The organism is Stutzerimonas stutzeri, assembly GCF_018138085.1.
In the GTDB taxonomy this organism is placed as follows: domain Bacteria; phylum Pseudomonadota; class Gammaproteobacteria; order Pseudomonadales; family Pseudomonadaceae; genus Stutzerimonas; species Stutzerimonas stutzeri_AI.
Window position 1 is genome coordinate 4,095,016 of record NZ_CP073105.1, and the last position, 57,671, is coordinate 4,152,686.

Consider the following 57,671-nt stretch of genomic DNA (forward strand, 5'->3'; position numbering starts at 1 on the left):
GCGGCAGCCCATTCGGGAACCAAAAGATCGGCTAACGGCGCGCCTTTTTCGATGACATCCTCCGGTGCTCGGTCGTAAACGCGCTCGACAAAGCCACCGGCACGCGCCTGCACAACCGCCACGTCTCGCTCGTCAAACATCAACGCGCCTGTCGCTTCGAGCGACTGGCTGATCGATTCACGCGTTACGGTTGCCAAGCGCACGCCGAGATTCTGCGTCACGCTCGGGTCGATACTGATCGATGCCCCGTCGCTTCCCTCATCTGCATAGCGTGGAATCAATTCCATATCCATGAATGGCGACTTGCCCGGCTTATCGAACTTTTGCTGGGGGACCATAGGGTCATACCAATAGAGCACTTCCTTGTCTTCTTCTGCAGGCGATTGTCCGAAGGCTGCGGTAGGCAGACCGATTAGCGCTGCAGCGCTAATCATCAGAGGCAGACTGAAGGCGAGTACCAGCCGCTTGTGTTGGAATGTCATGGTCGGGTATCTCCAAAGGCGAAATGCAGGCGGGCATTGCTCAACGATCGATCGCGGGCGACGTCAATACGCCGTAGCCGGGTCTCCACAAGCTGTCGTCGCGCTTCGATCACAGCGGTCAGCTCACCGCTTCCGGAGCGGTAATCGGCCATGGCAAGGCGGACCTTCTCTTCAGCGAGGGGTAGTAAGGTTTTGTCGAGGCGGATGAGTGCGCGGTCCAGACGCTGATACTCAGCGAGGTCAGTACTCAGCTCTTGGTTGTACAGGCGCAAGGTCGCTTGGCGCTGAGCCTCGATCTGGGCAAGGCGAGCTCGTTCGGCCGCGATCTTCGGATCCTGCCGAGAGCTGGTAAACAGCGGCAGGTCGAAGCTGACGCTGAGGTTCACCATGTCGCCGTACTCACGGCCACGTCGCAGGTAGTCGACCCCCCAACTCCAATCCGGTGTTTTCTCTGCGATGGCCTGGTGAACCTTTGCCTCCGCTTCACGAGTCATCGGGTCGAAGGCGAGTAACGCCGGGTGCCGGTTCAGGTTGTGCTGATAGTTATCAACGGCGGCAAGCCATTGCGGCCAGTCACCTGTAAGCGGCTGGCCTGCTAGCTCGCCTATCCAGCGCCGGAGGCCGGCCCGCGCAACAGCCTGGTTACGCAGCAGCTCATCCTCTTGTTCAGCCAGCAATGCTGCCTCTTGCCTCGGAAGTACGCTATCTGCGGTTTGTCCGCTGCCGCCAGCAATGCGGGCCTGAACAGCCCGCGAAAGGAGCTGATTCTCGCTGTAAAGCTGCTTGAAAAGGCTTAGCTTCTGCTCGACCGCGAAGCTAGCGATCCATGCCTCGGCGGTTGCTTGGCGCACACCGAGACGTTCAACCGTTTGCTGGGCGTTTGCGAGCGCAACACTAGCCTGCGCGGCCTCGACACGAGCGCGCCTTTTCGCTCGGTTTGGCACATCTTGCATGACCCCAACCATTTGCATGGTCATGGCCTCTTGCTCCAACTGCCAGCGAGCGTCACCTTCGATGGGCACGCTTTGCAGTCCAAGCTTAAGTTTAGGGTCAGGAAGCTCGCCGGCAGGGATTGCAGCGCTGCGTGCGGCCACCAGGTTGGCGGCTTGCGCATGCAGCGAAGGCGCGTCTTGCTCGGCCACGCTCAGAGCTTGTTCTAAGGTCAAAGCGGACGCTAACCCTGGAAACGAGAGCGCGCCCATGATCAAGGCGGCCACGTACGGCGGCGCCCAATAAATACGGGGTTTCATTTGCGAAGGATTCCTGATCTTTCATGCGAGCCAAAGGCGCGCGGTAGCCGGCCCGAATGCTCACTCGGGCGGTTCCTATAATTTGATCGGAATTAGACGCGGGGTGGATGCCAGACGGCGTCTAAAAGGCTAGAGGGGATCAGGCCGTTATAGGGAGTGGTCACGGGTTTAGCAGCAGGCATCAGCTGGGCTTTTATTGAGACAAGCTGAAGGATACTTGCAGTTTTGCATTCTTGGCCCGTCTTGCAGACGGTCGCCGTTCCATGCTCATTCGCTTCACAGCACTCGGGCTCAGCGCCGCTGACGCCAGCCATCGACGCGTGGCTGGCTGCCATAGCCTCTATGCCTACCCTATCAGGCATTACGTGATGCGCTGACGACCCAACCGGCATGAGCAATTGCGCCATCCCGTTGATCGGAAGCGCGAGCACTAGCAGCAGGACAAGGAAGGAGCGCATGTAGGACTTCATATTTCCAGCTTACGGGGCAATTCATGAGCAATCAATGAGGCTTCGGTCGCTTCGCAACCGAAGCCTAAGCCTAAGCCTAAGCCTAAGCCGACAGGCTTCAAACTACACGCGTTTGACGGAGCCGGAGTGCGTTGAACACAACCGATGCTGAGCTGAGGCTCATGGCTAGGGCAGCAATCATCGGAGACAGCAACAGTCCGAAGAACGGATAGAGCAGACCTGCGGCAATCGGGATGCTCAACCCGTTGTACATAAAGGCAAACAGAAGGTTCTGACGCATATTGCGAACCGTCGCCACCGAAAGCGTGCGCGCGCGCAGTATCCCCATCAGGTCACCTTTAACGAGCGTAACTTGGGCGCTGTTCATGGCGACGTCAGTGCCCGTGCCCATCGCTATGCCGACATCAGCCCTGGCGAGCGCCGGCGCATCATTTATTCCGTCGCCTGCCATGGCGACTACTTTACCTAGGGCTTGTAGCTTAACCACCAGCGCCTCCTTGTCCTGCGGCTTCACTTCGCCATGCACCTCATCGATCGATAGCTCACGAGCCACCGCGCGGGCAGTGGTAAGCCCGTCGCCGGTGGCCATGATGACTTGCACGCCCTCCGCTTGGAGCCGCGCTACAGCTTCCTTGGAAGTCGGTTTGATTGGGTCCGATACGGCCAGCAAGCCGGCAAGTGCCCCATCAACAGCCAGGTACACAATGCTGGTACCGCTCTCGCGCATTTTTTCTGCCTGATCTCTCAACGGCTCGACGCTCACACCCGCATCTTCCATAAGCGCGGTGTTGCCTAGTTGTAGCTGCTTGCCTTCCACCAGACCACGGACTCCGATACCTGACCCTGACTCGAAGGTCTCTGGCTTCGCCAGCTGGATACCTTCGCTTCTGGCATGGTCTACGATCGCGTGGGCTAGGGGATGCTCACTACCTTGATCCAAGCTGGCAGACAAACGGATGACTTCCTGCGAGTCAAACGGCGTGACGCCTATGGCCCGATCGAAGACAGGTCGGCCCTCGGTCAAGGTTCCTGTTTTATCGACAATCAGCGTGTCTACCTTACGGACGTTCTCGATGGCGCCTGCGTCTCTGAAAAGCACTCCGCTTCCAGCCGCTTTGCCTGTGGCAACCATGATCGACATAGGCGTTGCAAGGCCAAGTGCGCAAGGGCAAGCAATGATCAGAACCGCAACTGCATTGATCAGGCCGAATACCCAGCCCTGCTCGGGTCCAAACAGGCCCCATGCAAAGAATGTCAGCAAGGCGATACCAATGACCGTCAGCACGAAATAACCCGCAACCGTGTCCGCCATTCGCTGCATGGGTGCTTTGGAGCGTTGCGCATTCGCAACCATCTGGACGATTTGTGAAAGCATAGTCCCGGAGCCAACCCTGGTGGCTCGCATGACAAGCGAGCCGCTCGTGTTCATCGTCGCGCCGATAAGCGAATCGCCTGTCCGCTTCGTCACCGGAACCGGCTCGCCCGTTAGCATGGATTCGTCGACGGCGCTCTCGCCCTCTAACACCTCTCCATCAACGGGTACCTTTTCACCAGGACGAACGCGCAGATGGTCGCCCTCGTGAACATGTGTGAGCGGGATGTCCTCCTCGGAACCATCCTTGGCGATACGGCGAGCTGTTTTGGGTGATAAGCCAAGCAGGGACTTGATTGCGGAAGATGTCTGAGAGCGGGCCTTCAGTTCGAGCAGCTGACCTAAAAGCGTCAGTGAAATGATGACCGCTGCGGCTTCGTAGTAAACGCCTATCCGGCCGCCCACAGTGAATGACTCTGGAAATATGCTCGGTAAGACGGTTGCTACGATGCTGTAAATATACGCAGCCCCTGTGCCAAGCCCGATCAACGTCCACATGTTTGGGCTGCGATGCTTAACTGATGCGAAACCGCGCACGAAAAATGGCCAACCTGCCCACAAGACAACCGGGGTCGTAAGGGCTAGTTCAACCCAGTTCTGGCTAGCGCCGTGAAACAGCGGTATCGCATGTCCCGCCATTGCCAACAGGGTTACTGCTACGGTCAGGGGCAGAGACCACCAGAATCGCTTCGAGAAGTCCTTGAGTTCGGGATTCTCCTCCTCGTCGAGTTCAGGGATCAGAGGTTCCAATGACATCCCGCAGATAGGGCAATCACCTGGACCCATTTGGCGGATCTCAGGGTGCATCGGGCAGGTGTACTCTGTCGTTGCATCACCGGCGGGTGGTTTCTGTGCGGGTGGGGTAGATGCCCGAGAGGAGGTCCCATGAGCCTGCGGTGCAGCGAGATATCGAGCAGGGTCGGAACGAAACTTGGTCTGGCAACCCTGGCTGCAGAAGCGGTAAGTGCTTCCCTGATAATGCTCTTGATGCTCGCTATCCTCTTCCACCTTCATCCCGCAGACGGGGTCTGTGAGTGCTGCAGTACCTTTCGTTTGGTCGGGCTGGTGATGGCACTGCTGAGAGGACATACGGGGCACCTTATGGATTGGTTAGCGACGAACTTGGCCTATTGCAGGGACATTTGCGGTTTTTCAATGCTTGCAGCGTCTGACAGCCAATATATGCAAAGCGTCCTGACCAAAGGCTGAAGTAACCATTACATTTCTGTCAGGTTCTCTGGTATGTCAGGTCGTATGTATGTTGAAGCGAGCTGCTGAAAAAGTAGCTCGCGCAGATACCGCCTGCTGGCCTAGCCTATGCCTCCATTGTTCGATGCTCGGCCGCTTCATTTTGATGAATACCGAACCGTGCAAAAGCCTAAGCGCAGGTACTCTGTTTTGATAGAAGCCGTAATTTTTGATGTCTATGGCACGCTCCTGCAAATCGGTGAACGGCGGCGGCCATTTCGCAACCTCTTAAAACAGGCACGCAGCCAAGGTCGTCAACCTAGGGCCGATGATGCCAGGACATTGATGACACAAAACGTGGGGCTGGCCGGCGCCGCCAATCTGTTTGGTACACAACTAGGTAACGTTGAGCTTGCTACTCTGGAGCTTGATCTCTACGCGGAACTGGCAAGCGTGCGTCCCTATGATGACGCTCTGCGGGCACTGGAAAGCCTTAAGAGAGCGGGGCTAAAAGTGGCGCTATGCTCCAACTTGGCTACCCCCTATGCCATACCAGCCATGTTGCTACTGCCTGAGTTTGACGCCTATGCCTGGAGCTTCGAGGTGGGCGCGATCAAACCGGAGCCGGCGATCTACGATCATCTGGTAAAGCGGTTGGATTGCAAAGCGTCTTCCATTGCTATGATTGGCGATACATTGGAGGCCGATGTGCTCGGTCCCGAAAGGCTGGGAGTGCATGGCTTCCACCTACGGCGCGATGCCATCCGTGGTCCTGACCGATTCGCTAGCCTGATCGAATTTGCAGACCAAATTTTGGGCATGGGGACTGTCACTAGAACGTAGCACTAGCGCACATTCGAGGTCGCCTCCAGCTATCGGCCTTCAGTTCAAGCACTCGCAACTCGCTTGTAGTGCTTCCCCTGGCCCTAGCGCTCCCGGAGTCCATTCGCGAGCTGGCTGCAGCGGCTGTGATCACCCACTCGTAGAGCTGATTGCTGAGGTGATCCATTTACCGGCGATCCTATCCATGGTCAGGAACAGCTGAGTCTTGTCGAAATCATCCAGAGAGCTCATGCCTCGTGGATTGGTGCGAGATTTATAAGCGGCGCAAGGAGGAGCTGAGCAGTGCGAGCCCAGGAAACCAGCGCTTCAAGATCCATCTGTAGAGATTCGGCCTCTGCCCAGATACAAGCATTCTCGGCAGGCACCGTAAGGGCGATGCCCTCAACTATCGTCAGAGCCATCGCATGCAATCTCAGCAGCTCGTCGCGAATGGCGGTGGTTCCGCCCAGTTCCAGCAAGCAGGCGTCCAATCGATCAACCAGCCGGAGCAGTTGAGAGGCGTCGAAGCCGTCGCGCAGGTTTTCCAACGCCACCGCATCGACTTCGCCGTACGGTGTAACGCGAAAGGCTGCGGGAGGAACATTGATCATGTGGTTTTCTCGGTATCTAGCTGGCGAGGTGTGATCACCCGCAGCGAGCCGGCAGCTTGTTGGAACACCAAGTCCTTGATCCAGGGCTCCGGTGGCCGGTTGAGCTTGAGGTTGAATTCGCCGAAGCGCTTGACGTTGCTGGTCAGGTAGGGGCTGAGGAAGGACACGTCCTCGTCGGTGAACTGCCAACCCTCTCGGGCCAATTTCTGCAGAATACGCATCATATCCACAGTGTTCTGCAGGATCACCGATGAGGCCACCATGTCGTTGTAGCGCAGACGTTTTTGCTGTTCGTCCGGATCGTTCTCGGCAATCACGTCTCCACCGAACGAAAGCCACTTCGAGAAACCGTTGTAGGACTCGATCTTGTTGGTGTTCGCGGTGACTTCCTGGCGCAGCTCGCGGCTGCCGATCCAGTTGAGCAGGAAGATCGTGCGGATCACGCTGCCCAGTGCCTGGGCCGCATGGTAGAGCTTGTTGCGCCGGCTGTAGGTGAATCGCCCCAGCTTTCCTAGACACTCTCCAAGCTCTGGAAATAGCGCTTTTCAAACTCCACTGGCGATAGCTGCATAGCGCTGCTGTGCCGGCGCTTGGGGTTATAGAACATCTCGATGTAATCGAACACATCACTGCGGGCTTCTTCGCGGGTTCCGTAGGTTTTCCGTCGGATGCGTTCCCGCTTCAGCAACTGGAAAAAGCTTTCCGCGACCGCGTTGTCGTGACAGTTACCGCGTCGACTCATGCTGCTGATCAGGTTGTTGGCCTTGAGGAAACTCTGCCAGTCCGAGCTGCTGAACTGGCTGCCCTGGTCGGAATGGATCATCACTTCCTGCTTGGGCTTGCGCCGCCACACCGCCATCAGCAACGCATCGATGGCCAGATCGCTGCACATCCGAGGCTTCATCGACCAGCCGATCACTTGGCGAGAAAACAGATCCAGCACCACCGCCAAGTACAACCAGCCCTCATACGTGCGGATGTAAGTGATGTCGGTGACCCAGACCTTGTTCGGTTCACTGACATTGAACTGCCGCTCCAGACGGTTGGGCGAGGCCACCGGCGGCTTGCCACCGTAGTACCCGGGGCGCCGGCGATAACCGGTCTGCGAGCGCAGCCCCTCTCTCCTCATCAGGCGAGCCACACGGTGCCGGCCACAGGACTCGCCCAGCTCACGCAGGTCGTCGTGGATCTTGCGGTAGCCGTAGACCCCGCCGCTTTCCAACCAGGCATGCTTGATCAATCCGAGCAGACGCTGATCTTCCTTGGCACGCGCGGATTTCGGCTCGGCCAGCCAGGCGTAGTAACCGCTGGGATGTACCTGGAGGGTCTGGCAGAGACGCCGTACCGGGTACTCCACCGACAGTTTGCTGATAACGGCGTACTTCAGCCGGACTCCTTGGCAAAGTACGCGGCGGCCTTTTTTAGGATGTCTCGCTCTTCGGTCACCCGCTTGAGTTCCGCGCGCAAGCGACGCAGCTCAGCCTGCTGATCATCTACCTGCTGCCGCTGTATTTGGGGTTTGCTGTAGCGCTTTACCCAGGCGTACAGGCTGTGCGCGGACACGCCTAGACGCTCTGCTACATCAGCAACGCGCAAGCCGCGTTCAGTGATGTGCTTGACCGCTTCAATCTTGAATTCTTCGGGGTAACGCTGGTTGCTCATGGCACCTCCTGCTGGGTCTCATTATGAGGCTTAGAGGTGTCTACGAAACTAGGGGCGATTCAAATCGCAATTAAGGATGTGCTTCAGTCGCTGTCGAAGAAGTACCTCGATTTCAACATCGACGTCTGCCTTAAAGCCACTGCTCCTTGGGCCGTCTGGTCTATTAAGCTCTGACTCAATAAGTAGGCCTGCTGCGTAAGCAAGCTGCATGACGGGTTCAAGAAGATCGCTCAGCCGCAGTCCTGTCATCAGCTCTTTTCCCAGTAGTTACCCTTGCTGACCAAGCCAAAATCCTCAGAGGAAAATGGCTGCTCATCATCGAACATGCCATTGACCATACACTCCCGACGCAATCCACTCAGCACCCTGAAAAAGCAGGGCTCGCAGAGATGCACCCGATAGTGCTTTCCGTCATGCTGTGATCCATATCCCCATTTGGCTTCAAGCTTTCCGTATTGAAGGCCATAGCCAGGGATACGCGCTCCAGAGCGGCACACGTCGCAGATCACATCCTCAACGACATCGACCAATGCCTGCGACTTAATCTCCATACGCACCTCACGATTACGTTCCACGCGGCACCGGCCGGTTATGGATTCATGCATACCGGCATCATTCGAGCAGCATCGACTGGCTGAGCATCAAAAACAAGCCAGTAGCTGCTGCCGGTAATGCTGGGAAAAGCTGACGTGGTAAGCGGGCTCAGTTGCATAGCCACCCAGCGAAATGATGTTCGTAGCCTGCGACCCAATACCAGGTTCTGCGCCACCTAACCCAGCACCATCGATACCCTCGACATGGCCCGAAGCACCCATCGGCTCAGGCCTTGAGTCTGGATTAAATCCAGGTATCTGCACATCTCTCAAAACCGCTAGGTCATCCGGCAAGTCATCTGCAATTCGCTCCGCAAAGCCCTGAAGCGTCGGCTCTGCCAGCTTGAATAGCCATGCCTGGTCATCCGATTCACCTGTGCGTCGCAGTACCCGCCCCAGCACTTGCCGGTAATGCAGTTCGGTGCGGATACGGCTGAGATAGCAGCACACTTGCAAGCGTGGAATGTCGGTGCCTTCGCTGATCATTCCTACGGCGACAATCCAGCGGCAGGTGTTGCTGCGGAATGCATTGATCACCTGCTGCGCATCCGGGGTTTTGTTGGTCACGATACGGCACTCTTCACCCATTGCTTCCAGAGCCTGGGCTATTTGCTGAGCGTGTTCGATGTCGGTAGCCACCACCAAGCCGGCGGCATCAGGCTTGATCTGGCGTAGCTCGTTGAGCTTGCTGTAGCCAAGGTCGAGGATTGGATTGATCACGTCGTCATGGCGCAGCAGTTCCTCATAGGTGACAGGTGACTCCCCCAAAAGCTTGGCGATGCTGGGAAACAGCCTGACGGAGCTATCCGCGCCAAGTTCTTCAGTGAGTTTCACCTTCTGATTATCGAGCAACACAATGCGAGGGGATCGGCACACGCCGTCGGCAATGGCGTCTTTCAAACCATAGCGGTAATCGCAGATCAAATGCCCTTCGGGCGACGAATAGCGAGCCAAGGCAATGGCCTTGTCGTCCGAACGCCAGGGCGTGCCAGACAGAGCCAACGTGAAGACAGCGCGATCCTGTATCCGGTGCAGTATCTGCTGCCCCCAGGCATTGCTGAGGAGCGGATCGTGGCCGGCGCAATGGTGGATTTCATCGAAGACCACAAGCACCCGATAGTCATCAAGAAGCTGCCAGAATCCCTCATCACGGTATTCCATGGCCTGATAGGTATAGGCCGCCCCCACGGCACCCATCTGGCCATCGAGACGTCTGCCTAGCACTTCCGAAAAAGTCGAACGAAAGCCCTCCACGACCTGGCAGGACGGCGCAAAGCACAGCACCAGGTCAATTCTGTCCTGCTGAAGCAGTCGGCTTGTCAGCTCCGCGGCCATGCGCGTCTTCCCGGCTCCCGGCGTTGCCTGGCAGAAGAAGTGCTGCGTGACGGTAAAGTGCTCCAACGCCTTGGTGATGCAGCTGTTCTGCCAGCTGCGTAGCGATCTGCTCATCGTGGCGCAGCGAGCGTTTTGAGGGTCTTTTCTATGGCGCGTAAATGGCCCAGAAGGCGAGAACTGCGATCCCTGGCCTCCAGGTAATCGCCTTCAACCTTGTCGCGCAAATGCGGCATCTCGTCCAGAAGCAGCTTGAATCGCTCTGCCTCGCCCATTGAAGTGAGAAAGTCCAAGCGGATTTCCTTGTGGAGCGCCTCCAACTGCAAATCCGTATTGGCTGACGACTTAAGCGGCAAAGCCTCCACGTCGCGTACCGCCGTGTCTGGTTCGGGCACTCCGGCAGCCATAAGGCTGTTCTCAAAACCGTTGTCGATCAGTTCCAGTTGCAGGTGTGCCGGAATCGGCTGCAGGTGGTAGACCTGTCCTCGGACACGACGGTCCTCGTCCAGTGCAACCCAGCCCGCGCGCGCTAGTCGACGGATCTGCTCATACACATAGCGTCGCACATCGACGATACGGAAATGTGTGCCATTCAGGCGAGCAGCATAGGCATCGCGCAGTTCACGGGTCGTAAAGGTTGTGCGCCCTGGCTCCTGAAGCAGCTCATACAGACGCCTGTCGAAGATAAACGAGGCCGATTTCATTGAGGCACCAGAAGAGTTAGCGCGAAAGAAATGCGGATTATAATCCGTGGCCTGCGCGTCCGCAAACGCACGATAGTGCCGCCTCAAGTTAAATTGAGACGGTCATGGACAAGTTGGCGAAAGCGTTAGGGGAACGCATCCGAGTGCAGAGGAAGGCCTGCCGGATTTCCCAGGATGCACTGGCGCTGGCGTGCAATATCGACCGCAGCTACGTAGGGCGAATCGAACGTGGCGAGGTCAACATCACCGTCGAGAAGCTGTATCGCATCGCAAGGGTGCTTGCATGCGATCCATGTGGCCTACTGCCTCAGGTGTCAGAGCTTTAGCCCACCTGATCGACCCTGGCGCTCAAGAAGGCTTGAAATTGCATTAATGCTGTCGGCCCCAACCTCATTGCTAGAACATTCTCCGACGCTTGTGATGCTGTCTGGGAGGCGTAAATCTATAAATGATGCAGCCGAACCCTGCTCGACTTGTTCTGACGCTCAGCTAGTTCCAGTTCTCTCACGCGCGCCCATAGCTGGAGGTTCTGTGTAAGCACTCGATCACGCTGCGAACTGACCATCGCCAGCTCTTTTTCTAGAAGCACAACTTTATCTTCTAAACGTTTGATGCTTTTATCATTTGATGAGCCGCAGCCCTTGTTAGCCTCAGCACGGCAAGCCTCGATCTTTGCGAGTATTGGCAAATGTGCTTTGCGAGATTTTTTCAGGTAACCACGGTCAAATCCAGCCTCAAGACTGACGATGCTCGCGGTAAGTTTAGACAGATCTAGCCCTACATGCTCGGGCACAAAAGGCTTCCCATCCAAAAGGCGCTGCAAAGCCTCCTCACAGGCGCCAATCCCTTTACTTAGTCCGTCACCAGACTTCATGGCTAAAGCTCCACCGTGTCGACAAGGCGGGCCTTGAAAGCCATTAAGCGCTCAATATCGCCCGCCACAATTTGATATTCGCCCGAGCCCTCTACGTATTGTGATAACTCATTAGTTGCGTCCTCAATCGCAGCATTTAGCTTTAAAGGCTTAATTATCGCGCCCTCGCAGGACAAACACTCTGTGTAGTCACCGAGCATGAAAGAGTCACAGCGGCCCACTTTTGTACAACCACCCAGCAGCGTCTGGCGATAGCTAATTGCACCGTTCTTCACTCTTTGCCTTGTATCTTCACGAACATCTTCGATTTGAATTTCGCCCGCCTTGACCCGCTCTTTTTGTTTCTCCATGTATGATCCGGTGCCACCGAACAACGGCTCTTCACTTAATAAAAGATCGGCAATCAACTGGTTCGCCACCGACATAGGCATGGCCATCTGATACTCGAAAGCGAAGTGATTGCTGGGCAGCACAAAGTCTTTCTTATTTTCGTCGTAGTAGCCAAAAATGGTGCGAAGATTACCGTAGTGATTGGCGTAATAACGGGACATTTCAATCGTCATGTGCTTGTACTGCGTGCGCAGCACCGGCAACGAGACAAATCCACTGCTGCTGCCGTAAAAGGCCAGCGAGCGCCGGAACTGGTGACTGCTCAGCGGCCAAGGCTGGCCGACTGCAAACTCAGGGTCATTATAGAAATCCCGCGACGGGTCGCTTTGCGTCAGTTCCTGCAAGTCCTCTGCCTGGATCAATAGTGTCCGCAAAACACTCTTTACCTTCTTACGAGCCTCAAAATTTGTCACGCCAACCTCGGCGTTGTTCCTTGTAAAAGTCAGAACGGACGGATTCAGAAACAGCGGGCAACGATCATCCAGTTCGATTTGGTAAAGCCTGGCGAGTCCGCGACAAATCGCCTGAGCCACTTCGACCGCCTTGATGACTTCGCTCGGCGCAAACCATGCGCCTTCTTTCTTATAGCCGGTGAGCTTAGTGGTGGTCGAGAGAACACTTACCGCCTGTGACTTATCCCGCTCAACGCCCTGCTCATCAACAACAGCCTGCCTGACAACCTGATCGGACAAACAGCGATACGGCATTCGCAGCACTTCCTGATCGCGCATACCCGTATAGAGATGGATGACCGTCTTTGCCACATATTGCATGTTGAGCAAGACACGTTGCAGATTACGTTTGTGAGAGCACTCAAACTCACCGGAAAACACCAAATTCAGGCCGTGATCCTTGAGTGCCTGCGTCATATCGGGCCGCCAATGCGCTTTGCCGCCAAGGCCGCGAGTTTTCTGCCGAGAATGAGCAACGCCATAATGCTCATCGGCAAAGCACGCGATAAAGTCTTCGAAACGCCCGACACCTTGGCGTATATGATCAAGCAGATCGCCGGTAAAATTGATTATATTCAGATAAATTCGTGTTGGAATGACGGGATGCTGATTACTACCCGGCCTCTTTAGGTAAAAACTATTTGGATTAACTACGGCGTATCCCAACCGTGCGCTGCCCGCCCTGGCCAAGCCTTGCAAAATCCCTGAAAGAAACCCGTGATCAAATGTCTTTTCACGAATAAAGGCTGCCAGATACACCGGGACGGTAAGGAGTTGCTGCAAGGACAGCGTACCCACCAAAGGCCTTTGCTTCTGCTCAAGACAGAATTGCATGGCAATGCGCAGCACAACCCAATACTGATAGAGCGTGGTTACACTCAGCTTCCCGAGTCGCCCGCCACCGGCAAAGTAGATCAGGCAGTAGAGCAGATACTTAGCCTCCTCTATCAGCGCCTTCTGCTCTGCCCCGCCTTCGTCGAACACCGTGTCAAAGTAAATCTTCCCGATTTTCTTTGCACTCAGCCGGTATGGGTTAAAGTCCCATACTGCGTCAGCGTACACCGCCGTGGCAGTACCAGTCCCATCACGACAGAGTACAAAGCCGGGCGCAGGCTTGCCATACTGATGCAGCGCATTATCCGGCTCACAAATTTCGGAGAACTGACCGCTCGAAAACACACTGCCGATCGACTGGACAACCGCATTCAAAACACCACCCCCATTATCTCATAACGGCTCAAGCGGGCTTCCCAAAACGCGGTCAGTACGCCGTACTCAAAAACCTTGGCCCTGACCATTTCGATCAACTGCTTCACCGCATCAGAACGTTCAGCAAGCGCTTCAACGATGAATTCGATGCGAATCGACAACTCTTTGTACAATTCATCGGCATGCGCGGCATCCGGTGCTAATTTACGCACGGCATTGATCACATACTGCAAACTCAGCAGCTTGTGTAGGTCTTCTTCATCGCTGTGACAGATATAGTGCTCGCAGTACAAGCAACCGTACTGAGTGCGGCAGTTCGGCTCGATTGCAACAGCTCCGACATCGCGTACAGGGATCGGCTGATTGAACCCGTCACAATGCCCCGTCCCGGTTGCGATCTGGGCGCCAGTGCCCCCCTCGCTGCGTTCACGCACGACCTGGGCGGCATGACGAACGGCCTGCCAGAACTGGCCGAACTCGCCCTCCAGCTGCTCAGGCGGCGCCTGGGCATAGCTCTGTTGATTCACCGCCTCAGTGTGACCCAGCGATGCCGCAACGGCGGACGGCGACTGGCCTGCGGTGTGCTGCCCAACGCTCTTGAACTTGCGCATTTGGCGTGACGACAGTCTTGTCACCTTTGGATCGAGGAATCTGCCACTGATAGTGTTGTAGAACAATTTTAAGGCCTGGCTGATATCTAGTTCGCCAAAGGCACTTTCTACGCTTTTACGCTTATCAGACTGAGGCATCGAAAAGAACAGCCGCTCATGCGTTGCGCCGTTTAGAATCCACTCACGGAGCTTGAGGTACTCTTTCAAAAGAGCCAGCCCATTGACACGCCCGACATTATAATTATTCAACTTCCCGGCCGCTCGAAACTTCACAGCCGATAACTCTTTCTTTATTGGAGACTTCTCGACATCGAGCGCATCTGCGTAGCCAAACTGTGCAAACTCGGTCGGAGTGGCCCCTGTCACCATCAGGAAAAGACACGCATAGGCTTTCGCAGCCAGGCTCGCCACTTGATATCGGTGCCAATGGCGGGCATCGTCGTTAGCTGCCTGAAAACTATCCCGAGAACGTTTCAGGTCTCTCGCCACATTTGCTTTAGGGCTCTTTCTCCGCCCCAATCTGTCACAGGTCGCCACGTATTCTTCGACCGTGGCAATACGTCGCTCAGCAGCGTTATATGTAGGGGGAGATTCCTTGAATGGGCCAACCGCCCCCCCATTCGATGGAAACACAACAACCTCGTAATTTCGGATCGGGACGACCAAAGGATAGGGCTTGTTGTTCAGAACAAAATTTCTGCCCTGCTGGGCAATGGCCAAACAAACGTCGCGATACAACTCGACATGAGCAGGACTGACTGCCTCCGATTCGCTTTCACCCCTGATTATGATCGCCCCGGCGAGAATATGTTGACTGCTCTCTGGATAGAGCAATTCAATAAGACTGGTGGCGCGATACTGAGCATTGCGAGCACTGAGGGGCTGCAACTCCTTATGGGCTACTCGGTGATTCAGGTGCGCGGTATAGTCCCGATACGCTCGCTGGGCTTCAGCTTCACTGGCAAAGACCTCCTTGTAGTCATTTCGGTTTGCCCAGTCGATAAACTGCTCAAGATATCTGAACCGCGAAAGGACGGTCTTTTCCCGCTGACCGACCAAAGACTCCAGAAATCTTACAATCAATTCGCGGCGACTTTCGACAAAGGAGTCCAGCACCACTGGCGCACCACGATCATCATAGATGCTTTCGTTCTTCCCACGAATGCAGTACGCCAAACTGCCAATATCCAGCGGTTTCTTCATCACCTTAGCGGACAGTTGCAGGCGCAAATTCTCAGGCTCAGCAAACTGCTGAGTGACCTCGCGCAGCGTAATGACTTGCGCATTGGGGCGATGCTCGAAGTGCTGCTGACTATTCATCTTGGGCTTCTACCTTCAATACGCTGTAGCCGCCATTACCGAACAGCTTGCTTTCCCATACCTCTTGCGCCATGACCTTTTCGTGGGTCATCCTGAACAACTTGAGATAATTGTGGGTGGTTTCCCTGGACTCGTGGTGCAATCGCCTCTGGATAAAGTCAATTACCTCACCCGGTTTCATCAGTCCTTTTTCCACCAGCACTTGCAAGCGTTGGTAAAGCTGGTACGCAAAGGTCGCCCGCAACCAGTGATAAGAAAAGTCTTTTGGAAATTGACCAGCAGCTTTCTTAATCAGCTTGCGCTTGATCGTTTCCGTGACCTGCCCGATTTGCGGTGACTTCACAATCAGATAGCGAGGGTCATTTTCGGCCATGTAATAACAGTTGCCTTGGTCGGAGAGAAACAAATACACATCGTCCTCATCCATCGACAGGCCAGGATGCTTGGCTTCCATCTGCGACCGAAACTTTTCCCGCCGTTTCTTCATCATCAGGCTTCGGGCCAGCGTCACCAACTCTTCGGCAAGCTGCTTGGGGACATATAGCTCTTGTGGCTTGTCGAACTTGGTGTCAATGCCGGTGCGCGGGCCGGCATGGAGTTTATACGCGCCCTCCGACAGCAACTTATCCTCTGTAAAGCCCTTGAGGTGCTTCAGGCGCATGGTCAGAACGGTCTGCTTGCGGGCGCCCGTCATAAGCGAGGTCAGCAGAATCAGCCGCTCAACAGCAGACCATTCCTGTTCGCTCCTGATAGTATTTAGAAACACCCCCAACTCACGATTCGACAGCGGACGAAGGTCTTCGCCATCGTCCCGCACGAATCCCAGCGGCACTGAACTACTCGGCGCCGTGCGCCGTGTTTGGCTGCGCTTCTCCGCATCTACTATTCGCGCGCCTTTAGAACCCTGCACAATGAGCCGAACTTGCTTGACCGTATCGACACGTTTCATATCAAGTTCATGCCAGTTCTCGGAAACGTACCGGTAGAAATGATAAACAGCAGCCGTATATTGATTGATTACGGCATTGCTGCGAGCACCCTCGTTAATCAGGTGATAGAAGTATTTGTAGGTCGGGCGAAGTGAAGGACGGGCACCGGAAAAGTCGAGCCAATCAAGATCGTTGTCCTCGCAGAACAGCAGGTAATCAAGCAGTTTGCTGGCACGACGCCGAATATCATCAGTGCGCCGATTGATTGGAGCCTTGTCACGCATCAGGCTCAGCAAATAATCGTTCGCCTCATGCCAGGGATCGCGATTGCCATGGAGTAACACCGGGAAATTGAATAAGTCCCGGTCGCTGCCTTCACCGACCTCATCGAGTTGGTAAACGCTCTTTAAGTCATCCTCTGCGAGCGGCACGGCGACCGCACCTGGCAGGGCTTGATGAACATGCAGGCTGGCGAAGGCGTCACGCAGATGCGGGATGAGCACCAAGCGGCCTTCGTGACGCCGATTGGAGTAGGACATGACTCCCCCCTGGTCGATCAGTCAATCCTAGATGTTACAGGAACGGCCAACAATAGAACCAGTCAAACTATTTTTTGTTAAGGGATTCCACCCAAGGGTCTAACTTATGGAATAGTTTGGGATAGCGGCCCTTGAGGTCTTTCTTCACCTCGAGGTAGGTATTGGTCCAGAAGCTGGCCAGATCCTGGGTCACCTGCACAGGCCGGCGAGCCGGTGACAGCAGGTGCAGCTTGACCACCTGACGGCCGCTGGCGATGCGTGGCGTATCGGCCAGCCCGAAGAGTTCCTGCAGGCGTACCGCCAGCACCGGTGGCGACTCGCTGTAGTCGAGTCGTATCCGCGACCCGGAAGGCACGGTGATGGCGGTTGGCGCGAGTTCTTCGAGACGCTGGGGCAGCGGCCACGGCAGCAGCGTGGCGAGCATGCTGCGCAAATCCAGCTGGGCGAAGTGGGCGAGTCGCGTGACCTTGCCCAGGTAAGGCAGCAGCCACTCGTCCAGCCGCGCCAGGAGCGCCTCGTCGCTGACGTCCGGCCAGTCGCTCGCCCCGCCGGATTCCAGTTCGAGCTGCCGGAGCAACGCAATCCGCGCCTGCCACTGGCGCAGCTCCGGCGTCCACGGCAGCAGCTCCAGGCCTTTGCGACGAACCAACCCGAGCAGCGCGCGATCGCGAGCATCGTCATCCAGCCCCGGCAAGGGTTCGCGTCCGAGCACCAGCTCACCGACACGCCGCTGCCGCTCCGCCCGCAGCACGCCTTCGCGCTCGTCCCATTCCAGCTCGTCGCGTTGGCTGACCTGCTCGGCCAGCACATCCTCGAACAGTGCAGGGTCCAGCGCAGCGGCACGGTAGATGCGCTCTTCACGCTGGCCCTGACGACTGCCCAGCTCGGCGATCACCAGCCAGGGCTCCTTCATCAATGCGTCCGGCTCGCCGAATACCGCCGCGCGACCATTGGCCAGCCGATACTCGCCGCCGCCCTCGCGCCGCTGGCGGGCGATTCGATCGGGATAGGCGAAGGCCAGCAACGCGCCGTGCCAACGATGATCCAAAGCATTGGCCGGAGCAGCACCCGCCGGCCCCCGCAGCAGACCGCGAAACTGCCGTGCTAGCTGGCGCACCCGCTGCGCCCCAGCGTGCCGGCCCGCGCTGCCGTCGAGCAGCCCAAGACGCGTGGAGATGTCCGCCCCGCCACGCTGACCGCCCTGCTGAATGTCACGCTCGACCAGCAAGGCAGCGAGATCGGCCGCCAGGGATGCAAGCCCCAACGCATGGCCACGCAACAACAGATGAGCGATACGCGGGTGCGCCGGCAGCTCGGCCATGGCCTGGCCGTGTGCAGTCAGTTGCCAACCACCACGGACGTTGCGGCTGAGCGCGCCGAGGCGCTGGAGCAGATCCTGCGCCTGGGCGTATGCAGCAGCGGGCGGCACGTCCAACCAGACCAGCTCGTCCGGTTCGACGCCCCAGCGCGCCAGTTGCAACGCCACGCCGGCCAGATCGGCTTGAAGGATTTCCGCGTCGCCATAGGCGGCCAGTTGCGCATGCTGGTCTTCGGACCACAGCCGATAGCAGGCGCCAGGCTCCAGTCGTCCGGCACGCCCGGCGCGCTGGGTTGCCGAGGCGCGCGAGATGCGGCGGGTTTCCAGGCGGGTCATGCCGCTGCCCGGATCGAACCGCGGCACTCGTGCCAGCCCCGCATCGACCACCACCCGCACGCCTTCGATGGTCAGGCTGGTCTCGGCGATGTTGGTCGCCAACACCACCTTGCGCTTGCCGGCAGGCGCCGGTTCGATGGCCGCGCGCTGGGCGGCCAGCTCCAGTTCGCCGTGCAGCGGGCACAGCATCACCTCGCCGCGACCTGCCAACTGCTCGGCCAGGGCATCGTTCACGCGGCGGATTTCAGCCTGCCCGGGCAAGAAGACCAGCACGCTGCCGGGTTCCTCGTCCAACGCCTGAAGGACGGTTTGCACCACTCGCGGCTCGATGCGCTCGCCGGCCTGGAACGGCCGTCCCCAGCGCTGCGTGACCGGATACATGCGCCCTTCACTGCGCACCACCGGCGCATCGTCGAGCAGGCTCGACAGCCGGGCGCCTTCCAGCGTGGCGGACATCAGCAACAGTTTGAGCGGCTCATCTCGCAGCAGCACGCGCGCGTTGAGGGTGAGCGCCAGGGCCAGATCGGCATCCAGACTGCGCTCGTGGAATTCGTCGAAGATCACCAGCCCAACGCCATCGAGCGTCGGATCGTCCTGCAAGCGGCGCGCAAGAATGCCTTCGGTGACCACTTCGATACGGGTATTCGGTCCGACCTTGCTTTCGAGCCGGATGCGATAGCCGACGGTTTCGCCAACCTTCTCGCCCAGTTCGCTGGCCAGCCGTTCGGCTGCGGCGCGAGCAGCCAGACGCCGCGGTTCGAGCATCAGGATCGATTGCCCCTCCAGCCACGCCTCGTCCAGCAACGCCAGCGGTACGCGGGTGGTCTTGCCGGCGCCGGGCGGCGCTTCGAGCACCGCCTCGTCTCGGGTTAGCAGGGCCTGGCGCAGCGCCGGCAGGGCTTCATCAATTGGTAGGAGCAACATGAGGATTCCGGATTCGAGCGCGGCATTATAGGGGACGATAAAGATGCTGGCGGGCTGTTAGGGGATGACGTTTTTCCAACCCGTCAGCGCCCGGTACGGTGGATGGGTGACGCGTCATCCACCCTACGGATCACTTGCCCGCCGCAAGCCAGGTTCGACCGGCTGAACGCCCCTCGCAGGCGCTGCACAGCCCCTTGAACACCGGGGCGCAGAAGGCGGTCTGATGTCGAGAAAACATCACGCAGCTCTTGTGTAGCCCTTGTATAGTTGCGCCACTTTTTCCGGAGGTCCAAATGCGTACTCGTTCCCGTGTCATCGGCGGCGTGCTGGCCGTCTCCCTGTTCACTCAACTGGCGGCTTGCGGCACGCTGTTCTACCCCGACCGCCGTGGCCAGATCGATGGCCGCATCGACCCCGCCATCGCCGTGCTCAACGCGGTCGGCCTGCTGTTCTACCTCATCCCCGGCTTGATCGCCTTCGGCATCGACTTCGCCACCGGCGCGATCTACCTGCCCGACAACAGCTACTCCATGGCACCGGAAAAACTGCAGGAAGCCATCGGCGCCGATGGCGTAGTCGATCTGGCCAAGCTCAAGGCCATCATCGAGGCCGAAACCGGTCGCAGCCTGCCACTGGACGACCCGCGCCTGATCCAGCACAACGGCAGTGTCGAGCAGCTCGCCTCCTTCGGTCTGCGGCCTGCTGCCTGATGCAACACACCCGCGAGCGCAAAGGCGTCAGCGCCGAACACGCAAGGCTGATGCGCCGCGCCACGCGGCTGGCGTTGGCCGTGGCGCTGACGCTGGCTGCCAGCAAGGCGCTTGCCTGGTGGCTGAGCGGTTCGGTGAGCCTGCTGGCCGGCCTCACCGATTCCTTGCTGGACGGCGCCGCCTCGCTGCTCAATCTGCTGGCGGTGCACTACTCGCTGCGTCCCGCCGATGAAGACCATCGCTACGGTCACGGCAAAGCCGAGGCTTTGGCCGGACTTGGCCAGGGCGCCTTCATTTCGGTCAGTGCGATCCTCGTCTGCGTGCAAGGCGTCGACCGCATGCTGCACCCCGAGCCGTTGGGCGCACCGGCACTGGGCATCGCGGTCATGCTGCTGTCGCTGGCGCTGACCGTGGCGCTATTGATGTACCAGCGCCATGTGGTGCGTGAAACCGGCTCCACGGCGATCCGCGCCGATTCCCTGCATTACCGTTCGGACTTGTTGCTCAATACCAGCATCCTCGTCGCGCTGGTGCTGGCCGGCTATGGCTGGGAGCGCCTGGATGCGGTCTTCGGCATTGCCATTGCGCTCTATATTTTCTGGAGCGCGCTGAGCATCGTCCGCGAGGCCGGTGCGGTGCTGATGGATACCGAGCTGCCTCCGGAAATCAGTGAGGATATGCACCAGCTGGCCTGCGCGGTACCCGGTGTGGTCGGTTGCCACGACCTGCGCACCCGCGTCTCTGGGACCCGCTGGTTCGTGCAGATGCATCTGGAGTTGCCGGGGCAGTTGCCGTTGATCGAGGCGCATGCCTTGTGCGATCAGGTCGAGGCGGCGATACACGCCAAGTATCCGCGGGCGGAAGTGTTGGTGCATGCCGATCCGCTTGAGGTGGTCAGGGCGAAGGGTGATGCTGGACGCGTGCCTGCATAGCGCGCTGTTGTGGGGGCGGCCTTGGCCGCGAAGCCTTTTTGGGCTCTGGTCCATGTGGCCATACCTGTTGGCCGGGTTGGATGAGGCATTGGTTTCGCCCTGCTGGGCGAGTCACTTTTTCCAAACGCCCGGATGGCCGGCCCCTCAAAAGTAACCAAAAACGCTTGCCCCTGCATCCGGGTCTCGCTTCGCTCGACTTCCCTCACTCCATCGCTACTCCGAGGGTCGCCGCGCAAGGGCCATCCATGGCCCTTCATCGGGGGGACGCCTAGTCCTCTCGCGGCATCCATGCCGCTCGCCCCTCTGCGCAGCGATTCCATTCGGCCTCCTGAAAGGGGCGTTCGGCGGCGTCTGTTGGTCTGTGCCAGATATCAAAAGCCTAAGCATTGTGCAGTGGGCTTTAGAACGTAGGATGGGCGAAGCCCATCGCAAGAGCTTGATGGTTGCATCCATCCTACGAGACTGTTCGCCATTAAATGAGGAAGGCGCTTTGTTGCTGTTCAAAAACGTCCAGACGACTCGGTCCCGAGCCCCTTTCAGGAGGCCGAGCGTAGGCGTTGCGTAGGGGGTCGCGAGGCATGGATGCCGAGCGAGGAGCGATGGGCCAGGGATGGCCCTTCGCGACGACCCCCGGAGCAACGCCGTAGCGAGGGGAGTTTTGCGCAGCAAAACCCGGATGCAGGGGTGGCCTTCTTTTTGGTTACTTTTTCTTGGCCACTCAAGAAAAAGTGACTCGCCCAGCAGGGCGAAACCAATGTCCCAGCCCCCCCGGCAAGCGGGTGTACCACTCAGACCAAAGCTTAAAAGCTTCGCGGCCAAGGCCGCTCCCACAACAGCGCAATACACAGCGGCTAGGAACAGCCCCACCCACTTAACACCAAACAAAACCCCAAAACGAAAAAGACCACGCCGGGGCGTGGTCTCTTCGATTCGTTGGGCCGATGGTAACGGCTTCTTCACGCGGCGCCTCGTGAGCGTCGGGGGCCCGGACCGTCGACCTTGGTAAGGCGTTCGGAGGTCACGGCGGGGGTCGCGTGCCGTGTCCTTTCTGCCGGGGGCTGAAGTTGGATAAAGCTTACGCCCCGCCCGACGCTAGATGTTTGCGAATATTGCTCAAACAACCGCCACTTGCGCAATCCATACGCAACAACACATCATTTAGCGCAACAAGGCCAGCAGGACCAAACCAAATGAGCAAACTTGATCGCTACGATCTGCGCATCCTCCACGAACTGCAGCACGACGCACGGATATCCAACCAGGATCTCGCCGAGCGCATCGGCCTGTCACCCTCGCCCTGCTCACGGCGGGTGAAGCAGCTCGAGGACGACGGCTATATCGCCCGCCAGGTCGCGTTGCTGGATCGCAAGAAACTTGGCCTGACCCTGACCGCCTATGTACTCATCGGCATGGATCGGCACACACCGGAGCGCTTCGAGCATTTCGAAGGAGTGATCGGAAAATGCCCGGAGGTGCTGGAGTGCAGCCTCGTGACCGGCATGGATGCCGACTACCAGCTCAAAGTGGTGGTGCCGGATATGGAGCACTACCAAGCCTTCCTGCTCGGCACCCTGACCCGCATCGAAGGGGTGTCGAGCGTGCGGTCGAGCTTCGTCCTGCGGCAGGTATCGTCGAGCACGGAGCTGCCGCTGGAGCACCTGCGCAACTGAGACCGGATGCCGCTGACAGGCCGCGCGGCAGCCTGGTGGCGTATACTCGGCGCCGCCTTGCTATGCCCCGCGCGTCTTAAAAACGAGCCCTGCTCAGCCAACAATAGCCCGCCCGTTGTCATAGCCGTTGTCGTTACTAGCCACGCGGAGCGCTCGATGGAACCTGAAGTATTCGAAAAGTGGATGATGATCGTCCTGGTCGGCGGCCTTATGGCCTTCATGGCGTTCATCATCTGGGACCTGGCCAAGAAATCCAAAGCTGGCCGCCTCGGCACGGCGATCCTGTTCCTGGGCCTTGGCCTTTGCCTGTTCGCCTTCCTCGCCAAGCCGATCATCGGCTACATCATCGAAGTTTCGCAGGGCATCCCGCACTGATGCTGCACAGTGGCCGGCGCCTCACAAGTGCGCCGGCACTTCCCGCCACTCGCCTGGCTGCAAGCCGTCCAGCGACCAGGGCCCGATTCTGACCCGCACCAGCCGCAACGTCGGCAGCCCGACCGCGGCGGTCATCCGCCGGACCTGACGGTTACGCCCTTCTCTGATCACCAGTTCAAGCCAGCAGGTCGGCACGCTCTTGCGAAAGCGCACAGGTGGATTTCGTGGCCATAACTCGGGCTCATCCAACGCCCGAGCCTCCGCAGGCAGCGTCATGCCGTCGTTGAGTTCGACGCCCTCGCGCAGACGTTGCAGCTGCTCCTCGCTCGCCTCGCCTTCAACCTGCACCCAATAGGTCTTCGCCAGCTTGTGCTTGGGATCGGCGATCCGCGCCTGCAATTGCCCGTCATTGGTCAGCAGCAACAGGCCCTCGCTGTCGCGATCCAGTCGCCCGGCCGGGTATACGCCCGGAACCGGGACGAAATCCTTTAGCGTGGCGCGGCCGTCGGCATCGTTGAACTGCGTGAGTACGTCGAACGGCTTGTTCAACAGCAGCAGGCGCGGTTCGGCAGGCGGCGCCTTGGCGACTCGACGGGGCTGGGTACGCGCTGCGGCGGTGCGCGGTGGGCGGGGACGGCGCGACATGAGGGCTCCTGAGCGGGCCGATCATGCTATGGCGACAAGGCGATCCCCGCAAGCAGCCGCCCTGGCTTCGCCGGCTCGACCATCGACGAATCGCGAAAATCGTTTCGCACCACATGCGTGCAGCGCGCTGCCCCACGTCGCGTCGGCCGCCCCGTTTTCGTACCCGTCGGAGCCCTGCCCACATGAGGGCTCACTCAGACGAATGACCGCGAAGCCTTGTGCCAGAGCGCTCCGATGAAATTGGCACGGATGCTGCGATAGCGCCTGCAGTCCCGATGGACCAACCCCACCGTTGCGCATGGACAGCCAAGGAGCCGCCCACCATGAAACGCCGTCCTCTGATCAAGTCCACCCTCGCCGCCAGTGCCCTGATGCTCAGCGGTCTGTTCCCGTTCACCCTGCAGGCCGCCGAGACCATCAAGGTCGGCATCCTGCATTCGCTGTCCGGCACCATGGCCATTTCGGAAACCTCGCTGAAAGACATGGCGCTGATGACCATCGACGAGATCAACGCCAAGGGCGGCGTGCTCGGCAAGCAGCTCGAGCCGGTGGTGGTCGACCCGGCGTCCAACTGGCCGCTGTTCGCCGAGAAGGGCCGCCAGCTGCTGACCCAGGACAAGGTCGCGGTAACCTTCGGCTGCTGGACATCGGTGTCGCGCAAATCCGTGCTGCCGGTCTATGAAGAGCTCGACGGCCTGCTGTTCTACCCCGTCCAGTACGAAGGTGAAGAGCTGTCGCCCAACGTCTTCTACACCGGCGCCGCGCCAAACCAGCAGGCCATCCCGGCGGTCGAGTACCTGATGAGCGAAGACGGCGGCAGCGCCGAGCGCTTCTTCCTGCTCGGCACCGACTACGTCTACCCGCGCACCACGAACAAGATCCTGCGCGCCTTCCTGATCAGCAAGGGCGTGCCGGAATCGAACATCGAAGAGGTTTACACGCCTTTCGGTCACAGCGATTACCAGACCATCGTCGCGAACATCAAGAAGTTCTCCGCCGGCGGCAAGACTGCAGTGGTGTCGACCATCAACGGCGACTCCAACGTGCCGTTCTACAAGGAACTGGCCAACCAGGGCCTGGAAGCCACCGACGTCCCGGTCGTGGCCTTCTCGGTCGGTGAGGAAGAACTGCGCGGCATCGACACCAAGCCGTTGGTGGGGCACCTGGCGGCCTGGAACTACTTCCAGTCGGTGGAAAATCCGGTCAACGAAGCCTTCGTCAGCAAGTGGAAGGCTTATGCCAAGGCGAAGAACCTGCCGGGCGCCGACAAGGCGGTGACCAACGACCCGATGGAAGCCACCTACGTGGGCATCCACATGTGGGCGCAGGCGGTCGAGAAGGCCGGCACCACGGACGTAGGCAAGGTGCGTGATGCGCTGGCCGGCCAGACCTTCGAAGCGCCGAGCGGCTACACCCTGACCATGGACGAGAAAAATCACCACCTGCACAAGCCGGTGATGATCGGCGAAGTCCAGGACGACGGTCAGTTCTCGGTGGTCTGGGAAACCGAAAGCCCGGTCCGCGCGCAGCCGTGGAGCCCCTATATCCCGGGTAACGACAAGAAGCCGGATTACGCCGTCAAGAGCAACTGACCGAAAGCGCTGGAGGCTGAACGAATACGCCATCCTGTTCAGCCCACCAATGGCGTTTCGGGTGGCTGAAGCGGAACGTCGTTCGGCCCACCCACCCTACAGCGCTGTAACGATGGATGAAGCGCCGACGCCTTTTTCATCCACCTGTCGACCACCGCAAGCTCCACCAAGAGAGCACCGGGGTCCCTGGGGAATACCTAAATGAACACTGCCCTGTACCGAATATTTTTGCTGCTTCTGCTGGCTCTGCCCTGCGCAGCCCAGGCCGGGGACGCAGCCGATTACGCCAAGGCGAGCCCGGCCAAACAGGCCAAGCTGCTGGAGGACTGGGCCATCGCGCCGGCCCCCGAGCGTCTGGCACTGATCGAAGCACTGCGCGCCAATCGTGTTGTGATCGACAAGAACAAAACGCCGCTCGTCGAGGAAGGTGATAGTTATCGCGCCCTCGAAGGCGACGCCGAACCCGTCGGGACGCCGAAGAAGCTGCGCCTGAACAACCGTCTGCGCGGCTTGCTCAACACCGCACTGGCCAGCCATCAGCTATTCGCCGAAGACCCGGCGCAGCGCCTCGCCGCCGCCAAGCGCCTGCAGCGCAGCGGCCAACCGGAGCAGCTCCCACTCCTGCAACAGCGCCTCGACGCCGAGAACAATCCGGCTGTACGCGAAGCCCTCACCCTGACACTCGCCAACCTGCAACTCAGCGCCGAGGACCCGGCCGTGCGCCTCGCCGCCGTGCGTCTGCTCGGCGAAACCGGGGCGCCACTGGCTCGGGTCCGCCTGGAAAACCTGCTCGCCGATGAAGCCGAGACCGATACCGGCGTGCGCAAAGCGGCGGAAACCAGCCTGGCCCAGGTCAAACACAAACTGTTGATCGGCGAGCTGCTCGGCCAGGCCTTTAGCGGCTTGAGCCTGGGCAGCATCCTGCTACTCGCCGCGCTGGGCCTGGCGATCACCTTCGGCCTGCTCGGGGTGATCAACATGGCCCACGGCGAAATGCTGATGCTCGGCGCCTACGCCACCTACATGGTGCAGGTACTGATGGCGCGGCTCATGCCGGACGCCCTGGCGTTCTATCCACTGGTCGCGCTGCCGGTGGCCTTCTTCGTCACCGCCGCGGTCGGTATGGCGCTGGAACGCACTGTGATCCGACACCTCTACGGTCGCCCACTGGAAACCCTGCTGGCGACGTGGGGCATCAGCCTGATCCTGATCCAGCTGGTGCGTGTATTGTTCGGCGCGCAGAACGTCGAGGTCGCCAACCCGGGCTGGCTGTCCGGCGGTCTGCAGGTGTTGCCGAATCTGGTGCTGCCCTACAACCGCATGGTGATCATCGGCTTCGCGCTGTTCGTGGTGCTGCTGACCTGGCTCCTGCTGAACAAGACGCGCCTGGGCCTGAACGTGCGCGCCGTAACCCAGAACCGCAACATGGCCGCCTGCTGCGGCGTGCCGACCGGGCGCATCGACATGCTGGCCTTCGGGCTGGGCTCCGGCATCGCCGGGCTCGGCGGCGTGGCGCTGAGCCAGATCGGTAACGTCGGCCCGGACCTCGGCCAGGGCTACATCATCGATTCCTTCCTCGTCGTGGTGCTCGGCGGCGTCGGCCAGCTGGCCGGCAGCATCTTCGCAGCCTTCGGCCTCGGCATCGCGAACAAGATCCTCGAACCGCAGATCGGCGCCGTGCTGGGCAAGATCCTGATCCTCGCGCTGATCATCCTGTTCATCCAGAAGCGCCCGCAGGGACTGTTTGCGCTCAAAGGGAGGGTGATCGATTGAAGACTTCTCCCCGCCCGCTTCGCGCCCTTTGCGGGAGCGGACTTGTCCGCGAATTGGCGCCCAGCCGGCCCCTCAGCAACCGTAGGGCGGATGCAACCCGCCAATACGCAGTCGCCGTTCAGCACGTTCGCCGGGTTTCACCCGCCCTACGAAATTCCTCGCGGACACCGATCCCGCATTCGCGAGCAAGCTCGCTCCTACAGGAGAGCTGCGCATGAACCAGCCACTCGCAATCACGGCCGCGCATAAAGCCGGTCCGACACTCACCACCATGGCGCTCGGCGTAGTCCTAGCCGTCCTGCTGGCCATGCCGCTGCTGCACCTGCTACCCGCCGACAATGCCTTCCATGTGTCGGCCTATACCCTGACCCTGGTCGGCAAGATCCTCTGCTACGCCATCGTCGCGTTGGCGCTGGATCTGGTCTGGGGTTACGCGGGCCTGCTGTCCCTCGGCCACGGCCTGTTTTTTGCCCTCGGCGGCTACGCCATGGGCATGTACCTGATGCGCGAAAGCGCAGGCGACGGGCTGCCCGCGTTCATGAGTTTTCTCGCCTGGACCGAGCTTCCCTGGTACTGGTACGGCACCTCCAGCTTTCTCTGGGCAATGTGCCTGGTGGTGCTGGCACCGGGGCTGCTGGCCTTCGTCTTCGGCTTCTTTGCCTTCCGTTCGCGGATCAAGGGCGTGTACTTCTCGATCATGACCCAGGCGCTGACCTTTGCCGGCATGCTGCTGTTCTTCCGTAACGAAACCGGCTTCGGCGGCAACAACGGCTTCACCGACTTCAAGACCATCCTCGGCTTCTCGATCTCCGCCCCGGCTACCCGCGCCACGCTGTTCTTCGCCACCGTCGTGCTGCTCGCTGGCAGTCTGCTGCTCGGCTGGCGTCTGGCGCGCAGCAAGTTCGGCCGGGTGCTGACGGCGCTGCGCGATGCGGAAAACCGCCTGATGTTCTGCGGCTACGATCCACGCGGCTACAAGCTGTTCATCTGGACGCTGTCGGCCGTGCTCTGCGGCCTGGCCGGTGCGCTCTACGTGCCGCAGGTGGGCATCATCAACCCCAGCGAAATGGCGCCGACGCAATCCATCGAGGCGGCCGTCTGGGTCGCCCTGGGTGGGCGCGGCACCCTGATCGGCCCATTGCTCGGCGCCGGCATCGTCAACGGCATGAAGAGCTGGTTCACCGTGGCCTTCCCCGAGTATTGGCTGTTCGCCCTCGGCGCGCTGTTCATCGTCGTCACCCTGTACCTGCCGAAAGGCGTCATCGGCCTCATGAAGCGGAGGGGCGACCAATGAAAACCGCAGCCGTACCCGAATTGATCGACGCCAGCGGCAGTGGTCGCGATGCCATCGGCCTGGGCCGCGTGAAGACTGAAGGCCTGGATACCCGTCACGGGACCATCCTCAGCCTCGAAGACATCAACGTCAGCTTCGACGGCTTCAAGGCGCTCACCAACCTCAGTCTCTACATCGGCGTCGGCGAACTGCGCTGCATCATCGGCCCCAACGGCGCCGGCAAGACCACCATGATGGACGTCATCACCGGCAAGACCCGCCCCGACAGCGGCACCGCGTTCTTTGGCGACACCCTCGACCTGACGCGCATGAGCGAAGTGGAAATCGCCCAGTCCGGCATCGGTCGCAAGTTCCAGAAGCCCACGGTGTTCGAGGCGCTCTCGGTGTTCGAGAACCTGGAGTTGGCGCAGAAAACCGATAAATCCGTGTGGGCCAGCCTGAAGGCCAAACTCAACGGCGAGCAGAAGGATCGCATCGATGAAGTGCTGGCGACTATCCGCTTGGAAACCTCGCGCAATCGCCCGGCCGGGCTGCTCTCCCACGGCCAGAAGCAGTTCCTCGAGATCGGCATGCTCTTGATGCAGGACCCGCAGCTGCTGCTGCTCGACGAACCCGTCGCCGGCATGACCGACGCCGAAACCGAGTTCACCGCCGAGCTGTTCAAGAGCCTGGCGCGCAAGCACTCGCTGATGGTGGTCGAGCACGACATGGGCTTCGTCGACACCATCGCGGACCACGTCACCGTGCTGCACCAGGGCCAGGTGCTGGCCGAAGGCTCGCTCGAAACCGTGCAGAACGATGAGCGGGTGATCGAGGTGTATCTGGGGCGCTGACGCGCCCTGGCTTCAGGCTTCAGGCCATAGGCCGCAGGCAACAGCGCTTTTAGCCTGCAGCTTGCAGCCTGAGGCCTGCAGCCCAAAAAACAGGAATCGAGCCATGCTCCAAGTCGAAAAACTCCACCAATACTACGGCGGCAGCCACATTCTTCGCGGCCTGTCGTTCGACGCCCGGATCGGCGAAGTCACCTGCCTGCTCGGGCGCAACGGCGTCGGCAAGACCACCCTGCTCAAATGCCTGATGGGCCTGATCCCAGCCAAGGAAGGCGCGGTGAGCTGGGAAGGCAAGCCGATCACCGGTTTCAAGCCGCACCAGCGCGTACACGCCGGTATCGCCTACGTGCCGCAGGGGCGCGAAATCTTTGGGCGGCTGACCGTCGAGGAAAACCTGCTGATGGGGCTGTCGCGTTTCAGCGCCAAAGAGGCCAAGGAAGTGCCCGAGTTCATCTACGAGCTGTTCCCGGTGCTCAAAGAGATGAAGCACCGCCGCGGCGGCGACCTCTCCGGCGGCCAACAGCAGCAACTGGCCATCGGCCGGGCGCTGGCGAGCAAACCGCGACTGCTGATCCTCGACGAACCCACCGAAGGCATCCAGCCCTCGGTGATCAAGGAGATCGGCGCGGTGATCAAGAAGCTTGCTGCCCGCGGCGACATGGCGATCCTGCTGGTAGAGCAGTTCTATGATTTTGCCGCCGAACTGGCCGACCAGTACCTGGTGATGAGCCGCGGCGAGATCATCCAGCAAGGGCGTGGCGAGAACATGGCGAGCGAGGGTGTACAACGCCTGGTTGCCATCTAGCCTTGCTGCAGGATCCGCGCAAGCCGCGTGATCGGTGTCAATGCCCCCAAGCGTCGGCAGGGAGAGCATGAGCACCTGTTGATCTCCTGTATCGAGGTGCGCCGCATGCGCCACATGGACGACTCCTCCCGCCCGACCGAACATGCCTCGCGCATGGTCTGGTTTTCATGGCTGCTGGGGGCAGCCATGCTCGGAGCGCTTGTAGTCGGCGTCCTGCAACTGTCCGATGCCGGTCATTTCGAGCGCGTGTTCCAGCAGGCCGAGCCAGGCTGGCTGCTAGTGGCGGTCGTCTTGCAGGGCCTGACCTACGTTGCGCAGGGCCAGCTTTACCGCACGGTGCTGGCAGCTGCGGGGGCGGCGCTGCCGCTGTGGGATGCGACCAAGATCAGCCTGACCAAATTGTTCATCGACCAGGCCCTGCCCTCGTCCGGTTTCAGTGGCGCGGTCGCCGTCGTCGCGATGCTGCAGCGGCGTGGCATCGAGCTGTCGCAAGTCTCGAGCTGCTTCATCGTCAGCGTCTCGTCCTATTTCGCGGCCTATTTGCTGGCGCTCGCCGCGGCGCTGGTGGTCGCAGTCGGCAGCGGCCATGGCAGCCTGGCGGTTATAGCCACCAGCGCGGCGTTCATGCTGTTCTGCTGTCTGATGACCATTGCCGCGCCACTGATCGCCGGGCTAGGACAAAGCCGCTTGGCCAGACGCCTGCAGAACGTTCGCTGGATGCAACGCCTGCTGGCGATGGTATTGGCCGCAGATCCCCATCTGACCCGTAGCCCTGCGCTGCTCTTGCGCGCGAGCGGCTACTCGCTCGCCATCGTCTTGCTCGACGCGCTGACCGTCTGGGCGCTGCTCTTCGCGGTCGGCCATTCGGCACCCTTCACCGGCATCTTCGCGAGCTTCATGCTGGCCAGCGTGTTGCGCAGCGTCGGCATCGTCCCGGGGGGATTGGGCGCATTCGAAGCGGCCTCGGTAGCCACTCTCAGCTGGGCCGGCGTGCCCCTGGCAGCAGGCCTTTCAGCCACCCTGCTGTTTCGTGCCCTGAGCTTCTGGTTGCCGATGCTGCCCGGATTCTGGCTGTCCAGAAAAGCACTGCATGCACGGCCGGAAGACGACAACAGCGAAGCGGCGGCAGACTATTGGAGCGTGCCGCTGGACGCGCTCCATGAGCGCCTACAGGCGGGTCCGGACGGCCTGCGCAGCGAGCAGGCCGCCTCTCGCCAGCCCTCGGTTCAGCATGCACACCGTCTCGGGCTGCCCGGCGTGATCGCGAGCTCGCTGGCTCGCCAGCTGGCCAGTCCACTGGTGCTGATCCTGTTGATCGGTGCCGCTGTCGCGCTGGTCGCCCAGGACTGGCTGGACGCGTTGATCGTTCTGACCATCGTGATCGCCAGCGCACTGGCCGGCAGCCTGCACGAGGTCCGTTCCAACCGGGCCATTGCGCGACTGCGCGAGCAGGTGGCCAGCCGTGCCGATGTCTGGCGCGACGGACGCATCCAGAGCATTCCGGCAAGCGAAGTGGTGCCCGGCGATCTCATCGAACTGTCAGCCGGCAGCCTGATTCCGGCCGATGGCCGGCTGGTGGAGGCGCGCGACTGCTTCGTCAACCAGGCGCTGCTGACCGGCGAGACTTTTCCGGTGCAGAAAGACGCGGGCCAGATCGCCGCCGACACCGGCCTTTCACAGCGTGACAACTGCCTGTTCCGCGGCACCTCGCTGCGCAGCGGCACCGCGCGACTGCTGGCGGTGCGCTGCGGCGTGCACACCGAACTGGGGAATATCGAGCGCTCACTGGTGCTGCGCCCGCCGGAAACCGAATTCGAGCGCGGCCTGCGCCACTTCGGCGGGCTGCTGTTGCGGGTCATGCTGGTCATGGTTACGGCGGTGCTGGGGCTCAACCTGTTTCTCGACCGCCCGCCACTGGACACCCTGATGTTCGCCATCGCCTTGGCCGTCGGGCTGTCGCCGGAGCTGCTCCCGGCGATCCTCAGCGCAACGCTCTCAGCAGGCGCCCAGCGCATGGCCGGGCGCGGCGTAATCGTGCGCCATCTCAATGCCATCGAGAACCTCGGTGCGATGGACACGCTCTGCACCGACAAGACCGGCACATTGACCCGCGGCGTGGTGGCGCTGGACGGCGCTCTGGATGTCAACGGCCAGCCCAGCGCAACGGTCCTGCGCATGGCGTGGCTCAATGCCTCGCTGCAGACAGGCCTGCGCAACCCGTTGGACGAATCGATCTGCGACCACGCGAGCAGCCAGGCGCCGACGATGGCCAGCGCCGATAAGCTCGACGAGATTCCCTACGACTTCGTCCGCAAGCGCCTGAGCGTGCTGGTACGCGACGCCGACCAGCCCACGCCGAGACTGGTCTGCAAGGGCGCGCTGGACAATGTGCTGCAGGCCTCAGAGAGCCTGCAGCAGGGTGATGCCGTACTGCCATTGACCGAGACCCGTCGCGAGGCGCTGAATGCGAGGTTCGCCAGCTGGAGCGCCGCCGGCTACCGTGTGCTCGGGCTCGCCTGGCGCCCGCTCGAGCGCGAGCGCTGCAGTGTCGACGATGAACAGGGCCTGGTCTTCGCCGGCTTCTTGCTGTTCTTCGATCCGCCCGAACCGGGCGTGCGCGACGAGCTGACGGCCCTGCGCGAACTCGGCGTCGCAGTGAAGATCATCAGCGGCGACAACCGCCTGATCGCCCGGCAGGTGGCCGAGAGCGTCGGCATCGATGTCGAACGCGTCATCACCGGCGCCGAGTTGGTGCAGATGCGCGACGAGGCGCTGATCAACCTGGCGCCACGGGTCAGCCTGTTTGCCGAGGTCGATCCCAACCAGAAGGAGCGCATCATCCGCGCGCTACAGAAGACCGGCCACGTGGTCGGTTTTCTCGGCGACGGCATTAACGACGCGCCGGCGCTACACGCAGCCGACGTCGGCATCTCGGTGGACAACGCGGTGGATGTGGCCAAGGAAGCTGCCGACTTCGTCCTGCTGCGACACGAACTCGGCCTTGTCCGCCAGGGCATCGACGAAGGCCGGCGCACCTTCGCCAACACCTTGAAGTACATCTACCTGACCACCAGCGCCAACTTCGGCAACATGATCAGCATGGCGCTGGCATCGTTCTTTCTACCGTTCTTGCCGCTGCTGGCCAAACAGATTCTGCTCAACAACTTTCTGTCCGACATCCCGGCCATTGGTCTGGCTGGTGACCGCGTCGATGCTGACTGGTCGCGCACGCCCCATCGTTGGGACATCAGCGAGGTGCGCCGCTTCATGATCACCTTCGGCCTGATCAGCTCGGCCTTCGACCTGCTCACCTTCGGCCTGCTGGTCTACCTGGTCGGTGAACAGCCGGAGCTGTTCCGCAGCGGCTGGTTCGTCGAGTCGCTGATCACCGAGCTCGTGATCATCTTCGTGGTGCGCACGCACAAGCCGTTCTACCGCAGCCGTCCAGGGCGCTTCCTGCTGGCAAGTTCGATCATCATCGGCGTGCTGACGGTGCTGCTGCCCTATACGCCGGTCGGCGGTTGGTTCGCCTTGCAGCCACTGCCGGTATCGGTCCTGAGCGCGGTACTGCTGATCACCGTGCTCTACGCAGCCTGCTCGGAATGGGCCAAGCAGCGCTTCTTCGCTCGCACGAGCGGCTCCCGGCAATGAGCGACTTCGAGGCCCAGAGCCTAGCGGACGGATCGCAACGAGTGAACGGAGCTTTCAGGCCCAACAAAGGTTATGTGCACGGCAAGGAAAAAGACCGGCCCGCCCCTATCCTAGCGGGACGTCACCCACGACCCAGCTAGGCAGCAGGGCACTATCGGCGCTCGTAAGCAGATCAGGAAACCGTCAGAAAATTTTCGAAGAATCTGGTGGCTGGCTACTCGCCGATCTGCTTGCTGACGATCTTGCCGCCTTCCACCACGGCCATGGTGGTCGGCGTGATAAAGCCGCCGTTGTCGGTCATGCCCTGCACCGAATAGAGGTTGAACTTCGGGTCCATGGTCGTCAGCGCTTCGCCCATCTTGGCTCTGACCTGCTGCGGTTCGGTGGTGCCTGCGAGCTCCATGGCCTTGGCCAGCGCATGGAAGGCCAGGTAGTTGTAGGCAGCCTCAGAGCCCGGCACTTTGCCGTGCGCCTTCTGGTAGCGATCGATGAAGACCTTGGCGACCTCGCTGTCGTACTCGGACAGCGGCACGACGCCCACGGAGCCTTCCAGCAGATCCAGGCCACCGGTGGCCGCGGCGATTTCGTCCAGCTTGGCCTGGTCCATGACGATGAAGCCGCCCTGGAAGCCCAGCTGACGCGCCTGCTGCATGACCAGACCGGTGGGCTCCGAGGCGCCGCCGACGAACATCACATCCGGGTTCTCGGCGATCACCCGGCTGACGCCGGTGTAGAAGTCGGTCGACTTGTTGTAGTCCATGGGATTGCTGGCAACGATCTCACCGCCCTTCTGCTGCCAGGCCTTGGTCATCATGTCGGTCCAGATCTTGGCGTACTCGTGGGTCGCGCCGGCAATCCCGAGCTTCTTGCCGTAATGCTTGAGTGCGTAGTCGGAGAAGGCATCCACGTAGCCGGTGAATTCCGGCGGAATGCGCACCGTCAGCGGATTGCCCTGCTGGGTGACCGAGGGCACGCTGGTGTAGGCCATGATGAGGAAGTCGTCGGCGACGTTGAAGTCCTGCAAGGCGAACACGCCGCCGGTGTGCGGCACGAACACGGCCGCGGCGTTCGATTCCTTCACCAGGCGCTTGGCATTGGTGGCGGCCTGGCTCGGCGAATATTTGTCATCCAGGCTGATGAGGTTGACCTTGTAGGTCTCGTCGCCGATCTTCAGGCCCCCGGCCTCGTTGGCGTCATCGACTGCCATGCGCAGGCCGGACAGGGTGTTCTCGCCGTAGAGCGCGGCGCCGCCGCTCAGCGGGCCGGTGAAGCCGATGGTGAGGGTCTGTTCGGCATACACGCTGCCGGCCTGGGCCGCGGTCAGGGTGGCAATCGCCAATCCAAGCGCTTTGAGCGTTTTCATTGTTGTCTCCTTGGTCATGACTGATCAGGCGCCAATGTAGGCTTTGCGCACGGCTTCGTTACCCAGCATGGCCTGCTGGTCGCCTTCCATCACCAGGCTGCCGCCCTCGATGACATAGGCGCGGTGGGCGATCTTCAACGCCGCGAAGGCGTTCTGTTCGGCCAGCAGCACGCTGGTGCCGGACCCGTTGATCCGCGAGATCACCTCGAACATCTGATTGACCACCAACGGCGCCAGCCCCAGCGAGGGCTCATCGAGCATCAGCAGCCGCGGGCGACTCATCAGCGCGCGACCGATCGCCACCATCTGCTGCTGGCCACCACTCAGCGAGCCGGCGGGCTGGTTGCGCTTGTCGTGAAGTATGGGGAACAGCTCGAGCACGTCCTGCAGGTTGCGCTTGTTGCCCTCGCCGTCGCGCCGGTGCAGGTAGGCCCCGAGCGCGAGATTCTGCGAGACCGACATCTGCGGGAACAGCTTGCGCCCCTCCGGGCAATGCACCACGCCCGCAGCGACCAGCCCCGACGGCTTGAGCCCGTCGATGCGTTTGCCCTCCAGTGTGATGGTTCCGGAAGTTGGCTTGAGCAGTCCGCTGATGGTGTTGAACAAGGTGGTCTTGCCCGCGCCGTTGGCCCCGAGAAGGACCACCAGTTCGCCAGCGCCAACCGTCATCGAAACCTGAGTAAGCGCCTTGAAACTGCCGTAGCAGACATCGACCCGATCAAGCTGCAGCATCGTAGTCGCTCCCCAGGTAGGCTTCGATGACGGCGGGGTTGGCCTTGATCTCGGCAGGCGTGCCCTCGGCGATCTTCTCGCCGTAGTTGAGCACCATGATCTTGTCCGCCAGGCCCATGATCATGTCCATCTTGTGTTCGATCAGGCACACGGTCAGGCCGTGTTCGGGCATCTTGCGGATCAGCTCGGCCAGGCCTTCGGTCTCCTCGGGATTGACGCCCGCCGCCGGCTCATCGAGCAGCACCAGCTTCGGTTCGGTGGCCAATGCCAGGGCAAAGGCGACGCGCTTGCGTTCTTCCTGGGAGATATCCAGCACCACCCGATTCTCCAGATGTGCAAGCCCGACGAAGTCCAGCGCGGCGCGGGCTTTTTCGCGGCATTCGCGCTCCTCGCGTTGCAGGCGTTTGGAGTTGATCAGCACGTCCCACAGGCCCGAATGGGTGCGCAAACGGTGACCGACGATAAGGTTGTCGAGCACCGTGGCCTGCTCGAACAGGTGCGTGGTCTGGAAGGTGCGGCCGACACCGAGCCGAGCCACACGGTCGCAGCGCATCCGCGAGACATCCTGACCGTCGATAAGGATGCGCCCGGAGCTGGGCTTGTGCACGCCGGAAATCAGGTTGAAAAAGGTGCTCTTGCCGGCGCCGTTGGGACCGATGATGGCGTTGATCTTGCGCGCCTCGAACTCGACGCTGACGTCGTGTACCGCCGCCAGCCCGCCGAACATCTTGGTCAGGTTTTCGACCTTAAGCATTGTTGTTCACCTCGTTGCCTGGGGCGACTTTGCTACCGGCACGCGGGTCATTCGCCCTCGCTGCTGCGGTGTCCTTGCGCAGCTTCCAGCCGAGAAAGGTACCGATGACGCCGCGCGGCATGAAGATCACCAGCACCACGATCAGCGGGCCAAAAATGATCATCCGGTAGTCTTCGAGGAACTGCAGCGACTGAGTGATCCAGACGACTCCGACGGTGCCGGCCAGCGGACCGAACAGGGTGCCGAAGCCACCGACCAGCAGGTAGGTGATCATGTCGAAGGTGTGGTTCGGGTTGGCCTCCTCCGGGCCGATGAAGCGGATCATCGAGGCATAGAGCGCTCCGGCGACACCCGCGTAGGTGGTCGACAGGACGAAGGCCAACAGCTTGTTGCGCATCAGGTCGATGCCCAGCGATTGGGCCAGCGCATCCCCATTGCGGATCGCCATGAAGGTACGCCCCAACAAGGACGAGGCCAGACGCCCGACGAACCAGATCGCCAGGACCAGAAACAGCAGCGCCAGGTAGTAGAAAGGCACCGTCTGGCTGAAGTCCACCAGCCCGAAGCCATCCGGCGCGGCGATGCCGCGAATACCGATGGCGCCGTGGGTCAGCTCCTCCCACTTGTCGATCAGCAGATAGATGATGAAGCCGACGCAGAGCGTGAAGATCGCGAAGAAGTGTTCCTTCAGGCGCAGCGAGACAACGCCGACAAGCGCACCAATGGCGGCCGAAACCAGCGCCGCCGCCACGAACGCTGGCCAGAAATTCCAGCCATGATCAGCAGTGAGAATCGCCAGGGTGTAGGCGCCGATGGCAAAAAAGCCGCCGTGGGCCAGGTTCAGCTGGCCGCAGTAGCCGGTGATGATGTTCAGGCCGTAGACCGCGATGGCCCAGACGAAGGCGCTGGCCATTACGTAGACCTGATATTCGCTCTTGGCGAACAGCGGGAACGCCAGGGCGAAGGCCAGCACCGCCAGCTTGCAGCCGCGGCCGGTCAGTAAAGAGGCGAAACGATGCATCAGTGAGCCCCCTTGGCGAACAGCCCGGTTGGGCGCAACGACAGGATCACCACCAGCAGCGAGAAGGCGATGATGTCCTTGTAGTCGGAGGACAGGTAGAAGCCACCGAAGCTTTCGGCGAAGCCGAGGATCATCGCGCCGAGAATGGCACCGGGAATGCTGCCCATGCCGCCCAGCACGATGATGACGAAGGCCTTCATGATCACCAGATGGCCCATCGCCGGGTACACCAGGTTGATCGGTGCATAGAGCGTCGCGGCGAAGGCGGCGAGCATGCCGGAGATGGCGAAGGTCAACATCGCCACGCGGTTAGCGTCGATTCCGACGAGAAAGGCGCCTTCGCGGCTCTGCGCCATGGCGATGATGGTCGAGCCGAGCATCGTCTTGCGCAGGAACAGGTGCAGCGCCAGCATCAGGGTAAAGGCGCCGACGATGATCAACAGGCGCTGCTCGGGAATGATCAACCCGTCGAAGTTGAGGATGCCACCGTAGGGCGAGGCCATGCGGCGGAAGTCCGAGCCCCAGAACATCTGCACCACCGCTTCGAGAAACAGCAGGATGCCGATCGCTGCGATCTTGTCGTGGATCGGCGGCGCATTACGCAACGGATGGAAGACCAACCGCTCGCACAGCACCGCCAGCGCGGCCACCACCAGGCCGGACAGCAGCATGGCGATCCAGTAGTGCAGGCCGATGTCGGTCATGAAAAAGTAGGACGCGAACGCCCCGACCATGTACAGCGCGCCGTGGGCGAAATTGGGAATGTGCAGGATGCCGTAGACGAGCGTCAGGCCAAGGGCGACCAGCCCGTAGATGCTGCCCAGGGTCAGGCCGTTGAGCACTTGCTGAAACAGTAGATTCAATGCGGCGTCTCCGTGGATCTTGTTGTTATGGGTGCCACCGAGTGATTACCGAGGGGCATCGGAACTGCGCCTGACTGACATTGGCACTCGCTTGCACCCCCGTCAAACGAGCAGCCTGGAAGAGATAAAGGGCCATAAAGCAGCGTGATGCTCGCAACAATCTGTTTCAGCGGCTCGGCCCGTCGATCCGACCAAGCGCAAGCAGGGCTAGCCTGAACGGGCCGGTCGATACGCACCAAACCAGGTCATCCATCACTCAAAGTCCTGGTAGCGCACCATCCGGGGGCATCAGCTTCGTGCAGCCGGGCCGTTCGGACCGATTCGTTTAGCCCCTCACACCCAGCGAGTCCCGCCCAGCGCACCGCCGTGGCGCGAAAGGCACAACAATTGCTCGACTCTGTCATCGACATTGCTGATCACGGCCCATGACTGCCCTTACGCCACTGTTCACGCCTCACTGGAACGCCGAACTCGAACTGGGCTATGCCCGTTTCGACGAGTCGACACGTCCGGTGTTGCGCCGGCACAGCGGGCCTTTGAGAGTCCAGAAGCACCTTTATCCCGAGGGGCCGGAGGTCTGTCAGCACATCATCGTGCACCCACCGGGCGGCATTGCCGGCGGGGATCGGCTGGACATCAGCGCCGGGGTCGGCAGCGGTGCCTGGGCACAGCTGACCAGCCCTGGCGCGGCAAAGTGGTATCGGGCGGTCGGCCCGGCTTTCCAGAACGTGCAATTGCGTGTCGAGGCCGGCGCGACGCTGGAATGGCTGCCGCAGGAAACCATCGTCTATTCAGCAGCGCAGGCCGAGCTCACCACGTCCATCGAACTGGAGGGCGATGCCCGGTTGTTTTACTGGGACATCATGGCGCTGGGCCGGCCGGCCAGCGGCGAGCGCTTCGACGCGGGCCACTTCCAGGCACTGCTGAACATCCGCCGTGACGGGGAACTGCTCTGGCATGAGCGCCAGCGCGTGAGGGGCAACGATGGCCTGCTGGACTCGCCCATCGGGCTCGATGGCAACCCGGTTTTCGCCACGCTGATCGTGACCGGCGAGATCGATGCCGAGCTGATGGAGCGCTGCCGCGAACTTCCGAGCCGGGTTCGGGGTGACCTGACCCAGTTGCCGGGCCTGGTCATTGGCCGCTGTCTGGCCAGTGAAGCCCTGCACGCCCGCGCCTGGCTGATCGAGATGTGGCGCCTGCTGCGCCCTGCGGTGCTGGGCCGCGAGGCGGTGCCGCCGAGGATCTGGAGCACATGAACACGGTGGGTAAGGCTTGCCGTTACCCATATATGCCGGCGTGCCGCAGTGGCGCACCGGACTGATTAGCTGCGTGGTTTCGACCACTCGCCGGTTGATGTAAAAGCGACATTCACCCAACGACTGGAGCCTTTATGGATTTGTCGCCAAGAGAAAAGGACAAGATGTTGATCTTCACCGCCGGGCTGGTGGCTGAGCGTCGCCTCGCCCGCGGGTTGAAGCTCAACTACCCGGAGGCCATGGCCTACATCTCGGCCGCGCTGCTGGAGGGCGCCCGCGACGGCCAGACGGTCGCCGAGCTGATGCACTACGGCACGACACTGCTCAGCCGCGAACAGGTCATGGAAGGCGTGCCGGAGATGATCCCGGAGATTCAGGTGGAAGCGACGTTCCCCGACGGCACCAAGCTGGTCACCGTGCATCAACCAATACCCTGAAAGAGAGGTCAATGTCTGTTGCGGCCATGCCGTGATGACCCCGAACCGCTTGAAGGATTTTCACCGTGCAGATACGTGACGCCCTGGACGCCGACCTCGACGGCATCCTGCAGATTTACAACGACGCCGTGCAAAACAGCACGGCGATCTGGAACGACAACGCGGTCGATCTCGATAACCGCCGCGCCTGGCTGGCCGAGCGCCACGAACAGAACTACCCCGTCCTGGTGGCGATCGACGACCACGGGCAGGTAGCCGGCTACGCCTCCTTCGGCCCCTGGCGCCCGCATGACGGTTTTCGCCATACCGTGGAGAACTCGGTCTACGTCGGCCCCGGCCATCGTGGCAGCGGCATCGGTCGCCGCCTGATGCAGGCGTTGATCGAACGCGCCCGGCAGCTGGAGAAGCACGTGATGATCGCCTTTATCGAAAGCGAGAACCGCGCCTCGATCCATATGCATCAGCAGCTTGGCTTCATTCACGTCGGCCAGATGCGCCAGGTGGGCTGCAAGTTCGGCCGCTGGCTGGACCTGACCATGATGCAACTAACCTTGAACAGGACGTCCAATCCATGATTCCCGGCGAATACCAGATCCAGGATGGCGACATCGAGCTCAACGCCGGCCGCCGCACGCTGACCCTCTCCGTGGCCAACAGCGGCGACCGGCCGATCCAGGTCGGCTCGCACTATCACTTCTTCGAAACCAACGACGCGCTGGCCTTCGACCGCGCCGCCACCCGCGGCATGCGCCTGAATATCCCGGCCGGCACCGCGGTGCGTTTCGAACCGGGACAGAGCCGCGAGGTAGAGCTGGTCGAGCTGGCTGGCGAGCGACGGGTGTTCGGCTTTGCCGGGCGGGTGATGGGGAAGCTCTAAAGGCCGGAACGAGCGCTGGAAGCTGGAGGCTGGACGAAAGAGCAGAGAGACCGACGCTGCCTTTTCGTCCAGCCTTCCAGCCTCCAGAGAACGGCAGGCTCGTAGGGTGGATGGCCAACCCCGTGGGAAAACGCCGAAGACTTTTCCACCAGCACATTTCCGTTGGACAAGCTTCGCGTTGTCCACCCTACGGTCCACCCTTGAAGAGCGGCCAAAGCTCGGCCGCGACGGGACAGACCAACGCCGATCAGCCCCCTCTCCCTCCGGGAGAGGGTTGGGGTGAGGGCAAAGCCAATGCAGGGACCGACAGGGAGCCCCGATGAAGATCAGCAGACAAGCCTACGCCGACATGTTCGGCCCCACCGTTGGCGACAAGGTGCGCCTGGCCGACACCGACCTATGGATCGAGGTCGAGAAGGACTTCACCACCTACGGCGAAGAAGTGAAGTTCGGTGGCGGCAAGGTGATCCGCGACGGCATGGGCCAGGGCCAGCTGTGCGCTGCCGATGTAGTCGACACGCTGATTACCAACGCGCTGATCCTCGACCACTGGGGCATCGTCAAGGCGGACGTGGGCCTCAAGGACGGCCGCATTGCCGCCATCGGCAAGGCCGGCAACCCGGACATCCAGCCGGACGTGACCATCGCCATCGGCGCTGCAACGGAAGTCATCGCCGGCGAAGGCATGATCCTCACCGCCGGCGGCATCGACTCGCACATCCACTTCATCTGCCCGCAGCAGATCGAGGAGGCATTGATGAGCGGTGTCACCACCATGATCGGCGGCGGCACCGGCCCCGCCACTGGCACCAACGCCACCACCGTCACGCCCGGCCCCTGGCACATGGCGATGATGCTCAAGGCGGCAGACGCCTTCCCAATGAACATTGGCTTCACCGGCAAGGGTAACGCCTCGCTGCCCGAACCGCTGATCGAGCAGGTCAAGGCCGGCGCCATCGGCCTCAAGCTGCACGAAGACTGGGGCACCACCCCGGCGGCCATCGACAACTGCCTGAGCGTGGCGGACCAATACGACGTGCAGGTGGCGATCCACACCGACACCTTGAACGAGTCCGGCTTTGTCGAGACGACGCTCGGCGCCTTCAAGGGCCGCACCATCCACACCTACCACACCGAAGGCGCTGGCGGCGGGCACGCGCCGGACATCATCAAAGCCTGTGGTTTTCCCAACGTGCTGCCGAGTTCCACCAATCCGACGCGGCCCTTCACCCGCAACACCATCGACGAGCACCTGGACATGCTCATGGTTTGCCATCACCTGGACCCGAGCATCGCCGAGGATGTGGCTTTCGCCGAGAGCCGCATTCGCCGCGAAACCATCGCCGCCGAGGACATCCTGCATGATCTGGGCGCCTTCTCGATGATCAGCTCCGATAGTCAGGCGATGGGTCGGGTCGGCGAGGTCATCACCCGCACCTGGCAAACCGCCGACAAGATGAAGAAGCAGCGCGGCGCCCTGCCAGGCGATGGCGCGGGCAACGACAACTTCCGCGCCAAGCGCTACATCGCCAAGTACACCATCAACCCGGCGATCACCCACGGCGTGAGTCACGAAGTCGGCTCGATCGAAGTGGGCAAGTGGGCCGATCTGGTGCTATGGCGTCCGGCCTTCTTTGGCGTGAAACCGACGCTGATCCTCAAGGGCGGCGCCATCGCCGCCAGCCTGATGGGCGACGCCAACGCCTCGATCCCGACCCCGCAGCCGGTGCACTACCGGCCGATGTTCGCCAGCTACGGCGGCTCGCTGCATGCGTCGAGCTTTACCTTTATCAGCCAGGCGGCCTTCGAGGCCGGCGTGCCGGAGCAGCTGGGGTTGAAAAAGAAGATCGGTGTGGTCCGGGGTTGCCGCCAGGTGCAGAAGAAGGATCTGATCCACAACGACTACACACCGGACATCCAGGTCGACCCGCAGAACTATCAGGTGCGCGCCGATGGCCAGCTGCTCTGGTGTGAGCCGGCCGAGGTGCTGCCGATGGCGCAGCGGTATTTCCTGTTCTGACGGACCAGACGCCACCTCTGTAAGAACGGTCTTGACCGCGATATTTTCACTGCGAGGCCGCGCCCTTCGCGGTCGAGACCGCTCCCACGATTTGCCATGCCCCTGGGGGCAGTCTTGACCGCGATATTTTTACTGCGAGGCCGCGCCCTTCGCGGTCGAGACCGCTCCCACGATTTGCCCTGCCCCTGTGGGGCAGTCTTGACCGCGATATTTTTACTGCGAGGCGGCGCCCTTCGCGGTCAAGACCGCTCCCACGATTTGCCCCGCCCCTGTGGGAGCAGTCTTGACTGCGATCTTTTCATTGCGGTGCCACCCACCTCTTCGCGGTCGAGACCGCTCCCACGATTTGCCCCGCCCCTGTGGCAGCAGTCTTGACTGCGATCTTTTCATTGCGGTGCCACCCAGCTCTTCGCGGTCAAGACCGCTCCCACGATTGCCCCGCCCCTGTGGGAGCAGTCCTGACCGCGGAGCCGCCCCATTCGGGGGTCGAGACCGCTTCCTCTGCCCGATGAAGGTGCAGGCAAAGGACAATTGCCAAGCCCCACAGCACCCTTTGTATACAGAAACAATCTAACGATGGCGCCAGGGATGGCTAGTCTTCGGTGAGTTGCGGGCCACTTTTGCCATCGTCCGCCGCTGAATCACGCGCGACTTTGCTACTCACGGAACAAGAACTGCATACAACACCGAAAACAATTCGCACAGGGCGCATACTGATGAATCACGACGATTTCCGGATCAAGCAGATCGACCCCACGCTGTATAACGACGACCTCGCCCCGCTCGCCCCCGCCAAACGCAAATGGGGTTGGTTCGAGATCTTCAACGTCTGGTCCAACGACATTCAGAGCCTGTTCGGCTATACCCTCGCCGCCACGCTGTTCATCAGTTACGGCCTGAACGGCTGGGCCGTGCTCGCGGGAATCGTCCTGGCCGGGTTCATCGTCATGGGGCTGGTGCAACTGACCGGTAAGCCCAGCGTCAAGTACGGCATTCCGTTCCCGGTCATGGCCCGCGCCAGCATGGGCGTGCGCGGGGCGAACTTCCCCGCGGTCGTGCGCGGCATCGTGGCGATCTTCTGGTACGGCGTGCAGACCTACTTCGCCTCGACCGCGGTGGCCTTGCTGATTCGCACCCTGGCCGGCCCCGGGTCGGACGCCACCTTGCTGGGCCTGACGCTGGTGGACTGGATCGCCTACGTGATGGTCTGCGTCTTCCAGGTCGCGTTGTTCGTCCGCGGCGTGGAGTGGGTGACGCGCTTTCTCAACTGGGCCGGGCCCTTGGTGTACGTGGTGATGATCGCGATGATGATTGCCATCTGCTACAAGGCGGGTCCCAGCCTGGCCGGCGCGCTGGGTACGATCTTCAGTGGCACCGGCAGCTACGCCGCCGGGCCCTTCGCCGCGTTCGCCGCCGTGGTCGGCACCATGGTCGCCTACTTCGCCGCGGTGGTGATCAACTACGGCGATTTTGCCCGCTTCGTCAAAAGCGAGCGGCAGATGCGCATCGGCAACTTTCTCGGCCTGCCGGTGAGCCTGGCATTCTTCTCGCTGATCGCGCTGGTGATCACCGCCGGCACCGTGGTGGTGTTTGGCGAGACCCTGACCAACCCCACCGACATCGTGTCGCGCATCGACAACGTCGGCCTGACCCTGATCGCCGCGGTGACCTTCTTTGCCGCCACGGTGGGCATCAATCTGGTGGCCAACTTCATTCCGCCGGCCTACGACATCGCCAACCTGGCTCCGGCGCATATCAGCGCCCGCACCGGCGGCTATATCACCGCGGTGATCGCCTTCTTCATCGGCGCGCTGTGGGTGTCGTTCATCAGTGCGGTGGGTATCGCCGCGTTCGTCGATACCCTCGGCGCGGTGCTAGCGCCGCTCTACGGCATCATCGTGGCGGACTACTACCTGGTTCGTCGGCAGCGGTTGGATGTGCAGCAGCTGTTTTCCTCGGAGCCCAGCGCCGCGTATTACTTCAGCGCCGGCTGGAATCGCAAGGCGATCATTGCCTTCGGCATCAGCTCGGTGTTCTCGGTAGCCTCCGTCTGGATGCCTGGCATGGAAAGCCTGTCGGGCTTCGCCTGGCTGCTTGGCGCGCTGTTCGGTGCGGTGGTGCACTTCTTGCTGATGCGCAAGCAGACCGTTCCGGCAAACGCGTCGCCGCTGACAACACGCGGCTGACGCTCATCGAATCGGGCCGGCTGTCAGTCGGCTCGATTCAGCTCGACGAACGGCACATGGTAAAGTGCCCGGCCCTCACGAGCGCTGCCTGACACCCGCATGAAACGATCGGTAACCGAAGATATCTCGGCTATCAGCCGCATCAACGCTGTGCCCGCCATCCTGCAGGTCATCTCCGAGACCACCGGATTACGTTTCGCCGCGGTAGCGCGTGTCACAGAGGACTCCTGGACGGCCTGCGCGGTGCTCGACCGGATCAATTTCGGTCTGCAGGTCGGTGGAGAGCTGGACGTAACGACGACCCTCTGCCACGAGATCCACGCCTCCCACCAGACCATCATCATCAGCAAGGTGAGCGAGGACGAGCGCTACTGCAACCACCACACGCCCAAGATGTATGGTTTCGAAAGCTACATCTCGGCTCCGGTGTTTCGTACCGATGGCAGCTTCTTCGGTACCGTTTGTGCCCTCGACCCGCTACCGGCCAATCTGTCGGAAGGGCCGATCCTGGCGATGATGGAGTCCTTCGCCAAACTGCTGGCCATCCAGCTCGAGGCCGAAGAGCATTTCGAGGCGACCGAAGCTGCGCTGCTCGATGCGCAGCAAACGGCCGAGCTGCGCGAGCAGTTCATTGCCTTGCTCGGCCATGACCTGCGCAATCCGCTCTCGTCGATCATGTCTGGCGCGCAATTGTTGTTGAGGCGCTCCAAGGACACCTCGGTCATCGGCATTGTCGAGCACATGCTCACGGCGACCCGCCGCGCGTCACGCCTGGTAGATGATGTGCTGGATTTCGCCCGTGGTCGCCTGGGCAATGGCATCCCGCTGCAGAACGACGAATGCGACACGCTGCATGTCACCCTGACGCATATCGTGTCGGAAATGCAGAGCAGCCATCCGCAACGGACGATCGAGGCGGATATCGACCCACTCGAAGGCATCCGCTGCGATGCGGACCGCCTGGCGCAATTGCTGTCCAACCTGATCGCCAACGCCCTGGTGCATGGCTCGAAGGAAGGCCGGGTACATGTCAGTGCGCGAGTCGCCGAGGGCCGCTTGCTGCTGGCGGTGAACAATCAGGGCGAGCCGATTCCACCGGAGCGTCAGGCGCAGCTGTTCCAGCCTTACTGGCGAGAGGCGTCGAATGTCCAATCCGGGCTCGGCCTCGGGCTGTATATCGCCAACGAGATCGCCGTGTCGCACGGCGGCAGGATGCAGGTCACCTCCACCGCCGAGGCCGGCACCACCTTTACCTTCAGCATGCCGACCGGAACATCGCGGCGATCTTAGCTTCGCGGCGAGTCCGCGCAGCGCCACCATGCGCCGTACGATATGTCTGTCAGCGCAACTGGCTGTCCTTGCTGCCGCGGCGGTTGTAGCCGCTGAATTTGGCTTCTTGCTTGTCCTGTTCGGACTGGCACTTCACGCACAGCCGCACGCCCTGAACCGCCTGCCGCCGCGCCTCCGGGATCTTCGCGCCACACTCCTCGCAATGGGTCAGGCTCTCACCTCGCCCCAGCCGGCTGCGTGCCCGCTGCACCGCATCCTCGATGGTGCTATCGATCTGTTCCTGTACCGCGCCTTCGTTTGCCCACCCGGTTGCCATCGCTATCTCCCACCTGCCTAGAGGCAGGTTACCGTCATAGGGATATGGAACGGCGCAGGCGACCGCCGTTCAGTGTGCCAATAGCGACACCCTCGGTGAACGCCAAGGAGTCGGCGCCGCCCGTCGTTCACTTGGCGTCAAAACGACGAGTGGAAAAATCGGCGCCGAGTCATCGACTACCCTTGCGTTCGATTGATCAAAAGCGAGCGTCAACATAGCTCTGGCGCTCTGGATCGGCATCGCCTTCGTGGTCGCTCCCGAGCGGCTTGTATGACTCATCCAGCCAAAAATCAACGTATGAATCAGAAACTCGCCGTGATGGCGGCCTTGCTCGTCCTCGGTGGATGCGCCAGCCAACCGGAGGTCGTCGAACGCGAACTGGGGGCCTTCGACCTCAAGCTCGGCACCTCGCCTACGCGCAGCATGGCGCAGGGGTTGGTCAGCCCGTCCGCCGCCAGCACCTTCCGCGGCGGGCTGGACCTGACGCATGCCAGCGGCCTGTACCTGGGGCAATGGGCGCCAAGCATGGGCATCCTTGAAGGCAGGACGCTGGAGCTGGATACCTACGCCGGCTACGCCCAGCCGCATCTCGGCGATATGCCCGGTTTCGAGCTGGGTGTCATTCGCTATAGCTTTCCTGAGCTGGAGAACCACGACCGCCACCAGTTCTATGCCGGGATCAACCTCGCCGGCAGCCGTCTGGGCGGTGCGTTGAGTGCTTCCCCGGGACGAACCGACAGCACCCTGCTCATGGAGCTGGGGTCCGTTCAGCCATTCGATGTCGGGGTGAGGCTGAAGTACGCCAGCCATTCGATGGACAGCCCGATGTATCACATGGGCGGCAGCGTGCGGGTCTTCAATGACTGGTCGCTCAACCTGTCCCGCCCGCTGCTCGGCATGCACCTTGACCTGACCTACACCGACTCCAACCTGAGCGGACGGCAGTGCGGGGTCTATTCCGGGCAGAACAGCTATTGCGAGAGTTACTTCATGTTCAAGGCCGAGCGGGCGTTGTTCTAGGCTCCGGCCCGCGCCTGGTTGAAGCGCACCCGCGCGTGCCAGACGGCCAGCAGAAAGGCCGCCGCGGCGAAGCCATAGAGCACACCGAGATTGCCGTCCCGATAGAGCCAGGAGCCGAGCACCGGTCCGGTCGCCATGCCCATGAAGCGGAAGAAGTTGTAGCTGCCCACAGCGGTGGCGCGATTGTGCTGGTAGAGATCCATCAGCAGGCTGGTCTGCACTGGCAGCGACAGCCCGAGGAACAGCCCGAAGGCCGTCACCGCGACCACCAGGGCCGCAAGCGACACCTGCGCGATCGCCATGAACAGCAGCAGGCTGAGCGCATTGAGCAGCGCCGTGACCAATAGCATCGGTCGCGCCCGCCAGCGGCCGAGCAGCCGCCCGCCACTGAAACTGCCGATCACCACCGCGATGGACAGCGGCAGGAACACCATGCCCTTCTCAGCAGCGCTCAGGCCGTAGCTGCTGTCGAGCACCCGCGGCATGAACACCAGATAGTTATAGAAGGCGTAGTACTGGACGAAGCTGAGCAACATGATCGCCAGCCCCTGGCGGTTGCGCAGCACCTCCAGATACTGCCCAGGGTGAAAGGCACGCGGCTGGCTTCCGGCCGGGCGGGTTTCCTCGAGACACATGGCGTTGCTCAGCAACGCTACGCCGCCGACGATGGCCAGCAGCAGGAACACGTAGTGGAAGTCCAGATGCTCGCCCAGAAAGCCGCCGACCACCGGCCCCACGACCGGCCCCAGCGCGACCATCATCTGGAACGACCCCATCGCCCGCCCGCGCTCGGCCCCTTCGAAACGATCGCCGATCACCGTGACCGCCACCACCGCGCCCGCGGCGATGCCGACGGCCTGCAAGGCACGAAACGCCAGCAGCATTTCGATGCTGCCGGACCAGAAGCAGCCCAGCGAGGCGACGATGTAGATGCCCAGCCCGGCCAGCAGCGTGGGCTTGCGCCCGGTCCGATCGACCAGCGGGCCGTACACGATCTGCATGAACGCCAGCACGAAGGTGAAGATCGAGATGCTGAGGTTGATCAGCAGCGGCGTGGTCTTCAGTGCCTCGCCCAGTTCCGGCAGGATCGGCGCGTAGACCGTCTGCGTGAAGGGCCCGAGGAAGGCGGCGAACGCCACCATGAAGGTCAGCAGGCGTGGGCTCATCGATTCTCCGCTAGCGTGGAAGGTTGCCGGCAGCGCGCAGCCGGAAGCAATCGGTCACTCCTTGACCTGCATGTATTCTTCCGCCCAGACCATATACTCCTCGGCGGTCGAGTATTTGACCGAGAGTTGCGAGGCGTTGAGGTCGGACGCATCGATCTGGCGCTGCTCGCGCAGGCAGTCGTAGGTCGCCTTGATCGCGGCGAAATAAGCGGCGTGCCCATTGACCACGATGCGTACGCCGAGCGCGGCCAGCCGGGCGTTGTCGCGCAGCTTCGGATTGCCATAGGTCACCAGCATCAGCGGCACGGTCAGCTTCGCCGCGACCTGCTCGAGCTGTTCGAAATCATCGATACCCACTATGCAGATCGCATCGGCACCCGCCGCCTCGTAGGCCTGCACGCGGGCGATGACCTCTTCCAGGCCGATCACTCCGGCATTGGTGCGCGCGATGATGGCAAGCTCCGGATCGATGCGTGCTTCGAGCGCCGCACGGATCTTGCCGACCGCTTCGAACATGCCGATCAGGTCGGTGGATTTGCGTCCGAACTTGGCCGGCAGCAGCGTGTCTTCGATGGTCAGCGCGGCGATCCCGGCACGCTCCAGTTCGACCACGGTGCGCATCACGTTCAGCGCGTTGCCGTAGCCATGATCGGCGTCGGCGATGATCGGCAGGCGCGCGACGCGGCCGATGCGGGTCGCCTGCTCGACGAACTCGCTGAGGGTAATCAGCGCAAAGTCGGGCGCCGCCAGTACCTGCAGAGAGGCGACCGAGCCGCCGAGAATACCGACCTCAAATTGCAGGTCGGCAGCGATGCGCGCCGACATCGGATCGAACACCGAGGCGGTGTGGTAGCAGCGGTCGGCCGCGAGCAACTGACGGAAATCCTGGCGCAGGGTGTGGTGCGAAATACGTTGCATGTCTCTTTTCCTGGTGAACGCACGCAAGGGTCGAATCGCCCTTGTCTGGTCGAATGTGGGTGTCGCAGACCGGCCCGCGGGCCGGCCGTTGTTTTTCAGGGACGCAGCCGCAGCTGCCGCCCCTGCACGTAGGCCATGACCAGCCCGCTGGCGATGATGATGGCCATGCCGACCATCGCGCCGAGGTCCGGCGTATGGCCGAAGGCGATCATTCCGACCACCCCGGCAAAGATGATCTGCGAATAGGTGAACGGTGCCAGCGCGGCCGCACTGGCAAAGCGAAAGGCGTTGGTCAGCAGCAAATGGCCGCTCATGGCCATGGCGCCGAGCGCCGCCATCATCAGCGCGTCGTGCAGCGTCGGGGTCTGCCAGTTGAAGAACACCAGCACGCTCATCACCAGGCTGCCCACCAGACTGGTGATGAAGTTGCTGGTCACCGGGTGATCGGTCGCGCTCAACCGGCGCGTGATCAGCTGATAGACGGTGAAGCTCAGCGCGGCGCCGAATGGCAGGAGCACGGCCGGCGTGAACAGCGCACCGCCCGGCCGCACGATGATCATGACGCCAACGAGCCCGAAGCCGACCGCCAGCCATTGGGCGCGGCTGACCTGTTCGCCGAGCAGTCTCGAGGCGATCGTGACCATCAGCGGGGCGAGGAAGATCACCGCAGTCGCCTCGGCCAGGGGGATGTAGCTCAGTCCGCTGATGAACAGCATGCTGACGCTGACCAGGCTCAAACCCCGGCAGACCTGCAGCTTCGGGCGCAGCGTGCGAAACACGCGACGGCCCATGCGCGGCGCGAACAGCGCGATCATCAGCGCGGTCTGCGACAGGTAGCGCGCCCATATCACCAGAAACACCGGGTAGAGCTGGGTCAGGTACTTGGAAAGCCCGTCGTGCGAAGCCAGGGTCAGGCAGGAGACCAGGATGAGCAGAACGCCGAGCAGGGGCCGATGGGAATTGTTCAATGGGAAACCGCGACAATAGGTAGCAACCTAAGAATTATGCCCGTAAATCGGCATTTCGTCAGTTGTCGGATGAGCCGAACCGACGGCCGTCGCAGCGAACCCTTCGTCGGCCCACTCACGCTGTAACCGCCGATCGCGTATGATCGCCGCCCCGCGCGAGCCGCCTGGTCGGCCGCGTCCGTTCGAGTAGTTCAGATGTTTCAGTTAAGAGCGATGCAGGCGCGCGATATTCCTGCCGTGATGACGATTCAGGAAGAATCCTATGCCGCCGAGGTCCTGGAGGACGAAGCGGTGATCCGCGCCCGCTTCGCCGCCTGCCCTCAGCTGGCCTGGGTCGCCGAGGATGAGCTGGGCGTATGCGCCTACCTCTTCGCCTACCATTCACGGGTTGGTAAGGTCACCCCGCTGGATGGAGACTTCCAACCGCATGCCGAAGCCGACTGCCTGTATCTGCACGACCTGGCCGTCTCCCGCCGAGCCAGCGGTCGCGGCATTGGCCCGGCGCTGGTGCAGCACAATCTCGAGCAGGCGCGCAGCCAGCAACTGCGCTACTCGGCGCTGGTGTCGGTGCAAGAGTCCGAGGCGTTCTGGTCGCGCCTCGGCTACGCCACGCACGACGAGCTGGAGGCCCCCCAGATCGACAACTTGGCCAGCTACCAGATCCCCGCCGTATACATGGTCCGCGCGCTGCACTGACTTGCACGCCTATGGTGCCCTGCAGCGTGCCGCGCACCATAACGGAACACCGAAACGCGCCATTTTCTGGCACGCGGCGCTCCCAGCCAGCGCGTGATGCCGGCTGGGGCGGGTTGGCAAGGGCCTTGCTCTGCTTGTGCCATTGCACAACCGGAACTGCTCGCCATGCTGGTCATCCATCACCGCACCGCCCCTCAGGCCACTGCCGACGCCGAGCTGGAACTGACGTTCGAGGCGCGCAGTAAATCTCGCCTGCGCTGCTTCACCACCACGGGGGAGGATGTCGGCCTGTTTCTCGAGCGCGGCCAGCAGCCGCTGCATGACGGCGAATGCCTGCGCGCCGAAGACGGCCGCGTCGTCCGCGTACGGGCCCGCGCCGAACAGCTTCTTCATGTGACCTGCAGCAGCGCGTTCGAACTGACGCGTGCGGCCTATCACCTGGGCAACCGACATGTGGCGCTGCAGGTGGGTGACGGTTGGCTGCGCCTGCTCGACGACTACGTGTTGAAAGACATGCTGTTGCAGCTGGGCGCCCGTGTCGAAGCCATCGAAGCCCCCTTCCAGCCCGAGCACGGCGCCTACGGTGGCGGCCATCACCACTCCCACGCAGGCGAAGCCGAGTTCAGCTATGCGCCGCGCCTGCATCAGTTCGGCGCGCGCAGGTGAATCCCGCCGCTTTCGCCCTGCTGCGGCTCGCCAGCCCGCAGTTGCCGATCGGCGGTTACAGCTACTCGCAAGGCCTGGAAATGGCCGTCGAGCAGCAGCGCGTGCAGAACGAAACCAGCGCCGCTCGCTGGCTGGCCGACCAGCTGTTGCTGAACCTGGCGCGCTTCGAAGCGCCTTTGCTGCTGGCGCATTGTCGGGCCGCAACGGCTGAAGAATGGGCCGAACTGCAGCGCCTCGCCGCCTCCCATCGCGCCAGCCGCGAAACCCGCGAGCTGCGGCTGGAGAGCCGGCAGATGGGCTATTCACTGAGGCAGTTGCTGGAGAACCTGCCAGAACTCGACGCCCCGGCCCGCGCCCTGTTTCAGCGCATCGACGAACCCGGGCTGGCCCTTGGCTGGGCCTTGGCCGCACGTGCCTGGGGCATCAGTCCGGAAGACGCGCTGACGGCCTGGCTCTGGGGCTGGTTGGAAAATCAACTGGCGGTGCTGATGAAGACCCTGCCGCTGGGGCAGCAGGCGGCGCAGCGGTTGACCTCGCAGCTACTGCCGGCGCTGAGCCAGGCGCAGCGGGATGCCCGCGAGCTGCCGGAAGGCGCGTGGGGCGGCGCGCCTTTCGGGCTGGTGTTGGCCAGCATGGGGCATGAGCGGCAGTACAGTCGGTTGTTTAGGTCATGAGAGGCGTGGGGCGACACGAGGTCTCGGCCCTGTTGGGTCGAAGCGACGCGGCCTTTTCTTCCCGTGGAGGGCCGAACCGGGTCTGTGGGCGTGACGGGGTGCCGGCAGCACCGGCGGGCGGGCGTGATTCAACGCCGTTGCCGGTCCAGACCCTTGGTTTCGCCCTGCTGGGCGACTCACTTTTTTCAAACGCCCGGATGGCCGGCCCCTCAAAAGTAAGCAAAAACGCTTGCCCCTGCATCCGGCCCCGGCTGCGCCGGGGTTCCCTCGCTCCGATGATGTTCCAGGGGCCCGCCGCGAAGGGACATCCATGTCCCATCGCGGCTCTCGCGGCATCCATGCCGCCCACCCCCCTCCACATCACCTGCGCTCGGCCTCCTGAAAGGGGCGTTCGGCGTCATCTGATAGTTTGTTTGTCAAGAAACAGGCAAAGCGTTTTTGTTTCGCTTTTCGCGAACCTTCAGACACCCCGGAGTCAATCCCCCTTCAGCAATGTAGGGTGGAAAACTGCGCAGCATTTTCCAGCACTGACTACAGCAGAGCTCTTGCCGAACCACGCGGATTCCATTCGGCCTATTAACAGGGGCGGTCGGCGGCGTCTGATAGGTCATTTGTCAGCAAACAAGAGAAGCGCTTTTGTTTCGCTGTTTACGATCTTTCAGGCGGCTCGGTCTCGACTCCCCTTCAGGAGGCCGAGCGTAGTCGCCGTGGAGGGGGTTGAGCGGCATGGATGCCGCGAGAGCTGCGATGGGCCAGGGATGGCCCTTCGCAGCGTGCCCCTGGAGCGGCGATGGAGTGAGGGCACCCTTCGCGCAGCGAAGGGCCGGATGCAGGGGTCGCCTTCTCTTTGGTTACTTTCTCTTGGCGAGACAAGAGAAAGTGACGCGCCGTGCGAGGCGCAACCTGTAGGTGGCGCCAAGGAAAGCGCGGCGCCCCATAGAAGCACCCAGGCCACTGCCAATACGCAATGCATCCGCAAGCGACAAACAAACTCACCTTACGAATTCCATCCCTTGCCCACCCGGGCAGCGGCACGCCCCTTCGCCTCGCCCCCGAGGCAACCCCACTGCCCTCAGAGGAGACATCCATGAACACCCAACCCCTGCGCGTCGGCATCGGCGGTCCGGTAGGTTCCGGCAAGACGGCGCTGACCCTCGCGCTCTGCCTGGCCCTGCGTGAGCGTTACAACCTGGCGGTGGTGACCAATGACATCTACACCCAGGAAGACGCCCAGTTTCTGGTGCGCAACGAGGCACTGGCGCCCGAACGCATCATCGGCGTGGAAACCGGCGGCTGTCCGCACACGGCGATCCGTGAGGACGCCTCGATCAATCTCGAAGCGGTCGACCAGCTCAACCGGCGCTTCCCCGGCCTCGACCTGATCATCGTCGAATCTGGTGGCGACAACCTCTCGGCAACCTTCAGTCCCGAGCTGTCCGACCTGACCATCTATGTGATCGACGTGTCGGCCGGCGACAAGCTGCCGCGCAAAGGCGGGCCGGGTATCTGCAAGTCCGACCTGCTGGTGATCAACAAGGTGGACCTGGCGCCCATGGTCGGCGCCTCGCTGGAAGTCATGGACCGCGACACCCGCAAGATGCGCGGCGACAAGCCGTTCGTGTTCAGCAACCAGAAGGTCGGCCAGGGTCTCGACGAGATCATCGCCTTCATCGAGAAGCAGGGAATGCTCAGCGCCGCCTGATCGCGCCCCCTTTGTAAGAGCGGGCTCTGCCCGCGACCCCGTAAGACAGCGACACGCTGCCTTTCCAACACGCACCGCATGCAGCCTCGAGGATGCCCTTATGACACTGCAAAAGAACGTCGCAATCGCCACCGCCCTGCTGCTCAGCCCGGCTTTGGCTTTCGCCCACCCCGGCCACGATCACGCGGGCCTGATGTCCGGCATTGCCCATCCGATCTTCGGCCTCGACCACCTGTTGGCCATGGTTGCGGTCGGTCTATGGGCCGCGCAGCAATCGGGCATCGCACGCTGGGCTTTACCTCTGACCTTCGTCGCCACCATGTTGATGGGCGGCCTTTTCGGATTTACCGGCTTGCAGCTGCCATTGATGGAAACAGGCATCGCCGGCTCGGTATTGGCACTCGGACTGCTGGTTGCATTGGCCGTGCGCCCGCCCTTGGCCGTAGCGACCGGGCTGACCGCGCTGTTTGCCGTCAGTCATGGCGTGGCCCATGGCCTGGAGTTGCCGGCGCTGGCGAGCCCCTGGGGTTATGCCGCTGGCTTCGTCGTCGCAACCGCCGCACTGCACGGCATCGGTTATGCCGTGGCACGCCAGCTTCTCCAGGTGGCATCCCCGCTGGTGCGCCTTGCCGGTGCCGGCTCTGCATTGGCCGGGGTCTGGATGCTCGCAGCCTGACGATCAGCGCTACGCGCTATGCAACGCAAATACAAAAAGCCCGAGCTGAACTCGGGCTTTTTTTGCGACCTACCGCAGTGGTTGCGGCTAGCGGAACGGCGGCTCGTCGAAGCTGCGCAGCTTGCGCGAGTGCAGCGAGTTGAGCTGGTCGCGCAGCAGGTCGAGCGCGGCGATGCCGATCTTCAAATGCTGGGTCACGGCACGCTCATAGAAGGCGTTGGCCGAGCCCGGCAGCTTGATCTCGCTGTGCAGCGGCTTGTCGGACACGCAGAGCAGCGTCCCGTAGGGCACCCGCAGACGATAGCCCTGGGCGGCGATGGTGCCGCTTTCCATGTCCACGGCCACGGCGCGTGACAGGTTGATCAAGGGGCGTTCCTGGGCCCAGCGCAATTCCCAGTTGCGGTCGTCATAGGTCAGTACGGTGCCGGTGCGCAGGCGTCGCTTGAGCGCTTCGCCCTGCTCGCCGGTGACCTGCGCCGCCGCTTCCTGCAGCGCCTGCTGTACCTCGGCCAGCGCTGGCAGCGGAATATGCGGCGGGAGCACCCGATCGAGAATGCCGTCGCGGCGCATGTAGGCGTGGGCCAGCACGTAGTCGCCGATGGATTGCGACTGCCGCAGCCCGCCGCAGTGGCCGATCATCAGCCAGCAATGCGGGCGCAGCACGGCCAGGTGATCGGTGATGTTCTTGGCGTTCGACGGGCCGACGCCGATGTTGACCAGGGTGACGCCGTCGCCATCCTTCGCCTGCAGGTGATAAGCCGGCATCTGGTAGCGGTGCCAGAGCACGCCGCCGATGATCGCCTGCGCCTCGCCCTCCTCCATGCCACGTTCGATGACGATATTGCCGGGCAGCACCATGCGCACGAAGCGGGTGTCGTCGCGCAGCATGTCGAGGCCATGGCGGATGAACTGGTCGACGTAACGGTGATAGTTGGTCAGCAGGATCCAGGGCTGCACGTGGCGCCAGTCGCTGCCGGTGTAATGCACCAGCCGGCGCAGCGAGAAGTCCACCCGCGCACCATCGAAGAGCGCCAGCGGATAAGGGTCGGCATGCTCCCAGTCGTAGAGACCATCGGCGATGTCGTCGGTGGCGGCGGACAGGTCGGTGCTGGGGAATACCCGCGCCAGCTCGGCGGCAGTCACGCCGGTCCCCGCCAGCTCATCGCCCTGCTCGATGACGTACGGGTACGGGATGTTGCGGTCGCTGATGCCCACCTCGACGGTCACGCCGAAATCCTTGATCAACGGTCGCAACTGATCGAGCAGGTAGCTGCGAAACGACGCCGGATGGGTCACGGTCACGCTGTAGACGCCCGGCGCCTGGACCTTGGCGTAGGCACGCGTGGAAGCCGGCACCTCGCCGTGGCACTCGTAGGTCAGGCGCAGTTCGGGATAGCGGAACAGCGCGCGCTCGGCGGCGTCGGGCTCCTGGCGCGTGGCGACATAGCGTTTGAGCGCCTGATTCAATGCGCGGGTGGCATGCTGATGCAACTCGGCAAGGTGATCCACGGCCGCTTCAGCGCTGCTGGCAATGCGGAAAGTCTCGCCTGCTGAACTCATGGTGCGTTTCCTTTTTCAGTCGTTGAAAACATCTTGCCTGCTGTTCGATGACAGCGGTAGCACCGGATGGCGGCGCTCATCGCTCAGATGCGGCAATCCGCAGCGCCAGCGACTCCAGCCGCGCTTTCAACAGCGCCAGGCTGGGCGCCGCGGTCAGACTCAGGCGCAGCGCGTTGGGCGCGCCGTGACCCACTGCGAACACCTCTGCCGTTGCCGCTTCGATCCCTGCCTCACGGCACAGCGCGGGCAGATCCTCGACATTCGCCGGTTCAAGCCACAGATGCGGCGAGGCGCCTGACGAGGCACACCCAAGCAGTTTCTGCGCCAGCCGCCAGCGCCGCGTCATCTGTTCACGCTGCCAGACCAGTCTGCGTGCCGCGGTGCCATCTTCAAGCCATTGGCAGCCGATCCGCAGGCATAGCGTCGACAAGGCCCAACTGGTCGCCTGCCGTTCGGGATCGATACGCGACAGCCACGTCTCCGGTCCGGCGATGAAACCCAGGCGCAATCCCGGCGCGACCGTCTTCGACAGGCTGCTGATCAGCAAGGTCCTTTCAGGCAAAGCCGCGGCGAGCGGTGGCTGGTCGCCAAGCGCGCCGTAGATGTCGTCCTCGATGATCAGCAAGCCACGCCGTCGCGCCACGGCAGCAATGGCTTCGCGGCGTTGCGCATCCATGCTGACCGCGGTCGGGTTCTGCATGCAGGGCGTCAGCACCGCTACGCGCGCCGAGGTGGCCCGGGCCAGACGGTCAAGATCGTCCGGCAGGATGCCGTATCCATCCATCGCAACCCCGTGCAGCGGCAACCGTAATTGCCGGCCAGCGGCCTTGATGCCGGGCGAC

50 protein-coding genes and 2 pseudogenes (2 of these 52 only partly in view) are annotated in these 57,671 nt (G+C 61.8%); 26 read left to right on the top strand and 26 right to left on the bottom strand.

The window, feature by feature from the left end; all coding sequences use genetic code 11:
- The 3 genes from KCX70_RS18895 to KCX70_RS18905 all read right to left on the bottom strand — a co-directional run.
- Positions 1-482, bottom strand: the 5' portion of a protein-coding gene (locus KCX70_RS18895; protein WP_014822247.1) for an efflux RND transporter periplasmic adaptor subunit. The gene continues 970 nt to the left of window position 1, outside the view; the window shows 482 of its 1,452 coding nt (coding positions 1-482); the start codon lies at positions 480-482; its stop codon lies off the left edge, out of view.
- Positions 479-1,732: a TolC family protein gene (locus KCX70_RS18900; protein WP_014822248.1), complete on the bottom strand. Its 1,254-nt coding sequence runs from the start codon at positions 1,730-1,732 to the stop codon at positions 479-481. Before KCX70_RS18900 ends, KCX70_RS18895 begins: the two co-directional genes overlap by 4 nt.
- A 567-nt stretch (positions 1,733-2,299) precedes the next feature.
- Positions 2,300-4,663 (bottom strand): heavy metal translocating P-type ATPase, encoded by a 2,364-nt coding sequence (locus KCX70_RS18905; RefSeq protein ID WP_081002777.1) that lies wholly within the window; start codon positions 4,661-4,663, stop codon positions 2,300-2,302.
- Between the two features lie 309 nt (positions 4,664-4,972).
- Between KCX70_RS18905 and KCX70_RS18910 the strand changes: the two genes are divergently transcribed.
- Complete coding sequence (locus KCX70_RS18910) at positions 4,973-5,605, top strand: HAD family hydrolase (RefSeq protein ID WP_212618443.1); 633 nt, start codon at positions 4,973-4,975, stop codon at positions 5,603-5,605.
- A gap of 35 nt (positions 5,606-5,640) precedes the next feature.
- Positions 5,641-5,807, top strand: a pseudogene (locus KCX70_RS23355) (arsenic resistance protein); the annotation flags it as partial.
- 25 nt (positions 5,808-5,832) lie between these two features.
- On the opposite strand, the gene tnpC reads toward KCX70_RS23355, so the two are convergent.
- The 6 genes and pseudogenes from tnpC to KCX70_RS18940 form a co-directional block, all read right to left on the bottom strand.
- Entirely contained in the window at positions 5,833-6,195 is a 363-nt protein-coding gene (gene tnpC, locus KCX70_RS18915) for a Tn3 family transposase post-transcriptional regulator TnpC (RefSeq protein ID WP_212618444.1), read from the bottom strand.
- Positions 6,192-6,710, bottom strand: a pseudogene (locus tag KCX70_RS18920) (Tn3 family transposase); the annotation flags it as partial. The pseudogene KCX70_RS18920 and the gene tnpC, both read right to left, overlap by 4 nt.
- Positions 6,707-7,857, bottom strand: a protein-coding gene (locus KCX70_RS18925; RefSeq protein ID WP_085988587.1) for an IS3 family transposase whose coding sequence is annotated in 2 segments (ribosomal slippage) — positions 6,707-7,620 and positions 7,620-7,857 — 1,152 coding nt in all. Because the reading frame shifts where the segments join, the coding sequence is not laid out codon by codon here. The gene KCX70_RS18925 and the pseudogene KCX70_RS18920, both read right to left, overlap by 4 nt.
- Before the next feature lie 248 nt (positions 7,858-8,105).
- Positions 8,106-8,408 carry a hypothetical protein gene (locus KCX70_RS18930; RefSeq protein WP_212620387.1) on the bottom strand — a complete coding sequence of 101 codons (303 nt, stop codon included), beginning with the start codon at positions 8,406-8,408 and terminating at the stop codon, positions 8,106-8,108.
- Between the two features lie 90 nt (positions 8,409-8,498).
- Positions 8,499-9,899 (bottom strand): DEAD/DEAH box helicase, encoded by a 1,401-nt coding sequence (locus KCX70_RS18935; protein WP_212618445.1) that lies wholly within the window; start codon positions 9,897-9,899, stop codon positions 8,499-8,501.
- The gene (locus tag KCX70_RS18940) at positions 9,896-10,486 is read right to left on the bottom strand and encodes a hypothetical protein (protein WP_212618446.1); all 591 of its coding nucleotides are present in this window, start codon (positions 10,484-10,486) and stop codon (positions 9,896-9,898) included. Before KCX70_RS18940 ends, KCX70_RS18935 begins: the two co-directional genes overlap by 4 nt.
- Positions 10,487-10,590: 104 nt before the next feature.
- Here KCX70_RS18940 and KCX70_RS18945 point away from each other — a divergent pair, with 104 nt between their 5' ends.
- Positions 10,591-10,812: a helix-turn-helix domain-containing protein gene (locus tag KCX70_RS18945; RefSeq protein WP_034022576.1), complete on the top strand. Its 222-nt coding sequence runs from the start codon at positions 10,591-10,593 to the stop codon at positions 10,810-10,812.
- A gap of 116 nt (positions 10,813-10,928) precedes the next feature.
- Here the strand turns inward: KCX70_RS18945 and KCX70_RS18950 are convergent, their stop codons facing one another.
- The 5 genes from KCX70_RS18950 to hrpB form a co-directional block, all read right to left on the bottom strand.
- A complete protein-coding gene (locus KCX70_RS18950) occupies positions 10,929-11,360 on the bottom strand; it encodes a hypothetical protein (RefSeq protein ID WP_212618447.1) in 432 nt (143 codons plus the stop codon).
- A gap of 2 nt (positions 11,361-11,362) precedes the next feature.
- Positions 11,363-13,411, bottom strand: a complete 2,049-nt coding sequence (locus tag KCX70_RS18955; RefSeq protein WP_212618448.1) for an integrase — start codon at positions 13,409-13,411, stop codon at positions 11,363-11,365.
- Positions 13,408-15,342, bottom strand: coding sequence for a hypothetical protein (locus KCX70_RS18960; protein ID WP_212618449.1), 1,935 nt, complete (start codon positions 15,340-15,342; stop codon positions 13,408-13,410). The genes KCX70_RS18955 and KCX70_RS18960 overlap by 4 nt, the downstream gene beginning before the upstream one ends.
- The gene (locus KCX70_RS18965; protein WP_212618450.1) at positions 15,335-16,810 is read right to left on the bottom strand and encodes a site-specific integrase; all 1,476 of its coding nucleotides are present in this window, start codon (positions 16,808-16,810) and stop codon (positions 15,335-15,337) included. Before KCX70_RS18965 ends, KCX70_RS18960 begins: the two co-directional genes overlap by 8 nt.
- A gap of 67 nt (positions 16,811-16,877) precedes the next feature.
- The gene (hrpB, locus tag KCX70_RS18970; protein ID WP_212618451.1) at positions 16,878-19,388 is read right to left on the bottom strand and encodes an ATP-dependent helicase HrpB; all 2,511 of its coding nucleotides are present in this window, start codon (positions 19,386-19,388) and stop codon (positions 16,878-16,880) included.
- A 293-nt stretch (positions 19,389-19,681) separates the two neighbouring features.
- Between hrpB and KCX70_RS18975 the strand changes: the two genes are divergently transcribed.
- From KCX70_RS18975 to KCX70_RS18990, 4 genes are all read left to right on the top strand, one after another.
- On the top strand, positions 19,682-20,098 hold the full coding sequence (locus KCX70_RS18975) for a polyribonucleotide nucleotidyltransferase (RefSeq protein ID WP_102853247.1): 417 nt from the start codon (positions 19,682-19,684) through the stop codon (positions 20,096-20,098).
- Positions 20,098-21,030: a cation diffusion facilitator family transporter gene (locus KCX70_RS18980; protein ID WP_212618452.1), complete on the top strand. Its 933-nt coding sequence runs from the start codon at positions 20,098-20,100 to the stop codon at positions 21,028-21,030. The genes KCX70_RS18975 and KCX70_RS18980 overlap by 1 nt, the downstream gene beginning before the upstream one ends.
- Before the next feature lie 1,190 nt (positions 21,031-22,220).
- Entirely contained in the window at positions 22,221-22,700 is a 480-nt protein-coding gene (locus KCX70_RS18985) for an Lrp/AsnC family transcriptional regulator (RefSeq protein WP_021210253.1), read from the top strand.
- Positions 22,701-22,856: 156 nt separating this feature from the next.
- Positions 22,857-23,075: a DUF2788 domain-containing protein gene (locus tag KCX70_RS18990; protein ID WP_021210252.1), complete on the top strand. Its 219-nt coding sequence runs from the start codon at positions 22,857-22,859 to the stop codon at positions 23,073-23,075.
- Between the two features lie 21 nt (positions 23,076-23,096).
- On the opposite strand, the gene KCX70_RS18995 is transcribed toward KCX70_RS18990, so the two are convergent.
- Positions 23,097-23,720, bottom strand: a complete 624-nt coding sequence (locus tag KCX70_RS18995) for a pseudouridine synthase (RefSeq protein ID WP_212618453.1) — start codon at positions 23,718-23,720, stop codon at positions 23,097-23,099.
- Positions 23,721-24,043: 323 nt separating this feature from the next.
- Between KCX70_RS18995 and urtA the strand changes: the two genes are divergently transcribed.
- The 6 genes from urtA (at position 24,044) to mgtA (ending at position 33,665) form a co-directional block, all read left to right on the top strand.
- Complete coding sequence (gene urtA / locus KCX70_RS19000; protein ID WP_212618454.1) at positions 24,044-25,312, top strand: urea ABC transporter substrate-binding protein; 1,269 nt, start codon at positions 24,044-24,046, stop codon at positions 25,310-25,312.
- A gap of 201 nt (positions 25,313-25,513) precedes the next feature.
- Entirely contained in the window at positions 25,514-27,085 is a 1,572-nt protein-coding gene (urtB, locus tag KCX70_RS19005) for an urea ABC transporter permease subunit UrtB (protein WP_212618455.1), read from the top strand.
- A 214-nt stretch (positions 27,086-27,299) separates the two neighbouring features.
- Positions 27,300-28,379 carry an urea ABC transporter permease subunit UrtC gene (urtC, locus tag KCX70_RS19010; RefSeq protein WP_212618456.1) on the top strand — a complete coding sequence of 360 codons (1,080 nt, stop codon included), beginning with the start codon at positions 27,300-27,302 and terminating at the stop codon, positions 28,377-28,379.
- The gene (gene urtD / locus KCX70_RS19015; protein WP_212618457.1) at positions 28,376-29,212 is read left to right on the top strand and encodes an urea ABC transporter ATP-binding protein UrtD; all 837 of its coding nucleotides are present in this window, start codon (positions 28,376-28,378) and stop codon (positions 29,210-29,212) included. The genes urtC and urtD overlap by 4 nt, the downstream gene beginning before the upstream one ends.
- A 103-nt stretch (positions 29,213-29,315) precedes the next feature.
- On the top strand, positions 29,316-30,014 hold the full coding sequence (gene urtE, locus KCX70_RS19020; protein ID WP_102853240.1) for an urea ABC transporter ATP-binding subunit UrtE: 699 nt from the start codon (positions 29,316-29,318) through the stop codon (positions 30,012-30,014).
- A 105-nt stretch (positions 30,015-30,119) separates the two neighbouring features.
- The gene (gene mgtA / locus KCX70_RS19025; protein WP_212620388.1) at positions 30,120-33,665 is read left to right on the top strand and encodes a magnesium-translocating P-type ATPase; all 3,546 of its coding nucleotides are present in this window, start codon (positions 30,120-30,122) and stop codon (positions 33,663-33,665) included.
- Positions 33,666-33,879: 214 nt separating this feature from the next.
- On the opposite strand, the gene KCX70_RS19030 is transcribed toward mgtA, so the two are convergent.
- From KCX70_RS19030 to KCX70_RS19050, 5 genes are read right to left on the bottom strand one after another with little or no spacing between them, the layout of a single operon-like run.
- The gene (locus KCX70_RS19030) at positions 33,880-35,028 is read right to left on the bottom strand and encodes an ABC transporter substrate-binding protein (RefSeq protein WP_212618458.1); all 1,149 of its coding nucleotides are present in this window, start codon (positions 35,026-35,028) and stop codon (positions 33,880-33,882) included.
- Positions 35,029-35,052: 24 nt separating this feature from the next.
- A complete protein-coding gene (locus tag KCX70_RS19035; protein WP_212618459.1) occupies positions 35,053-35,760 on the bottom strand; it encodes an ABC transporter ATP-binding protein in 708 nt (235 codons plus the stop codon).
- Positions 35,747-36,514, bottom strand: coding sequence for an ABC transporter ATP-binding protein (locus KCX70_RS19040; protein ID WP_212618460.1), 768 nt, complete (start codon positions 36,512-36,514; stop codon positions 35,747-35,749). Before KCX70_RS19040 ends, KCX70_RS19035 begins: the two co-directional genes overlap by 14 nt.
- Positions 36,507-37,535, bottom strand: coding sequence for a branched-chain amino acid ABC transporter permease (locus tag KCX70_RS19045; protein ID WP_212618461.1), 1,029 nt, complete (start codon positions 37,533-37,535; stop codon positions 36,507-36,509). The genes KCX70_RS19040 and KCX70_RS19045 overlap by 8 nt, the downstream gene beginning before the upstream one ends.
- Positions 37,535-38,398, bottom strand: a complete 864-nt coding sequence (locus KCX70_RS19050) for a branched-chain amino acid ABC transporter permease (protein WP_212618462.1) — start codon at positions 38,396-38,398, stop codon at positions 37,535-37,537. Before KCX70_RS19050 ends, KCX70_RS19045 begins: the two co-directional genes overlap by 1 nt.
- A 425-nt stretch (positions 38,399-38,823) precedes the next feature.
- Between KCX70_RS19050 and KCX70_RS19055 the strand changes: the two genes are divergently transcribed.
- From KCX70_RS19055 to KCX70_RS19085, 7 genes are all read left to right on the top strand, one after another.
- The gene (locus KCX70_RS19055; protein WP_212618463.1) at positions 38,824-39,657 is read left to right on the top strand and encodes an urease accessory protein UreD; all 834 of its coding nucleotides are present in this window, start codon (positions 38,824-38,826) and stop codon (positions 39,655-39,657) included.
- A 134-nt stretch (positions 39,658-39,791) separates the two neighbouring features.
- A complete protein-coding gene (ureA, locus tag KCX70_RS19060; RefSeq protein WP_102853233.1) occupies positions 39,792-40,094 on the top strand; it encodes an urease subunit gamma in 303 nt (100 codons plus the stop codon).
- Between the two features lie 65 nt (positions 40,095-40,159).
- Positions 40,160-40,669: a GNAT family N-acetyltransferase gene (locus KCX70_RS19065; RefSeq protein WP_102853232.1), complete on the top strand. Its 510-nt coding sequence runs from the start codon at positions 40,160-40,162 to the stop codon at positions 40,667-40,669.
- Positions 40,666-40,971 (top strand): urease subunit beta, encoded by a 306-nt coding sequence (locus KCX70_RS19070; RefSeq protein ID WP_212618464.1) that lies wholly within the window; start codon positions 40,666-40,668, stop codon positions 40,969-40,971. Before KCX70_RS19065 ends, KCX70_RS19070 begins: the two co-directional genes overlap by 4 nt.
- Positions 40,972-41,290: 319 nt before the next feature.
- Complete coding sequence (gene ureC, locus KCX70_RS19075) at positions 41,291-42,991, top strand: urease subunit alpha (RefSeq protein WP_212618465.1); 1,701 nt, start codon at positions 41,291-41,293, stop codon at positions 42,989-42,991.
- Positions 42,992-43,707: 716 nt separating this feature from the next.
- Positions 43,708-45,177 (top strand): NCS1 family nucleobase:cation symporter-1, encoded by a 1,470-nt coding sequence (locus tag KCX70_RS19080; protein WP_212618466.1) that lies wholly within the window; start codon positions 43,708-43,710, stop codon positions 45,175-45,177.
- 99 nt (positions 45,178-45,276) lie between these two features.
- Positions 45,277-46,467, top strand: a complete 1,191-nt coding sequence (locus tag KCX70_RS19085) for a GAF domain-containing sensor histidine kinase (RefSeq protein WP_212618467.1) — start codon at positions 45,277-45,279, stop codon at positions 46,465-46,467.
- Positions 46,468-46,516: 49 nt separating this feature from the next.
- Here KCX70_RS19085 and KCX70_RS19090 read toward each other — a convergent pair whose 3' ends face one another.
- The gene (locus tag KCX70_RS19090) at positions 46,517-46,783 is read right to left on the bottom strand and encodes a DksA/TraR family C4-type zinc finger protein (RefSeq protein ID WP_102853227.1); all 267 of its coding nucleotides are present in this window, start codon (positions 46,781-46,783) and stop codon (positions 46,517-46,519) included.
- 297 nt (positions 46,784-47,080) lie between these two features.
- On the opposite strand from KCX70_RS19090, the gene KCX70_RS19095 reads away from it, so the two are divergent.
- Positions 47,081-47,803, top strand: a complete 723-nt coding sequence (locus KCX70_RS19095; protein ID WP_212618468.1) for a TorF family putative porin — start codon at positions 47,081-47,083, stop codon at positions 47,801-47,803.
- Here KCX70_RS19095 and KCX70_RS19100 read toward each other — a convergent pair.
- From KCX70_RS19100 to KCX70_RS19110, 3 genes are all read right to left on the bottom strand, one after another.
- On the bottom strand, positions 47,800-48,969 hold the full coding sequence (locus tag KCX70_RS19100) for an MFS transporter (protein WP_102853226.1): 1,170 nt from the start codon (positions 48,967-48,969) through the stop codon (positions 47,800-47,802). The two genes, KCX70_RS19095 and KCX70_RS19100, sit on opposite strands and share 4 nt — an antisense overlap.
- 54 nt (positions 48,970-49,023) lie before the next feature.
- Positions 49,024-49,887 (bottom strand): isocitrate lyase/PEP mutase family protein, encoded by an 864-nt coding sequence (locus KCX70_RS19105; protein WP_021210229.1) that lies wholly within the window; start codon positions 49,885-49,887, stop codon positions 49,024-49,026.
- 95 nt (positions 49,888-49,982) lie between these two features.
- Positions 49,983-50,855 (bottom strand): DMT family transporter, encoded by an 873-nt coding sequence (locus KCX70_RS19110; protein ID WP_212618469.1) that lies wholly within the window; start codon positions 50,853-50,855, stop codon positions 49,983-49,985.
- Between the two features lie 213 nt (positions 50,856-51,068).
- On the opposite strand from KCX70_RS19110, the gene KCX70_RS19115 reads away from it, so the two are divergent.
- The 5 genes from KCX70_RS19115 to KCX70_RS19135 all read left to right on the top strand — a co-directional run bounded on the left by KCX70_RS19115 (position 51,069) and on the right by KCX70_RS19135 (position 55,269).
- Positions 51,069-51,551 carry a GNAT family N-acetyltransferase gene (locus KCX70_RS19115; RefSeq protein WP_212620389.1) on the top strand — a complete coding sequence of 161 codons (483 nt, stop codon included), beginning with the start codon at positions 51,069-51,071 and terminating at the stop codon, positions 51,549-51,551.
- Positions 51,552-51,716: 165 nt separating this feature from the next.
- On the top strand, positions 51,717-52,217 hold the full coding sequence (ureE, locus tag KCX70_RS19120) for an urease accessory protein UreE (protein ID WP_212618470.1): 501 nt from the start codon (positions 51,717-51,719) through the stop codon (positions 52,215-52,217).
- Positions 52,214-52,891 carry an urease accessory protein UreF gene (locus KCX70_RS19125; protein WP_212618471.1) on the top strand — a complete coding sequence of 226 codons (678 nt, stop codon included), beginning with the start codon at positions 52,214-52,216 and terminating at the stop codon, positions 52,889-52,891. Before ureE ends, KCX70_RS19125 begins: the two co-directional genes overlap by 4 nt.
- 1,087 nt (positions 52,892-53,978) lie before the next feature.
- Positions 53,979-54,593 (top strand): urease accessory protein UreG, encoded by a 615-nt coding sequence (gene ureG / locus KCX70_RS19130; RefSeq protein WP_021210224.1) that lies wholly within the window; start codon positions 53,979-53,981, stop codon positions 54,591-54,593.
- 100 nt (positions 54,594-54,693) lie between these two features.
- Positions 54,694-55,269, top strand: coding sequence for a HupE/UreJ family protein (locus KCX70_RS19135; protein ID WP_212618472.1), 576 nt, complete (start codon positions 54,694-54,696; stop codon positions 55,267-55,269).
- 87 nt (positions 55,270-55,356) lie between these two features.
- On the opposite strand, the gene amn is transcribed toward KCX70_RS19135, so the two are convergent.
- Together amn and KCX70_RS19145 are read right to left on the bottom strand one after the other, a co-directional pair.
- Positions 55,357-56,829: an AMP nucleosidase gene (amn, locus tag KCX70_RS19140; protein ID WP_021210222.1), complete on the bottom strand. Its 1,473-nt coding sequence runs from the start codon at positions 56,827-56,829 to the stop codon at positions 55,357-55,359.
- A gap of 76 nt (positions 56,830-56,905) precedes the next feature.
- A protein-coding gene (locus KCX70_RS19145) for a PLP-dependent aminotransferase family protein (protein ID WP_212618473.1) crosses the window boundary here: on the bottom strand, positions 56,906-57,671 show its 3' portion. The gene runs 575 nt beyond the window's last position; only the last 766 of its 1,341 coding nucleotides appear in the window; its start codon lies off the right edge, out of view; its stop codon occupies positions 56,906-56,908.

Coding starts and splice junctions, on each gene's coding strand:
- KCX70_RS18900 (WP_014822248.1), bottom strand. CDS start 1,732: ATGAAACCCCGTATTTATTGGGCGCCGCCGTACGTGGCCGCCTTGATC.
- KCX70_RS18905 (WP_081002777.1), bottom strand. CDS start 4,663: ATGTCCTCTCAGCAGTGCCATCACCAGCCCGACCAAACGAAAGGTACT.
- tnpC (WP_212618444.1), bottom strand. CDS start 6,195: ATGATCAATGTTCCTCCCGCAGCCTTTCGCGTTACACCGTACGGCGAA.
- KCX70_RS18930 (WP_212620387.1), bottom strand. CDS start 8,408: ATGGAGATTAAGTCGCAGGCATTGGTCGATGTCGTTGAGGATGTGATC.
- KCX70_RS18935 (WP_212618445.1), bottom strand. CDS start 9,899: ATGAGCAGATCGCTACGCAGCTGGCAGAACAGCTGCATCACCAAGGCG.
- KCX70_RS18940 (WP_212618446.1), bottom strand. CDS start 10,486: ATGAAATCGGCCTCGTTTATCTTCGACAGGCGTCTGTATGAGCTGCTT.
- KCX70_RS18945 (WP_034022576.1), top strand. CDS start 10,591: ATGGACAAGTTGGCGAAAGCGTTAGGGGAACGCATCCGAGTGCAGAGG.
- KCX70_RS18950 (WP_212618447.1), bottom strand. CDS start 11,360: ATGAAGTCTGGTGACGGACTAAGTAAAGGGATTGGCGCCTGTGAGGAG.
- KCX70_RS18960 (WP_212618449.1), bottom strand. CDS start 15,342: ATGAATAGTCAGCAGCACTTCGAGCATCGCCCCAATGCGCAAGTCATT.
- KCX70_RS18965 (WP_212618450.1), bottom strand. CDS start 16,810: ATGTCCTACTCCAATCGGCGTCACGAAGGCCGCTTGGTGCTCATCCCG.
- hrpB (WP_212618451.1), bottom strand. CDS start 19,388: ATGTTGCTCCTACCAATTGATGAAGCCCTGCCGGCGCTGCGCCAGGCC.
- KCX70_RS18975 (WP_102853247.1), top strand. CDS start 19,682: ATGCGTACTCGTTCCCGTGTCATCGGCGGCGTGCTGGCCGTCTCCCTG.
- KCX70_RS18980 (WP_212618452.1), top strand. CDS start 20,098: ATGCAACACACCCGCGAGCGCAAAGGCGTCAGCGCCGAACACGCAAGG.
- KCX70_RS18985 (WP_021210253.1), top strand. CDS start 22,221: ATGAGCAAACTTGATCGCTACGATCTGCGCATCCTCCACGAACTGCAG.
- KCX70_RS18990 (WP_021210252.1), top strand. CDS start 22,857: ATGGAACCTGAAGTATTCGAAAAGTGGATGATGATCGTCCTGGTCGGC.
- KCX70_RS18995 (WP_212618453.1), bottom strand. CDS start 23,720: ATGTCGCGCCGTCCCCGCCCACCGCGCACCGCCGCAGCGCGTACCCAG.
- urtA (WP_212618454.1), top strand. CDS start 24,044: ATGAAACGCCGTCCTCTGATCAAGTCCACCCTCGCCGCCAGTGCCCTG.
- urtB (WP_212618455.1), top strand. CDS start 25,514: ATGAACACTGCCCTGTACCGAATATTTTTGCTGCTTCTGCTGGCTCTG.
- urtC (WP_212618456.1), top strand. CDS start 27,300: ATGAACCAGCCACTCGCAATCACGGCCGCGCATAAAGCCGGTCCGACA.
- urtD (WP_212618457.1), top strand. CDS start 28,376: ATGAAAACCGCAGCCGTACCCGAATTGATCGACGCCAGCGGCAGTGGT.
- urtE (WP_102853240.1), top strand. CDS start 29,316: ATGCTCCAAGTCGAAAAACTCCACCAATACTACGGCGGCAGCCACATT.
- mgtA (WP_212620388.1), top strand. CDS start 30,120: ATGCGCCACATGGACGACTCCTCCCGCCCGACCGAACATGCCTCGCGC.
- KCX70_RS19030 (WP_212618458.1), bottom strand. CDS start 35,028: ATGAAAACGCTCAAAGCGCTTGGATTGGCGATTGCCACCCTGACCGCG.
- KCX70_RS19035 (WP_212618459.1), bottom strand. CDS start 35,760: ATGCTGCAGCTTGATCGGGTCGATGTCTGCTACGGCAGTTTCAAGGCG.
- KCX70_RS19040 (WP_212618460.1), bottom strand. CDS start 36,514: ATGCTTAAGGTCGAAAACCTGACCAAGATGTTCGGCGGGCTGGCGGCG.
- KCX70_RS19045 (WP_212618461.1), bottom strand. CDS start 37,535: ATGCATCGTTTCGCCTCTTTACTGACCGGCCGCGGCTGCAAGCTGGCG.
- KCX70_RS19055 (WP_212618463.1), top strand. CDS start 38,824: ATGACTGCCCTTACGCCACTGTTCACGCCTCACTGGAACGCCGAACTC.
- ureA (WP_102853233.1), top strand. CDS start 39,792: ATGGATTTGTCGCCAAGAGAAAAGGACAAGATGTTGATCTTCACCGCC.
- KCX70_RS19070 (WP_212618464.1), top strand. CDS start 40,666: ATGATTCCCGGCGAATACCAGATCCAGGATGGCGACATCGAGCTCAAC.
- ureC (WP_212618465.1), top strand. CDS start 41,291: ATGAAGATCAGCAGACAAGCCTACGCCGACATGTTCGGCCCCACCGTT.
- KCX70_RS19080 (WP_212618466.1), top strand. CDS start 43,708: ATGAATCACGACGATTTCCGGATCAAGCAGATCGACCCCACGCTGTAT.
- KCX70_RS19085 (WP_212618467.1), top strand. CDS start 45,277: ATGAAACGATCGGTAACCGAAGATATCTCGGCTATCAGCCGCATCAAC.
- KCX70_RS19090 (WP_102853227.1), bottom strand. CDS start 46,783: ATGGCAACCGGGTGGGCAAACGAAGGCGCGGTACAGGAACAGATCGAT.
- KCX70_RS19095 (WP_212618468.1), top strand. CDS start 47,081: ATGAATCAGAAACTCGCCGTGATGGCGGCCTTGCTCGTCCTCGGTGGA.
- KCX70_RS19100 (WP_102853226.1), bottom strand. CDS start 48,969: ATGAGCCCACGCCTGCTGACCTTCATGGTGGCGTTCGCCGCCTTCCTC.
- KCX70_RS19105 (WP_021210229.1), bottom strand. CDS start 49,887: ATGCAACGTATTTCGCACCACACCCTGCGCCAGGATTTCCGTCAGTTG.
- KCX70_RS19115 (WP_212620389.1), top strand. CDS start 51,069: ATGCAGGCGCGCGATATTCCTGCCGTGATGACGATTCAGGAAGAATCC.
- ureE (WP_212618470.1), top strand. CDS start 51,717: ATGCTGGTCATCCATCACCGCACCGCCCCTCAGGCCACTGCCGACGCC.
- ureG (WP_021210224.1), top strand. CDS start 53,979: ATGAACACCCAACCCCTGCGCGTCGGCATCGGCGGTCCGGTAGGTTCC.
- KCX70_RS19135 (WP_212618472.1), top strand. CDS start 54,694: ATGACACTGCAAAAGAACGTCGCAATCGCCACCGCCCTGCTGCTCAGC.
- amn (WP_021210222.1), bottom strand. CDS start 56,829: ATGAGTTCAGCAGGCGAGACTTTCCGCATTGCCAGCAGCGCTGAAGCG.